Annotated in this window: 34 protein-coding genes; 21 read left to right on the top strand and 13 right to left on the bottom strand. The window is 64.6% G+C overall.

Annotated features, from left to right (window positions below; translation table 11 throughout):
* From DNJ95_RS16300 to DNJ95_RS16265, 8 genes are all read left to right on the top strand, one after another.
* The coding region (locus DNJ95_RS16300; RefSeq protein ID WP_131185786.1) for a DUF3426 domain-containing protein at positions 1-675 on the top strand (675 nt) is incomplete at its 5' end.
* Between the two features lie 224 nt (positions 676-899).
* Entirely contained in the window at positions 900-1,907 is a 1,008-nt protein-coding gene (gene dusB, locus DNJ95_RS16295) for a tRNA dihydrouridine synthase DusB (protein ID WP_131185785.1), read from the top strand.
* Complete coding sequence (gene fis, locus DNJ95_RS16290; protein ID WP_131185784.1) at positions 1,904-2,224, top strand: DNA-binding transcriptional regulator Fis; 321 nt, start codon at positions 1,904-1,906, stop codon at positions 2,222-2,224. Before dusB ends, fis begins: the two co-directional genes overlap by 4 nt.
* Positions 2,225-2,319: 95 nt before the next feature.
* Positions 2,320-3,927: a bifunctional phosphoribosylaminoimidazolecarboxamide formyltransferase/IMP cyclohydrolase gene (gene purH, locus DNJ95_RS16285; protein ID WP_131185783.1), complete on the top strand. Its 1,608-nt coding sequence runs from the start codon at positions 2,320-2,322 to the stop codon at positions 3,925-3,927.
* A gap of 105 nt (positions 3,928-4,032) precedes the next feature.
* Positions 4,033-5,322 carry a phosphoribosylamine--glycine ligase gene (gene purD, locus DNJ95_RS16280; protein ID WP_131185782.1) on the top strand — a complete coding sequence of 430 codons (1,290 nt, stop codon included), beginning with the start codon at positions 4,033-4,035 and terminating at the stop codon, positions 5,320-5,322.
* A 164-nt stretch (positions 5,323-5,486) separates the two neighbouring features.
* Positions 5,487-7,913 (top strand): 7TM-DISM domain-containing protein, encoded by a 2,427-nt coding sequence (locus tag DNJ95_RS16275; protein WP_420824397.1) that lies wholly within the window; start codon positions 5,487-5,489, stop codon positions 7,911-7,913.
* Between the two features lie 327 nt (positions 7,914-8,240).
* Positions 8,241-9,188, top strand: coding sequence for a lysylphosphatidylglycerol synthase transmembrane domain-containing protein (locus DNJ95_RS16270; RefSeq protein ID WP_131185781.1), 948 nt, complete (start codon positions 8,241-8,243; stop codon positions 9,186-9,188).
* Between the two features lie 153 nt (positions 9,189-9,341).
* Complete coding sequence (locus DNJ95_RS16265) at positions 9,342-10,058, top strand: VC0807 family protein (protein ID WP_131185780.1); 717 nt, start codon at positions 9,342-9,344, stop codon at positions 10,056-10,058.
* Between the two features lie 106 nt (positions 10,059-10,164).
* On the opposite strand, the gene rsgA is transcribed toward DNJ95_RS16265, so the two are convergent.
* A complete protein-coding gene (gene rsgA / locus DNJ95_RS16260) occupies positions 10,165-11,181 on the bottom strand; it encodes a small ribosomal subunit biogenesis GTPase RsgA (RefSeq protein ID WP_131185779.1) in 1,017 nt (338 codons plus the stop codon).
* A 48-nt stretch (positions 11,182-11,229) separates the two neighbouring features.
* Positions 11,230-11,940, bottom strand: coding sequence for a PqiC family protein (locus DNJ95_RS16255; protein ID WP_165491644.1), 711 nt, complete (start codon positions 11,938-11,940; stop codon positions 11,230-11,232).
* A gap of 872 nt (positions 11,941-12,812) precedes the next feature.
* Here DNJ95_RS16255 and DNJ95_RS16250 point away from each other — a divergent pair.
* The 3 genes from DNJ95_RS16250 (at position 12,813) to DNJ95_RS16240 (ending at position 14,551) form a co-directional block, all read left to right on the top strand.
* Positions 12,813-13,016, top strand: coding sequence for a DUF2788 domain-containing protein (locus DNJ95_RS16250; RefSeq protein WP_131185778.1), 204 nt, complete (start codon positions 12,813-12,815; stop codon positions 13,014-13,016).
* 108 nt (positions 13,017-13,124) lie between these two features.
* Entirely contained in the window at positions 13,125-13,631 is a 507-nt protein-coding gene (locus tag DNJ95_RS16245; protein ID WP_131185777.1) for an RNA polymerase sigma factor, read from the top strand.
* Complete coding sequence (locus tag DNJ95_RS16240) at positions 13,628-14,551, top strand: FecR family protein (protein WP_131185776.1); 924 nt, start codon at positions 13,628-13,630, stop codon at positions 14,549-14,551. The genes DNJ95_RS16245 and DNJ95_RS16240 overlap by 4 nt, the downstream gene beginning before the upstream one ends.
* A gap of 51 nt (positions 14,552-14,602) precedes the next feature.
* Here DNJ95_RS16240 and DNJ95_RS16235 read toward each other — a convergent pair whose 3' ends face one another.
* Positions 14,603-15,919 (bottom strand): RNA helicase RhlE1, encoded by a 1,317-nt coding sequence (locus tag DNJ95_RS16235; protein WP_131185775.1) that lies wholly within the window; start codon positions 15,917-15,919, stop codon positions 14,603-14,605.
* A 350-nt stretch (positions 15,920-16,269) separates the two neighbouring features.
* On the opposite strand from DNJ95_RS16235, the gene DNJ95_RS16230 reads away from it, so the two are divergent.
* Positions 16,270-18,072, top strand: a complete 1,803-nt coding sequence (locus tag DNJ95_RS16230) for an RNA helicase RhlE2 (RefSeq protein ID WP_131185774.1) — start codon at positions 16,270-16,272, stop codon at positions 18,070-18,072.
* A gap of 220 nt (positions 18,073-18,292) precedes the next feature.
* On the top strand, positions 18,293-18,784 hold the full coding sequence (locus tag DNJ95_RS16225; protein ID WP_131185773.1) for a methylated-DNA--[protein]-cysteine S-methyltransferase: 492 nt from the start codon (positions 18,293-18,295) through the stop codon (positions 18,782-18,784).
* Between the two features lie 123 nt (positions 18,785-18,907).
* On the opposite strand, the gene adeC is transcribed toward DNJ95_RS16225, so the two are convergent.
* From adeC to DNJ95_RS16200, 5 genes are all read right to left on the bottom strand, one after another.
* Positions 18,908-20,329, bottom strand: a complete 1,422-nt coding sequence (adeC, locus tag DNJ95_RS16220) for an AdeC/AdeK/OprM family multidrug efflux complex outer membrane factor (protein ID WP_131185772.1) — start codon at positions 20,327-20,329, stop codon at positions 18,908-18,910.
* Positions 20,326-23,469, bottom strand: a complete 3,144-nt coding sequence (locus DNJ95_RS16215; protein ID WP_131185771.1) for an efflux RND transporter permease subunit — start codon at positions 23,467-23,469, stop codon at positions 20,326-20,328. Before DNJ95_RS16215 ends, adeC begins: the two co-directional genes overlap by 4 nt.
* A gap of 22 nt (positions 23,470-23,491) precedes the next feature.
* Positions 23,492-24,610, bottom strand: coding sequence for an efflux RND transporter periplasmic adaptor subunit (locus tag DNJ95_RS16210; RefSeq protein ID WP_131185770.1), 1,119 nt, complete (start codon positions 24,608-24,610; stop codon positions 23,492-23,494).
* 212 nt (positions 24,611-24,822) lie between these two features.
* Positions 24,823-25,395: a YceI family protein gene (locus DNJ95_RS16205; RefSeq protein ID WP_131185769.1), complete on the bottom strand. Its 573-nt coding sequence runs from the start codon at positions 25,393-25,395 to the stop codon at positions 24,823-24,825.
* Between the two features lie 35 nt (positions 25,396-25,430).
* On the bottom strand, positions 25,431-25,979 hold the full coding sequence (locus tag DNJ95_RS16200; protein ID WP_131185768.1) for a cytochrome b: 549 nt from the start codon (positions 25,977-25,979) through the stop codon (positions 25,431-25,433).
* Between the two features lie 391 nt (positions 25,980-26,370).
* Here DNJ95_RS16200 and DNJ95_RS16195 point away from each other — a divergent pair, with 391 nt between their 5' ends.
* Both DNJ95_RS16195 and DNJ95_RS16190 read left to right on the top strand, forming a co-directional pair.
* A complete protein-coding gene (locus DNJ95_RS16195) occupies positions 26,371-27,777 on the top strand; it encodes an adenosylmethionine--8-amino-7-oxononanoate transaminase (RefSeq protein ID WP_131185767.1) in 1,407 nt (468 codons plus the stop codon).
* A gap of 134 nt (positions 27,778-27,911) precedes the next feature.
* Positions 27,912-29,471, top strand: coding sequence for a methyl-accepting chemotaxis protein (locus DNJ95_RS16190; protein WP_131185766.1), 1,560 nt, complete (start codon positions 27,912-27,914; stop codon positions 29,469-29,471).
* Between the two features lie 201 nt (positions 29,472-29,672).
* On the opposite strand, the gene gap is transcribed toward DNJ95_RS16190, so the two are convergent.
* The gene (gene gap, locus DNJ95_RS16185) at positions 29,673-30,683 is read right to left on the bottom strand and encodes a type I glyceraldehyde-3-phosphate dehydrogenase (protein ID WP_131185765.1); all 1,011 of its coding nucleotides are present in this window, start codon (positions 30,681-30,683) and stop codon (positions 29,673-29,675) included.
* Positions 30,684-30,880: 197 nt separating this feature from the next.
* Here gap and DNJ95_RS16180 point away from each other — a divergent pair, with 197 nt between their 5' ends.
* Entirely contained in the window at positions 30,881-31,453 is a 573-nt protein-coding gene (locus tag DNJ95_RS16180) for a xanthine phosphoribosyltransferase (protein WP_131185764.1), read from the top strand.
* Between the two features lie 130 nt (positions 31,454-31,583).
* Here the strand turns inward: DNJ95_RS16180 and DNJ95_RS16175 are convergent, their stop codons facing one another.
* Positions 31,584-32,009 carry a c-type cytochrome gene (locus DNJ95_RS16175; protein ID WP_131185763.1) on the bottom strand — a complete coding sequence of 142 codons (426 nt, stop codon included), beginning with the start codon at positions 32,007-32,009 and terminating at the stop codon, positions 31,584-31,586.
* Between the two features lie 266 nt (positions 32,010-32,275).
* Between DNJ95_RS16175 and DNJ95_RS16170 the strand changes: the two genes are divergently transcribed.
* Positions 32,276-33,574 carry an NAD(P)/FAD-dependent oxidoreductase gene (locus DNJ95_RS16170; protein WP_131185762.1) on the top strand — a complete coding sequence of 433 codons (1,299 nt, stop codon included), beginning with the start codon at positions 32,276-32,278 and terminating at the stop codon, positions 33,572-33,574.
* Positions 33,575-33,634: 60 nt separating this feature from the next.
* Here DNJ95_RS16170 and mdtD read toward each other — a convergent pair whose 3' ends face one another.
* The 3 genes from mdtD to mpl form a co-directional block, all read right to left on the bottom strand.
* Positions 33,635-35,032 (bottom strand): multidrug transporter subunit MdtD, encoded by a 1,398-nt coding sequence (mdtD, locus tag DNJ95_RS16165; RefSeq protein ID WP_131185761.1) that lies wholly within the window; start codon positions 35,030-35,032, stop codon positions 33,635-33,637.
* 253 nt (positions 35,033-35,285) lie between these two features.
* Positions 35,286-35,918 (bottom strand): flavin prenyltransferase UbiX, encoded by a 633-nt coding sequence (ubiX, locus tag DNJ95_RS16160; RefSeq protein WP_131185760.1) that lies wholly within the window; start codon positions 35,916-35,918, stop codon positions 35,286-35,288.
* Positions 35,919-35,988: 70 nt separating this feature from the next.
* Complete coding sequence (gene mpl, locus DNJ95_RS16155; RefSeq protein WP_131185759.1) at positions 35,989-37,338, bottom strand: UDP-N-acetylmuramate:L-alanyl-gamma-D-glutamyl-meso-diaminopimelate ligase; 1,350 nt, start codon at positions 37,336-37,338, stop codon at positions 35,989-35,991.
* A gap of 139 nt (positions 37,339-37,477) precedes the next feature.
* On the opposite strand from mpl, the gene mscK reads away from it, so the two are divergent.
* From mscK to DNJ95_RS16135, 4 genes are all read left to right on the top strand, one after another.
* Positions 37,478-40,789 (top strand): mechanosensitive channel MscK, encoded by a 3,312-nt coding sequence (gene mscK / locus DNJ95_RS16150; RefSeq protein ID WP_131185758.1) that lies wholly within the window; start codon positions 37,478-37,480, stop codon positions 40,787-40,789.
* Between the two features lie 61 nt (positions 40,790-40,850).
* Complete coding sequence (gene selO, locus DNJ95_RS16145) at positions 40,851-42,311, top strand: protein adenylyltransferase SelO (RefSeq protein WP_131185757.1); 1,461 nt, start codon at positions 40,851-40,853, stop codon at positions 42,309-42,311.
* Between the two features lie 97 nt (positions 42,312-42,408).
* Entirely contained in the window at positions 42,409-42,954 is a 546-nt protein-coding gene (locus tag DNJ95_RS16140) for a sigma-70 family RNA polymerase sigma factor (RefSeq protein ID WP_242671986.1), read from the top strand.
* Positions 42,951-43,304, top strand: a complete 354-nt coding sequence (locus DNJ95_RS16135) for a TonB-dependent receptor domain-containing protein (protein ID WP_131185756.1) — start codon at positions 42,951-42,953, stop codon at positions 43,302-43,304. Before DNJ95_RS16140 ends, DNJ95_RS16135 begins: the two co-directional genes overlap by 4 nt.
* Positions 43,305-43,573: the final 269 nt, after the last annotated feature.

The raw sequence follows: 43,573 nt of genomic DNA, 5'->3' as shown, positions 1-43,573 counted from the left end.
CTCCCGCCCGAACGAGCGGAGCGACCGGAACACCCCGATAAGTCGCCCCCGGAACCGGCACTGGAAGCGCCAGAACAGCCCCTCCCCCAGCCGGACGCTCCAGCCCCGGCGGAACCCACCGGGCCGGCCCGTTCCGGGCGCGTCGAGCTGGACGACGAGCCCCTCCACCTCGACTGGCGCAAGCCTCGCAAGCCCTGGGGTCGCTGGTTACTCTGGGGCCTACTGAACCTGCTGGCGCTGCTGGCGCTGGCCGGCCAGTACATCGCCTATAACTTCGACGAACTGGCGCGCCAGGAGCAGTACCGCCCCTGGCTGGAGCGATTCTGCCCCAGCCTCGGCTGTACAGTGCCGAGCCGTGTGGATGTCAGCCAGATCAAGAGCAGCAACCTGGTGGTGCGCAGCCACCCGGAGTTCGACTCGGCACTGGTGGTGGACGCCATCCTCTACAATCGTGCGCCCTTCGCCCAGCCGTTCCCCCTGCTGGAAATCCGCTTCGCCGACCTGAACGGTAGCCAGTTGGCCAGCAGAACCTTCAAGCCCGGCGAGTACCTGGCCGGCGAACTGGCCGGACAGACCGAAATGCCCTCCCAGATCCCTATCCATATCGCCCTGGACATACTCGACCCCGGCGCCAACGCCGTGAACTACAGCCTGCACTTCCACTCCCCGGAATAAGCAAGGCGTTTCCCGCCTCCCCCCGCAACGGCATCGCCGCACAGGCCGATTGCTCAGATTTTGTTCAAACCGACCTTTATCCGGTCATACAGAGCGGGTATCATGCCCACCCTTTTTTGCAGTCCCCGATCGACCCCGGCAGCCGTTCGGAGTGGTTCGTACAGCCCCGTGCGACAGGGCAATTTCGATAACTCGTGAACAGGCTCCACCAGCAGGGAATCTTCATGTCATCGGTTCGCATCGGCCCTTATACATTGCCCAACAGGCTGATTCTCGCCCCCATGGCGGGCGTCACCGACCAGCCCTTCCGCCAGTTGTGCCGGCGGCTGGGTGCCGGCCTGGTGGTATCGGAAATGGTCACCAGCGATGTGCGCCTGTGGAACAGCCGCAAGTCGCGCCTGCGCATGCTGCACCAGGGCGATGCCGAGCCGCGCTCGGTGCAGATCGCCGGCGGCGACCCGCAAATGCTGGCCGAGGCCGCCCGCCGCAATGTCGAGATGGGCGCACAGATCATCGACATCAACATGGGTTGCCCGGCCAAGAAGGTCTGCAACAAGGCCGCCGGCTCCGCCCTGATGAAGGACGAGCGGCTGGTCGGCGCAATCCTCGAAGCGGTGGTCGCCGCCGTGACGGTGCCGGTGACGCTGAAGATACGCACTGGCTGGGACCGCGACCACCGCAACGGCCTCGCGGTGGCCAGCATCGCCGAGCAGTGCGGCATTGCCGCAGTGGCGGTACATGGTCGCACCCGTACCGATCTTTATAATGGCGAGGCAGAATACGAAACCATCGCTACGATCAAACAGGCACTGTCGATTCCGGTATTCGCCAATGGCGACATCGACTCGCCGCAGAAGGCGCGCCAGGTCCTGCAGGCGACCGGTGCCGATGCCCTGCTGATCGGTCGGGCGGCCCAGGGGCGGCCGTGGATATTTCGCGAAATGGAACACTACCTGGCGACCGGCGAACTGTTGCCGCCGCCGTCGGCAGCCGAGCAGGAAAGCATTCTGCTGGAGCACGTCGATGCCTTGCACGCCTTCTATGGTGATGTCATGGGCGCGCGCATCGCACGAAAGCACGTCGGCTGGTATCTGACAACATTACCGGGGGCACGGGATTTCCGCTCCCGATTCAACCGTCTGGAAGACCGGGACGCACAGTGCGCGAGTATCAGGGCGTTCTTCGCCGAATACCGCACGGGCACCGGAGCAGGGGAAGGGGTAGCCGCATGACGCTGCTTAATGACACATTGGTAACCGGAACGACAGCCGTGAGCGACAACCTGAACTTCAAGCAGCATCTGAACGCCCCCAGCGAAGCGGGCCAGACGTTGCGTGCCTGCGTCGAGAAGGCGCTGCACAACTACTTCGCCCACCTCGAAGGCGCGGAAGTCACCGATGTCTACAATCTGGTGCTGTCCGAAGTCGAAGCACCCTTGCTGGCGACGGTGATGAGCCACGTCAAGGGCAACCAGACCAAGGCTTCCGAGCTGCTGGGGCTGAACCGCGGCACCCTGCGCAAGAAACTCAAGCAATACGATCTTCTTTAAAGCCGCTGGAGGCCCAAGGCTGGAGGCTGGACGAACAAGCGACACCTCGTCCAGCCTCCAGCCTCCAGCGTTGTCTACCTTCCGATGGAACCGCTATGACCGACCAAACCACCCTCCTGCCCGTCCGTCGCGCGCTGATCAGCGTCTCCGACAAGACCGGCATCGTCGATTTCGCCCGCGAACTGGCCGCGCTGAACGTGGAAATCCTCTCCACCGGCGGCACCTACAAGCTGCTGCGCGAGAATGGCATCGCCGCGATCGAGGTGGCCGACTACACCGGCTTCCCGGAAATGATGGACGGCCGGGTCAAGACCCTGCATCCGAAGATCCACGGCGGCATCCTCGGCCGTCGCGCGCTGGACGGCGCGATAATGGACGAGCACGGCATCAGGCCGATCGACCTGGTCGCGGTCAACCTCTACCCCTTCGCCGCCACCGTGGCCAAGCCCGGCTGCGACCTGGCCGACGCCATCGAGAACATCGACATCGGCGGCCCGACCATGGTCCGCAGCGCGGCGAAGAACCACAAGGATGTCGCCATCGTGGTCAACACTGGCGACTACGCCGGCATCCTCGAATCCCTCAAGGCCGGCGGCCTGACCTACGCCCGGCGCTTCGACCTGGCGCTCAAGGCCTTCGAGCATACCGCCGCCTACGACGGCATGATCGCCAACTACCTGGGCACCATCGACCAGCGCGCCGAGACCCTCGGCACCGAAAACCGTGGCCTGTTCCCGCGCACCTTCAACAGCCAGTTCATCAAGACTCAGGAAATGCGCTACGGCGAGAACCCGCACCAGAGCGCGGCCTTCTACGTCGAGGCGGAGAAGGGCGAGGCCAGCGTTTCCACCGCCGTGCAGTTGCAGGGCAAGGAACTGTCATTCAACAACGTGGCCGACACCGACGCCGCGCTGGAATGCGTGAAGAGCTTCGTCAAGCCGGCCTGCGTCATCGTCAAGCATGCCAACCCCTGCGGCGTGGCGGTAGTGCCCGAGGATGAAGGCGGTATCCGCAAGGCCTATGACCTGGCCTATGCCACCGACAGCGAGTCGGCCTTCGGCGGCATCATCGCCTTCAACCGCGAACTGGACGGGGAAACCGCCCAGGCCATCGTCGAGCGCCAGTTCGTCGAAGTCATCATCGCGCCGAAAATCAGCGCCGCCGCCCGCGAAGTGGTGGCCGCCAAGGCCAACGTGCGCCTGCTGGAATGCGGCGAGTGGCCGGCCGAGCGCGCCGCAGCCTGGGACTTCAAACGCGTCAACGGCGGCCTGCTGGTGCAGAGCCGCGATATCGGCATGATCACCGCCGCCGACCTCCAGGTCGTGAGCAAGCGCGCGCCCACCGAGCAGGAAATCCACGACCTGGTGTTCGCCTGGAAGGTGGCCAAGTTCGTCAAGTCCAACGCCATTGTCTACGCCAGGAACCGCCAGACCGTCGGTGTCGGCGCCGGCCAGATGAGCCGCGTCAACTCGGCGCGCATCGCCGCGATCAAGGCCGAGCACGCCGGCCTGCCGGTACCCGGCGCGGTGATGGCCTCGGACGCCTTCTTCCCGTTCCGCGACGGCATCGACAACGCCGCCAAGGCCGGCATCACCGCCGTCATCCAGCCGGGCGGCTCGATGCGCGACAACGAGGTGATCGCCGCGGCCGACGAGGCCGGAATCGCGATGGTATTCACTGGCATGCGCCATTTCAGACACTGATCGTAAAAACCGCTGGAGGCTATAGGCTGGAGGCTGGACGAAAAAGCGACACCCTCGTCCAGCCTCCAGCCTCCAGCCTTCAGCCCAAAGCAGGGTTTGTATGCAATGAATGTATTGATCATCGGCAGCGGCGGTCGTGAACACGCGCTGGCCTGGAAGGTCGCGCAGGATGCGCGCATCGGCAAGGTCTTCGTCGCCCCCGGTAACGCTGGCACCGCCACCGAGGCCAAGTGCGAGAACGTCGATATCGACGTACTGGACATCGAGCGGCTGGCCGACTTCGCCGAGAGCAACGTGCAACTGACCATCGTCGGCCCGGAGGCGCCGTTGGTCAGAGGCGTGGTCGACCTGTTCCGCACGCGCGGCCTGGACATCTTCGGCCCGACCGCCGCCGCCGCGCAGTTGGAAGGCTCGAAAGCCTTCACCAAGGATTTCCTGGCCCGCCACGCGATCCCCACCGCCGACTACCGGAACTTCACCGAAGTCGAGCCGGCCCTGGCCTACCTGCGCGAAAAAGGCGCCCCCATCGTGATCAAGGCCGACGGCCTGGCCGCCGGCAAGGGCGTGATCGTCGCCCTCAGCCTGGAGGAAGCCGAGGAAGCGGTACGCGACATGCTCTCGGGCAACGCCTTCGGCGATGCCGGGGCACGGGTGGTCATCGAAGAGTTTCTGGACGGCGAAGAAGCCAGCTTTATCGTCATGGTCGACGGCCATAACGTGCTACCGATGGCCACCAGCCAGGACCACAAGCGCGTCGGCGACGGCGACAGCGGGCCGAACACCGGCGGCATGGGCGCCTACTCGCCAGCACCGGTGGTCACCGCCGAGGTGCACCAGCGGGTCATGGACGAGATCATCTGGCCGACCGTGCGCGGCATGGCCGTCGAGGGCAACGTCTACACCGGTTTCCTCTATGCCGGCCTGATGATCGACAAGAACGGCGCGCCCAAGGTGATCGAATTCAACTGCCGCTTCGGTGATCCGGAAACCCAACCGATCATGCTGCGCCTGCAATCGAGCCTGGTGCTGCTGGTCGAGGCCGCCCTGGCCCAGGCCCTGAACAAGGTCGAGGCCCAGTGGGATGCGCGCCCGAGCCTGGGCGTGGTGCTCGCGGCGGGCGGCTACCCTGGCGACTACGCCAAGGGCACGCCGATCCACGGCCTGGGCGTGGCCGCGCGCCTGCAAGGCAAGGTCTTCCATGCCGGCACCCGCCTGCAGGACGGCCAGGTGGTCACCGCCGGCGGGCGTGTGCTCTGCGCCACCGCACTGGGCGACAGCGTCGCCCAGGCCCAGCACAATGCCTATGCCCTGGCGGCCGCCATCGACTGGGAAGGCGGCTTCTACCGCAAGGATATCGGCTACCGCGCCATCGCCCGCGAACAGCCAGAAAGCTGACGATGAGTCGGCACCGCGTGCGGCGGGCAGGCTGTCGGACCTGACACTGTTCTGCCGCCGCTCCGGTGCGATCACGACGAAATGGCAACAGCCCCGGGAAAATCTGCCGTCACACGTGGCGCGGCTACACTATACTGCGCCGACCACATAAAGGAATTGTCCCTGTGCGTCGGCTCTGGACCGCCATCTTATCCGTCAGCCTGCTATTGATCGTGGCAGCGCCGTCCTCGGGGCATGCGCTCACGTCCGACCTGTTCATGCAAGCCAATACGACAGCGACGGCGGACGACAACCCGCAGAACTGGCGCATCCTCATCGATCATTCCGGCCTGCTGAGTTTCGATGAAGTACTGGAGCAGCGTGCCCTGTTCCAGCGCCTGGGCCGCCAGGCCTACGCGGCCCCGGCCGGTGATCGCGCCATCTGGCTGCAATTGGCCATCCCCGCCGGCGACAAGCCACAGTGGATATCGCTGTTCGCGCCGCGCATTCAATACCTGGACTTCTACCTGCTCAAGGACGGTGGCATCGAGCGCTACCAGGAAACCGGCGACCGCCGCCCGGCCAGCGCCCGTCCGCTGCCGACCCGCGCCTACCTGTTCTCCCTACCGGACGATGGCCAGCCACGCCAGGCCTACATACGCCTGCAATCGAGCCATCCACTGATGGCCTGGTTCGATGTGCTGGACGAGAGCGGCCTGGCCAACGAGGCACGGCCCGCCTATCTGTTCGGTGCCCTGTTCGGTGCCCTGGCGCTGCTGGCCATGCACAACCTGCTGCGTTTCGCCCTGGTGCGCAGCGGTGGGCACCTGTGGCTGGCCATACTGCACCTGGCGCTGCTGCCCTGCGCCATCATCAATTTCGGCCTGCTGCCGGTCCTGTTGCCGGAGCTGGGGCCGAGCCAGTCGCCGATCGCCGATCTATCCGCGCTGCTCGCCAGCTTCTGCCTGCTGGGCTTCACCCGGGCCTTCTTCGCCCGGCGCAAACGCACCTGGAGTACCTGGCTGCTGAATGGGCAGATGGCGGCACTGGCGCTTCTGGCACTGCTAGTCATGTCCCAGAGCCCCTTATGGAAAGACTGGATGCTGCAGGCCGCCTGCCTTTTCGCCAATGCCGGCGCGATCCTCATCGCACTTCACCACTGGCGCCAACGCTACCTGCCCGCCCGCCTGGTGATCATCGCCTGCGCGCTGTTCAGCCTAGGATTCAGCCTGTTGCTGCCGGCCCTGCTGGGGCTGACCCTGCTCCCCGCGGGCTGGCTGGGCGGGGTGATATTCAGCCTGTCCGGCATCTGTGGCCTGATCCTGAGCCTGGCCCAGCATGAACGCCTGGGGCAGATACAATCCAACCGCCGCAACCAGTTCACCGCCCACGCGGTGAACAGCGCCGAACTGCGGACCAAGGCCGAAGTCCTGACACAGATCAGCCACGAACTGCGCACGCCAATGAACGGTGTACTGGGCATGAGCGAACTGTTGCTGGGCACATCGCTATCGCAGAAACAGCGGGACTACGTGCAGACCATCCACAGCTCGGGCAATGAACTGCTCAGTCTGATCAACCAATTCTTCGATATCTCCAAGCTCGAAGAAGACCAGATGGAGCTGGACGACGTGCAGTTCGACCTCCATGCACTGATCGACGATTGCCTCAACATCCAGCGCGGCAAGGCCGAACAGCAGCACATCGAACTGATCGGCTTCGTTCACCCGCGCCTGCCGCGCGTCATCAGCGGTGACCCGACGCGGCTGCGCCAGACATTGCTCAGCCTGCTGGAAAACGCGATCGGCCATACCGAGGAAGGCGAAGTCCTGCTCAGCGCCACCCTGGAAGACAGCGGCCCGACCCCATACCTGCGAATCACCATCAAGGACTGTGCCCAGCCATTATCCCCGCAGGAGCGCGAAGCATTGCTCAGTGACGAGCCGGATAGCCGCGAGCTGCTCTCCGGCAGGCCCCATGGGCGCCAGGGCCTGATCATCGCGCGCAAGCTGATACGCATGATGAAGGGTGAATCCGGCATCGACAGCGACGACCGCCAGGGCAACACCTTCTGGTTCACCCTGCCCCTCGACGGCAGCCGCCTCGACCAGCCGAAGACCGCCCAGGACGGCATACTGCAGGGCGCCCGGATACTGATCGTCGATGACAACGACACCTGCCGCAAGGTACTGATGCTGCAGTGCAGCAACTGGGGCATGCAGATCAGTACGGCGGCGTCGGGCCGCGAGGCGCTGGCGCTGCTCAGAACCAAGGCCCACCTGCAGGAATATTTCGACGCGGTCCTGCTCGACCAGGACATGCCGGGCATGACCGGCCTGCAACTGGCGGCCAGGATCGGCGAGGATACCGGCATCAACCACGACCCGTTGCTGATCATGCTGACCGGCATCAACGACGCCCCCGCCAGGAGCGCCGCCCGCAACGCCGGCATCAGGCATGTGCTGGTCAAACCCGTGGCCGGCTACACCCTGAAAACGACCCTCGCCGAGGAACTCGCACAGCGCCAGCCCCCTCCGGGCCGTGTCATTCCACCGCACACCACGCGACCGCCCGGGCAGGCCGGGCGCCACGACGACAGTGGAAAAGTTTGAAACACCAGGAAGTCCGCAAGCGCTCGCACCGGGCAGTGTTGAAGGTGTACCCTTCACAACCTTAATGAAAAGCGGGCTACTGCGTCAGACCCAGCGAACGAATCAGGCCTTGCCTGCTTCGCCATCCGGTCAACGACAGCCATCTGCCGCGGGGCACGACCCTGCGGCAATGGGCGGACTGCACAGCGGCACTGCTTGATGGAAATCGCGCGTTGCCGCCTGCACCAGGGCATTGGCAGAGAAAGATGGTCAGTCCATGTTCACTGGCCTGCCTCGCCAGCCACTCCGCTCCGGGCCGCACAACCAAGAAGAGGCCGAGGAGCCCCCATGATGAAAAGGAGCGATGCCGCCTGGACCCTGATAGGGATCGTGGCGGTACTTCTGTCCGGTTATCTGCTCTATCACGAGATCCGCACCATCTCACTGGATGACCTCACTGGCAGTCTCAAAGCCATCAGCCACAAGAACTGGGTACTGGCCGCACTGGCCACGCTGGGCGCTTATGCGGCGCTGGCCTGGTATGACCGTATCGCCATGGCGCACCTGGGGCGGCATATTTCCTGGTGGTTCATCACCTTGTGCTCGTTCACCACCTATGCCCTGGCGCACAATATCGGCGCCTCGGTGTTCTCCGGCGCGGTGGTGCGTTACCGCGCCTACCGCAGCAAGGGCCTGACACCGCAGGAAATCGGCATCCTCATCGTTTTCTGCTCGTTGACCTTCGCCCTCGGCGTAATCTTCGCAGCCGGCATAGTACTGGTGCTCAACCCGCACCTGCTGGACCGCGTCGTCGATGTGGAACCCTGGATAACCATCGCCATCGGCTGCACCCTGCTCGGGCTGGTCGGCCTCTATACCATCGGCGCCTGGCGCCAGATGCCGGCGCTACGCCTCGGCAAGTGGACCATCGAGTATCCGCGCCTGCCCATCGTCGGTCGCCAGTTGCTGGCCGGCCCGCTGGAGCTGGTCTGTGCGGCGGCCATCATCTACTTCGCCCTGCCGACCGAGAACAACCCGGGCTACCTGGTCATCCTCGGGGTCTTCCTCGCGTCCTTCTCCCTGGCCCTGCTCTCGCACGCCCCCGGTGGCCTGGGCGTGCTCGAAGTGACCTTCCTGGCGGCGCTGCCGGAATTGCAGACCGCCGATGTGCTGGCGGCACTGATCGTGTTTCGCGCCTTCTATCTGCTGTTGCCGTTCGCCATGGCGATCCTGATAGTGCTGGGCTTCGAATACGGCCAATGGGTGAAGAAACACAGCGATACCGCCGAGCCATAGGTGCCGTACGAAAAGTCACCGAGCGTAGGCCAGGAAAAACCGCAGAGGAAGCGGAGCTTACGTGTGGTGAATGAGCATTCCGAACCGGTCACAGCACAGGTACCTTTCGTACAGAACCTGACCAGCCTTTCAATCACGAGCCCGAACACACCCATGCCAGAAACCCGCCGCACGCCACAGCACAAGCCCCGTCCCCTGGTGGACCTGGCCGTCAGCATCGTGATCCCGTCACTGATCCTGATGAAGCTCAGCAGCGAAGAACGCCTGGGGGCCGATGGCGCCCTGCTCGCCGCCCTCGCCTTCCCCCTTGGCTGGGGACTGCTGGAGTTGCTCAAATACCGCAAGTTCAACTGGATCGCCCTGCTCGGGATGGTCAGCGTATTGCTCACTGGCGGTATCGGGCTACTGCAACTGGACAGCCAGTGGCTGGCGATCAAGGAAGCGGCGGTTCCCGGCATCATCGGTATCGCGGTGCTGGCCTCGACGCGCACCCGTTTCCCGCTGATCCGCACCCTGCTCTACAACCCCAATGTGCTCGATGTCGAACGCATCCAGGAACAACTGGAACTCAAGGGCAAGACCAGGGACTTCGAAGTGCGCCTGCTGCGGGCGACCTACATGCTCAGCGGCACCTTCTTCTTCTCCTCGGCCATGAACTACGCACTGGCCAAATGGATCGTCGTCAGCCCCGCCGGCAGCGAAGCCTTCAACGCCGAACTGGGCCGCATGACCCTGCTCAGCTATCCGATGATCGCCATCCCCAGCATGCTGATGATGATCGCCATCTTCTACTTCCTCTGGCAGACCATCCACGGCCTGACCGGCCTGAGCCTCGAGGACATCATGGCCAAGCGCGGGGAAGGCAAGTAGCTGCAAGCTGCAAGCTGCAAGCTGCAAGCTGCAAGCTGCAAGCTGCAAATCAGTGTGCGAGGCGCGGCCAGAATCCGGTCAAGCGAGTTTCCGCTTTTATCTGCCGCTATAATCCGCTGAGGATATGCCGGTAGCTGGCCATGCGCTGCGGGCGGATATGCCCGGCCTCCAGCGCCGCCAACAGCGCGCAGCCGGGCTCGCGATCATGCTTGCAGTCGCGGAAACGGCAGCGACCGAGATAATCGCCGAACTCGATAAAACCTGCCTCCACATCATCGCGACTGACATGCACCAGGCCGAACTCGCGAATGCCCGGGGAGTCGATCAACTCCCCCCCCCCGGGGAAATGGAACAGGCGCGCCGTAGTCGTGGTGTGCGTGCCCTTGCCAGTCGCCTCGGACAATGCCCCTACCCGGGTATCCACGCCGGGCAGCAGCGCATTGACCAGGGAGGACTTGCCCACCCCCGACTGCCCGACGAACACACTCATGTGCCCATCCAGGCGCGCCTTCAGCTCCTGCATGCCGAGGCCCTGCCGGGCGGAAACCTCCAGCAACGGATAGCCCAGTTCGCGATACACCGCCAGCAACTCATGCAGCGCCGCATTATTGTCCGGGCCGACCAGGTCGGCCTTGTTCAACAGTAGCAACGGGCGTATGCCGGCATGCTCGGCGGCCACCAGGTAACGATCGAGAAGATTGGCGTGGGGTTCAGGCAAAGCGGCAAAGACGATGACGATCAGGTCGACATTGGCCGCGACCGGCTTCAACTGGCCACGCGCATCCGGCCGGCACAGTTCGGACAGCCGCGGCAATTGCGCCACGATCACGCCGATGCCCTGGTTGCCCGGGCGCCAGACCACCCGGTCGCCCGTGACCAGGGTCGGCAGGTTGGCCCGCAGGTGACAGCGGAATACCTGGCCCGCCAGTTCGCCATCGCATGCTTCGACTTCGACCTGCACACCGAAGTGGGCGATCACCTGCCCGGTCTGCTCCGGGCCCAGATCGCCCCCTTCCAGCTCATCCACCAGGCGCGACTCGCGCTTGGCGGCGCGGGCGGCGCGCTCCTCCTGAATCTTGTCGATGCGCCAGCTCTGTCTGCGGCTCAATTGGCGTTTGGCCATTAAGATTCCTAGTCGGTGAAGCAGGACCGATCGCTCGGTTGCGAATGCTTAGAAACGGAACACTTCCATGTCCGTACGAATCGGCTCCACCGGTCGCCGCGACGGTGCCGCCTCGGCCCGCGGCTGAGCGCGGGGGCGCACGGGCGCCGGCGATTTGGCGGACGCCTGGTGCACTTCAGCTATGGCCCCACCCAACTGGGCGCTCAGGCGCTGCAAGAGGACGCTCTGCACCCGTACCTGATCGGCGACATCGCCCTGATGCCGTTCGTCCAGAGCCACCAGTCGACTGTCCAGGTGCTTGCCTGCCTTGTCCAGCAGTCGCCACTGAGCCTCCAGCACGGCCATCTGCTCGGGGCCGGAATCCAGCCGCGTGATGGACAACTCGACCTGCACATCGGCAACGAAGCCCGGGTCCGCCGGCGCCAGCACCAGCCGCTGGCTATTCAAGCGCCAGGCCAGTTGACGCAGCAGCAATTGCTCGATGTCCTGCTGCAATCCAGTCGCCCAACGCGCCTTGCCAGGCGCTTGCGCCAGGCTGCCGTCGGCCTGGCGCTGCAGCAGGGCATCACTCCGCAGATAGCCTGCCAGCGTCACCGGGCCTAGCAGAACGGCAATATTTCCCATCTGCTCGGGAACTCTCGGCGCCCCATTGTCCAGACTGTAAAAGGCCACCGGCGGCGGTGTCGCGCAGCCGGTCAGCGAAAGCAGGCCAACCAGCAGGGCCATGCTTGGAAAACGCAACAAATCCTTCAACTTCATAGATATCTCGTGATAGAGCTTCCCATATCGAACGGCACGGCGAAGACACGCGCCATTGCTTACCCACCAGGATAGCGAGCGGAGAGCGCTTAGCAGAGCACCTCGGGCAATCAGACCAGCCCTTGCCATCCCGGGATGCGAAAGGCGGCCTATCTTCCGCCAAAGTGCCAGCACACGCCAGTGGCGAAGCGTATCAGGACAACACAAGCGGCGCAGTACAAGCGGACGATCCCCAGGGCAATCACGGCCCATGGCCGTAGCGACAGGATGATAGTGCGTTGCCTCGTTGCGACTGGCCGTACACCGCTGGCGGTGTTCTGTTGTCCGCGGTGTCGCGAACCCGACCAGCCCCGCTACGAAACACGCATGAACCCGTCACCCATATGAATAAGGGGGCGCTCTTCGCCGACATCCCTGCCGGCGAAGGTTTCGTATCAGGGTCGGCCGGGCTCGCGGCGAATACCGAGGCGACTATGGAAAGAGCCGTCGGCGTTGTGCCCGAATCCTTCGCAGAAATTCCAGTTTCGCAGGCTGTTTCTTGCAGGCGCCGCCGAAAGTGGCTGTGCGGATGCCAGGGACGATGATCCAGAGGTCGCGCTCTACGATCCTGAAGCCAGACACACTGTTGCCAATCCAGTCGTAACAATAGACAGGCACCTGATGCAGGGTATATCCCGTGCACAAGCGAAGGCTGGCATTCATGCAATCGCCCTCGGCTGAACACCCCGCTCCCGCACACGGACAATGACGGCACATCGCGTATAATCGGGCAGCTTTTCCGTAGCCCATGGGCAGCATGCTCCACGGCTACCCTCAATACGGCTGAACAACGCGCGGCCCCGCGCCGTCCGGCCTCGCCAACGGAGTGAAAGATGGAACCCGAAGTCTTCGAAGAGTGGATGATGATCATCCTGGTCGGCGGTCTCATACTGTTCATGGCCTTCATCGTCTGGGACCTGGCACACAAGTCCAAGGCGGGCCGCTACGGCACCTTCGTACTGTTCTTCGCCCTTGGCCTGGGCGTACTCGGCTTTATCATCAAGAGCATCGTCATCGGTAGCCTGGAAGGCGTGTAGGCGGCAGGCAGGCGCCATGGCGACGGCAGACCAGCAGCCTCTTGTTTACGAACGATTCCCACCAACGTATCCTTTCCCGCCCCTTCCGGCACTCCAAGGACGCACTCCATGAACTGGCAAGGCATCGACCTGCGCTGGGCCTATGGCGACCTGCTGCTCAGCCTGAGCAGACAGACCCGTTGCGTCCAGCGGGCCCAGGATGTTTTGCACGATGCGCTGCTGCGTTTTGCCATGAGCAGCCACCCGCAGCCCCTCGAACGTCCAAACGCCTACCTTCGCCGGGTCGCGCACTCGGTGCTGATCGATCATATCCGCCGCGAGTCCCGCTATGCGGAGCTGCCGGAACAGGCACTGGACTGCGGGGATGCCTGGTCTGGCGGCATGCTGCCTTCCGCCGAGCACCTGCTGGACATTCAGCAGCGCCTGCAGGCCCTGCAACGTATCCTCGATTGCCTGCCGGCGCGCTGCCGCGAAGTCTTCTGGTTGGCACGCATCGAATGCTGTACCCAGGCTGAAATCGCCAGGCAACTGGGCATCAGCGTCAACATGGTGGAGCGCCATATGATGCGTGCCCTGCTCGACCTGCGCACCGCGCGCGAACTGCTGCAACCGTGAGCCGCGCCCGCGAGCAGGCCGCCCGCTGGTTCAGCCGCATGCAGAACAGCGATGCCAGCCACCCACAACGCGCCGAGTTCGACGCCTGGCTGGCCGCCAGCCCTGAACACCGGAGCGAATACCAGGCCTTCTGCGAGCTCTGGGGCGACTTCTCTTCCATCCCGCGCAGCCAGGCCCTGGCCGATGCCCTGGAACAGCGCCGTGCCCTCAAGCGCCGCAGCGTCCTGCGCGGCGGTATCGGACTGTTCCTGCTACTGGGCCTGGGTGGCTACGGCCTGCACAGCTATCGCCATGGCGCCTTCGAACTGCCCCTGCAAACCCGTATCGGCGAAAGCCTGCGGCACCGCCTGCGCGACGGCAGCCAGGTTTTCCTCAACGCCGACAGCCGCCTGCAGGTGATGTACGGCAAGGTGCAAAGACAGATTCTGCTACTGCATGGCGAAGCCGCGTTCGATGTGGCCCGCGACCGGCAACGGCCCTTTATCGTCGATGCCGGCCTGGCGCAGGTACGGGTGCTCGGTACCCACTTCGTCGTCAGCCGCCTGCCGGAGCGCCTGCGCATCAGCGTCGAACGCGGCCTGGTCGAAGTGACCAGCCCGCGGCAGAGCCTGCAGCTCCGCGCCGGGCAGGTCGTGGAGGTCGCCGCCGACGGTCGGCTGCGGCGCCTGGCCATCGCGGCCGACAACGCCTTCGCCTTCCAGAATGGAAGGCTGGTCTTCGAACAGGCCGACCTCGCTGAAATCGCCGCAGCACTGTCGCGCCACCGCCAGCAGCCGGTCCGTGCCCTGCCTGGTGGCCCACGCATAGATGCCGTGGTGCAACTGGACGATATCGAAAGCTTCCTGCAGGCCCTGCCAAGCATCGCCGCGATACGCCTGACGCAGGACGGCGAGTCGCTCCTGCTCGGCCCGGCAGACTGACTGCCGCTCATCCACACCGGCCCCGAGGTACAGGGCGCGGCAGGTTCTGAGCTATTTCTGTCGCTTGCCGCTCAGGCCAGGCATCTTGCGCACCGCCCGGACGTTGGGCTTTTCGCTTTCCTCGAACCAGTTGCCCAGGTGCACCTTGCCCTTGCCGGACGTTTCCCTGGGCTTCTTCGGTTTCTTCGGCTTTTTCATTACCTGCCCGCCCGCGCCGGTCTGCGGTACCCGATGTTCGGGGCTGAAATCACCTTCCTCGTGGCGCGGCAGCACCTGGCGTATCAACGTCTCGATGGCCGCCAGTTGTTCCACCTCATCGGCACAGACCAGGGAAATCGCCTCGCCCGTGGCGCCCGCGCGCCCGGTGCGACCGATACGGTGCACGTAGTCCTCGGGCACGATCGGCAGGTCGAAGTTGACCACCTGCTCCAGTTCCTCGATATCCAGGCCGCGGGCCGCCACGTCGGTGGCCACCAGCACCCGCACCTCGCCCGCCTTGAAGCGCTCCAGCGCCCGCAGGCGCGCGGGTTGCGGGCGATCGCCATGGATGGCGTCGCTGGCGATGCCCGCCTGTCGCAAGGTATCCGCCAGTTGCTCGACGCCCTTGCGGGTCTTGGCGAACACCAGCACCTGGGGCCAGCGCCGCTGCTCCAGCAGGTGCAGGAACAGTTCGGTCTTGCGCCTCTTGTCCACCGGCACCAGCCACTGCCGGACCGTCCGCGCGGCGGTATTGCGCGCGCCGGTCTCGATCGACAGCGGGTCACGCAGCAGTTCGCCGGCCAAGGTGCGGATGGCATCGGAAAAAGTCGCGGAGAACAACAGCGTCTGGCGCTTGCGCGGCAAGGCGCAGAACAGCTCGTCCAGCTCGCGGGCAAAGCCCAGGTCGAGCATACGATCGGCCTCGTCCAGCACCAGGATCTGCAAGCGTTCGAAGCGAATCGCGTTCTGCCGGTACAGGTCGAGCAGGCGCCCCGGGGTGGCCACCAGTACGTCCACGCCCTTGCGCAGCGCCATCATCTGCGGGTTGATGCTGACGCCGCCATAGACGGCATAACTGTGCAGGGGCAGCCCACTGGCGTAGCGGCGCACGCTTTCATGTACCTGCTCGGCCAGTTCGCGGGTCGGCACCAGCACCAGCGCGCGCAGCGAATTGCTCGCCACCGGCGCCCCCTCCTGCAACAACCGCTGCAACAACGGCAGGGTAAAACCGGCGGTCTTGCCGGTGCCCGTCTGCGCCGCCACCACCACATCGCGGCCCTTGAGCACGGCAGGAATGGCCTTGAGCTGGACCGGCGTGGGCGTACGGTAGTCGAGTTGCTCCAACGTCCGCAGCAGCGGATCGATCAGGCCGAGGGAAACGAAGGTCATGGGCGGAACCGATGGACGAAAACGGCACCCAGTCTAGCGGATGCCCCCATGTGGCGCGATGCCGTTATTCACGGGCCAGGCGCTTCGCTAAAGGCGCTCTTTTCGGCTGTTTGTCGCGCAGCCCTGGCGACAGCGCACAAAAGACTTGGCTAATGAACCCATCTGCTGCCAAACTGTCCCACCAATGTGGTGCTGGCGGACCTCTGCCATGCACCGCGCTTGCGCCAGGCTTACGTTCGGATGTCGATACCACTCGCATTCGGCAGGACCGAACGGGATCGCACGCCAGTCGCGATTCGAGCCAGGCATGATTATCCCGGGGCCTTGCCCCTTACATGACAGGATCACTCATGTCCTTTGCTTCCCTCGGTCTCTCCGAGGCATTAGCCAATGCCGTCGAGGCCGCCGGCTACGCCCACCCGACTCCAGTGCAACAGCGGGCCATCCCCGCCGTGTTGCAAGGCCGCGACCTGATGGTCGCCGCCCAGACAGGCACCGGCAAGACCGGTGGTTTCGCCCTGCCGGTACTCGAGCTGCTGTTTCCCGGCGGACATCCCGACCGTGACCACCGCCACACCCCGCGCCAGCCGCGCGTGCTGGTGCTGACCCCGACCCGCGAACTGGCCGCCCAGGTGCATGAGAGCTTCAAGCTCTACGCCCGCGACCTGCCGCTGAAAAGTGCCTGCATCTTCGGCGGCGTCGGCATGAACCCTCAGGTCCAGGCGGTCGCCAAGGGCCTCGATGTACTGGTCGCCTGCCCCGGTCGCCTGCTCGACCTGGCCAACCAGAAAGCCATCGACCTTTCCCATGTGGAAATCCTGGTGCTCGATGAAGCCGACCGCATGCTCGACATGGGCTTTATCCACGATGTCAAGAAAGTCCTGGCAAAACTGCCGGGCAAACGCCAGAACCTGCTGTTCTCGGCGACCTTCTCGAAGGACATCACCGATCTCGCCGGCAAGCTGCTACACGAGCCGGAACGTATCGAGGTCACGCCGCCGAACACCACGGTCGAGCGTATCGAGCAGCGCGTATTCCGCCTGCCCTCCAGCCACAAGCGCGCCCTGCTGGCCCACCTGATCACCCAGGGCGCCTGGGAACAGGTACTGGTGTTCACCCGTACCAAGCATGGTGCCAACCGCCTCGCCGAATACCTGGACAAGCATGGCCTGCCCGCCGTGGCCATCCACGGCAACAAGAGCCAGAATGCCCGCACCAAGGCACTGGCCGACTTCAAGGCGAATGCCGTGCGCATCCTGGTCGCCACCGATATCGCCGCACGCGGTCTGGATATCGACCAGTTGCCCCACGTGGTCAACTTCGAGCTGCCCAACGTGGAAGAAGACTACGTGCACCGCATCGGCCGCACCGGGCGTGCCGGGCGCAGCGGCGAAGCCATCTCCCTGGTGGCGCCGGACGAGGAAAAGCTGCTCAAGGGCATCGAGCGCATGACCAAGCAGCGTATTCCCGACGGCGACCCCATGGGCTTCGACGCCTCCAGTGTCGAAGCGGAAAAACCCGAAGTACGTGAGCCGCAGCCGCCTCGTCCACCCCGCCCGCCTCGCGGCGAAGCGAAACCTCGCGGCGAGCGCAAGAAGCCGGCGGCCGAAGGCGGCGCAGCCAAGGAGCGCCAACCGCGCAATCCGCGCAACCGCAACAAGGCCAGCGCCAGCGCCAGCGCCCAGAGCCAACCAGCGACCAACCGGCCGCCGCGTCTGCCGTCGGATCGCGACCCGGAGGTCTTTCTCGACGATGAGGTGGACAACTTCGGTAACCGCGTCGATTACGTCAGCCCCTACCAGAATAAATCCCAGGGTCGTGGCCGTCGCCCCGGCGCGCCGTCCCAGCCCCGTGCGGAACAGCCGCGCGCAGCCGGAGCCGGCAATCCTCGTGGCGGCGCCGGCAAGGGCAAGCGCCCCGGCCAGGCGGCACAGCCGCGCAACGGCCAGCCACGGCGCAACAATGACAACCGTCGCCCGGAGCGCGAGTTCGCGGCGGAGCCCGCCGGGCAAACGCCGCGGGAGAAACAGCCGGTGATCATCCACAAGGAATCCAAGGTGGATCGCCTGCCCAGCCTCGAACAACTCGAACAGTTGCCGAGCCGCCCACGTGGCGAGAAACCCGCCCTGCTGACCCGCAACCGCGAGTCGTAAGCGACGAGGCCGCGCAGGCGATCGCGCGATGCCGTCGCTCCCGGCGCTTCGCTAAAAGCGCCGGGGCTGGACGAGAAGGCGACCAAGCCCTCTCGTCCGGCCTCCAGCTTTCCGGCGCTCTTTTCGACCCTTTGCCCGCATCGCCTGATCCCTCCCGCCCATTGCCCCAGGCATGGGCACGTCGGGTATAGTTCGGCTGCATGGCCGAGGAGCAATCCACATGACGCTGTACTACGACCGTTTCGACAGCCCGATCGGCCCACTGACCGTAGCGGCGGACGAGCATGGCCTGCGCCATATCCTGTTCGCGGAAAACCGCTACGACGCCCCTGGGCGCGCACAGTGGGTCCACCATCCCGAGTACCTGGAACAGCCACGCCGGCAGTTGCTCGACTACCTGCTGGGCCAACGACGGCACTTCGACCTCATCCTGGCGCCACAGGGTACCGCCTTCCAGCGCCAGGTCTGGATGGCGCTGGCCGACATCCCCTATGGCCGGACCTGGAGCTACGCCGAGCTGGCAAGGCACGTCGGCAGGCCCGGGGCCAGTCGCGCCATCGGCGCGGCCAACGGCCGCAACCCGCTGCCCATCGTATTGCCTTGCCACCGGGTGATCGGCAGCAATGGCGCACTGACCGGCTTCGGCGGCGGCCTGCCGACCAAGGCCGCATTGCTGCGGCTGGAAGGCATCGGCGACGACCTGCTCGCCTGAACGACACGGACGACAGAAACGCGAACGCCGCCCGAAGGCGGCGCTCGTAGAACGGGTTGCCCGCGAAACGCTTGCGGGCAATGCCAGCCGCGGCCGAGGCCGCTCCTGCCTGGGCAGGACACTTTACCCCTGCGGATTACCGGCACTCTCCAGCCAGCCGCCGCCCATGGCCTTGAACAGATTCACCTCGCTGACCAGTTGCGCAAGCCGGTCGCTGATCAGTTGCTGCTGCACAGTGAATAGCTGCCGCTGCGCATCCAGCAATGTCAGGTAACTGTCCACACCGGTGCGATAGCGGCGCTCGGCCAGGTCGTAGTAATCCTCGCTGGTCTGCAACAGGTTGCGTTGCGCCTGCACCTGGCGGTTGTAGGTTTCCTGCGCGGCCAGGCCATCGGCCACCTCGCTGAAGGCGACCTGGATGGCTTTTTCGTACTCGGCGACCTGGACGTTCTTGCGAATTTCCGCATAGTCCAGGTTGGCCCGCAATTGGCCGGCATTGAAGATCGGCAGGCTGATGCTGGGGGCGAAGGTCCAGTAGCCCGAACCGGAATCGAACAGGCCGGACAATTCGCTGCTGGCCGTACCGGCGGCACCGGTCAGGCTGACACGCGGGAAAAATGCCGCGCGCGCCGCGCCAATACTGGCATTGACCGCACGTAGCTGATACTCGGCCTGCTGGATGTCCGGACGGTTGAGCAGCAGGTCGGATGGCAGGAACGCCGGCAACTCGGCCAACTGGCCGCGATCCAGCCCGGCGCCCGCATTCAGCTCGCCAAGCGCGCCCTGGCCGAGCAGCAGGACCAGCGCATTGCGGTCCTGAGCCACCAGCCGTGTGTACTGCTCGATGGTGACCCGTGCGCTTTCCACCGCACTGCGGGCCTGGCGCAGCTCCAGTGCGGAGGCGACACCGACATCGAAACTGCTCTGGGTCAGCGACAGGCTTTCTTCATAGGTGCGCAGGGTATCGCGGGTGACGCGCAGCAGCTCCTGATCGGCCTGCAGGGTGAACCAGGCATTGGCGACACTCGCCACCAGGCTGATCTGCGTACTGCGCTGCGCGGCTTCCGTCGCCAGGTATTCCTGCAGCGCCTGGTCGCGCAGGCTGCGCAGGCGACCGAACAGGTCGATTTCCCAGGACACGCCCAGGGTGGCGCTGTACTGTGAACCGATGGCCGAATCACCCGTGCTGCTCAGGTCCGCCGGCGTACGGGTGCGATTGCCCGCACCGTCGGCACTGACCGAAGGGAAGACCCCCGCACGCTGGACGCGGTACAGCGCCTGGTAGGCCTCGACGTTCAGCGCGGCCACCCGCAGGTCACGGTTGTTCTCCAAGGCCACGCCGATCAGTTGCTGCAGCGCCGGTTCGCGGAAAAACTCACGCCAGCCAAGACTCGCAGCGGAAGTCCGGGCCGCGGCGGCGGCACCGTAGGCTTCGCCCTGCGGCCAGGCCTGATCCACCGGGGACTGCGGACGCTGGTAGTCCGGGATCAATGAACAACCACCCAGGGCAGCCGACAGGGCCAGGGCAAGTACGGATTTATTCACTGCGATGTCTCCTTATCATCTTCGGCTGCTGCCGCGGCTTTCTTGCGGCCCGCCAGCGAAGACACCAGTACAAAGAACAATGGCACCCAGAAAATCACCAGCACGGTGGCGGTCAGCATACCGCCTATCACACCGGTACCGATGGCATGCGAGCTGCCCGCCCCCGCGCCGCTGGCCAGCGCCAGTGGCAACACCCCGAGGGTGAAGGCCAGGGAAGTCATGATGATCGGCCGCAAGCGCATACGGCAGGCCTCGACCGCCGACTCGGACAATTCCATGCCATCGCGGTACAGGTCCTTGGCGAACTCCACGATGAGGATCGCGTTCTTGGCGGTCAAGCCAATGGTGGTCAACAATCCCACCAGGAAGAACACGTCGTTGGACAGGCCCCGGCCCGTGGTCGCCAGCAGCGCGCCGACAACCCCCAGCGGAACCACCAATATGACCACGAAGGGAATCGACCAGCTCTCATAGAGCGCCGCCAGGCACAGGAATACCACCAGCAGGGACAAGACGAACAGAGCAGGCGCCTGGCTCCCCGAGAGCCGTTCCTCGTACGACAGGCCGGTCCAGGAATAACCGACCCCTGCGGGCAGCTTGGCCATGATCTCCTCGACCGCCTCCATGGCATCACCGGTGCTGTAGCCGGGCGCCGCCTCACCGAGAATCTCGAATGCCGAGACACCGTTGTAGCGGGTCAGCTTGGGTGAGCCATATACCCACTCGCCCGTGGTGAAGGCGCTGAACGGCACCATCTCGCCCTGGTCATTGCGCACGAACCACTTCTCCAGGTCCTCGGGGTTCATCCGTGCACTGGCCTCGCCCTGCATGTACACCTTCTTCACCCGGCCACGGTCGATGAAGTCATTTACGTAGCTGGAGCCCCAGGCGATCGACAAGGTGTTGTTGACATCGCTCAGGGACACGCCCAGCACCCGTACTTTCTCGTCGTCGATGGTCAACTGGTACTGTGGCTCGTCATTCAGGCCATTGGGCCGTACCGCTGACAGCCGCGGGTCCTTGCCAGCCATGCCGAGGAACTGGTTGCGTGCCGTCATCAGTTCATCGTGACCGACACCGGCCATGTCCTGCAGGAAGAAGTTGAAGCCGGAAGCGTTGCCCAGCTCCATCACCGCCGGCGGGGCGAAGGCGAAGACCATGGCGTCGCGGAAGTTGGCGAAGTGCGCCTGGGCACGCGCCGCCAGGGCGAACACACTGCTTTCGGAGTCCTTGCGCTCATCCCAGTGCTTCAGGCTGATAAAGGCCATCGCCGAGCTCTGGCCGCGCCCGGCGAAGTTGAAGCCGGTCACGGTGAACACCGAGTTGACCACATCGCTTTCCTCCTTCAGCAGGTATTCGCGCATGGCATCCACCGTCTGCTGGGTACGCTCGGCGCTGGAGCCGGCCGGCGTCTGCACCTGGGCGAACAGCACTCCCTGGTCTTCGTCGGGCAGGAAAGAACTGGGCAGGCGGTCGAACAGCACCAGCATGCCGGCAAAGATCAGCAGGTAGGCCAGCAGGAACGGTAGCTTGCGCCGCAGAACCCTTTTCACCCCACCTTCGTAACTATCGACGCCACGCTCGAAGGTACGGTTGAACCAGCCGAAGAAACCTCGCTTCTCTTCATGGTGCCCCTTGGGGATCGGCTTGAGCAGTGTCGCGCACAACGCTGGCGTGAAGACCAGCGCCACCAGCACCGAAAGCGCCATGGCCGAGGCGATGGTGACCGAGAACTGGCGGTAGATCACCCCGGTGGAACCACCGAAGAACGCCATTGGCAGGAACACCGCCGACAGCACCAGGCCGATGCCCACCAGCGCGCCCTGGATCTGCCCCATGGATTTACGCGTGGCTTCCAGCGGTGACAGCCCTTCCTCCGCCATCACCCGCTCGACGTTCTCCACCACCACGATGGCATCGTCCACCAGCAGGCCGATGGCCAGCACCATGGCGAACATGGTCAGGGTGTTGACGCTGAAACCGAACAACGCCAGGACACCGAAGGTTCCCAGCAACACCACCGGCACCGCCAGCGTCGGAATCAGGGTGGCGCGGAAGTTCTGCAGGAACAGGTACATCACCAGGAACACCAGCACGATGGCCTCGAACAGGGTATGCACCACATTGGTGATGGATACCGAGACGACCGGCGAGGTGTCGTAGGGGTAGACCGCCTTCATCCCGGTCGGGAAGAAGGGCTCCAGCTCGGCGATGGTCGCGCGAACCGCCTTGGCGGTATCCAGCGCATTGGCGCCGGTCGCCAGCTTGACGGCCAGCCCCGAGGCCGGCATGCCGTTATAGAGGGCATTGATGGAAACGTTCTGCGAATCCAGTTCGACCCTGGCGACATCCTTCAGGCGCACCTGTGAACCATCGTTGTTGACCTTCAGCAGGATCTCGCGGAACTGCTCGGGCGTCTGCAGGCGGGTCTTGCCGATGATGGTCGCGCTCAGTTGCTGCCCCGGCACCGCCGGCAAGCCGCCGAACTGACCGGCGGCGACCTGGACGTTCTGCGCCTGGATCGCCGTGCTGACATCGACCGGTGTCAGGCTGAAGTTGTTCAGCCTGGCCGGGTCGAGCCAGATACGCATGGCATAGGACGAACCGAATACCTGGAAATCCCCCACACCAGACGTCCGTGAAATCGGGTCCTGGATATTCGACACGATATAGTCGGCCAGGTCGGCACGGGTCATCGAGCCATCGCTCGACACCAGGCCGATCACCAACAGGAAGTTGCGCGCCGCCTTGGTCACGCGAATCCCCTGCTGCTGCACCTCTTGCGGCAGCAACGGCGTGGCCAGTTGCAGCTTGTTCTGCACCTGGACCTGGGCGATATCGGGGTCCGTGCCCTGCTCGAAGGTCACGGTGATGGTCATGCTGCCGTCCGAGTTGCTCTCCGACGACATATAGCGCAAACCATCGATGCCGTTGAGTTGCTGCTCGATGACCTGGACCACGGTGTCCTGCACCGTCTGCGCGGAAGCACCGGGATAGGTGACCGAGATGGCCACGCCCGGCGGCGCGATGCTCGGGTACTGGTTGACCGGCAGGCCGAGGATGGACAGGCCACCCGCAAGCATGATCACCAGGGCGATCACCCAGGCGAAGATCGGGCGGTCGATAAAGAATCTGGACATTGGCTATTATCCTCGATCGGCCTTAACGGGCCGATTTGTCGGTATCGACATTGGAAGCCGGAACGGCCTTGACTTCGACGCCAGGCTGGATGAACTGCAGGCCTTCGGTGATCAGGCGGTCGCCGGCTTCGAGCCCTTCGCTCACCAGCCAGCGGTTGCCTACGGAGCGCTCGGTCTTGAGTTGGCGCTGCTCCACCTTGTTATCGGCGCCCACCACCAGTGCGGTGGCCTCGCCACGCGGCGTACGGGTGATGCCCTGCTGCGGCACGAGGATCGCCTCGCGCTTGACCCCGGCAACCAGTTGCGCATGCACGAACATGCCCGGCAACAGATTCTTGTCCGGGTTCGGGAACACGGCGCGCAGGGTCACCGAGCCGGTACTGGCATCCACGGTGACTTCGGAGAATTCGAGGGTTCCCTCATGCTCGTAGAGCGAACCATCTTCGAGCTTCAGCGAAACCCGCGCGGCATTTTCGCCCGCACGCTCCAGCCGACCCTGTTCGAGGTCACGGCGCAGCGCCAGCAGGTCGCGGGCCGGTTGCGTGACATCCACGTAGATCGGATCGAGTTGCTGGATGGTCGCCAGCGCCAGGGTCTGGCCATTGCTCACCAGTGCACCCTCGGTCACTGCGGAGCGGCCGATACGCCCGGCGATCGGCGCCAGCACCTTGGTGTAACGCACATTGATACGCGCCTGTTCGAGGTTCGCCTCGGCCTGCAGATTGGCCGCCCGCGCTTCATCGTACGCCTGCTTGCTGACGGCCTGGTCCTTGACCAGGGAGGCATAGCGCTCCGCCAGCGATTTGCTCGATGCCAGGCTGGCCTGGGCGCTTTTCAACGTCGCTTCATAGACAGCCGCGTCGATCTGGTACAACTGTTGCCCTTCCGTCACGTCGCTGCCTTCAGTGAACAGGCGCTTCTGGATCACACCGTTGACCTGCGGCCGCACCTCGGCGATGCGAAAGGCCTGGGTACGCCCCGGCAGTTCGGTAGTCAGCGAGAAAGGCTCGGCCTGCAGAGTGACGATGCCCACCTGCGGCGCCTCCGCGGCAGGCGGAGGTGTCTGCTCCTTGCAGCCGCCGAGCACGATCGAGGCGGCCATGATTGAAACCAGAGCGGCACTGGTTGACTTGACGGACATGTGGGAAACCTCTTGAAAAACGAAACAGGCGGATCAGGGCGACCACCACGGCCTCGGCAGGCACCGACGGCAGAGTGGCGGAAATATACTTACATTCATAACTGTTTGTAAACTGCTTGCACAAAGCGGAATACCGTGCGCAAGGCACCGCCAGCGAACGAAAAAACGCCGGCACAGGGAGCTGTACCGGCGCAGTCGGCAGCTACCGACGATTACTTGCGAATACCTTCGACGGTCAGGATCAGCTCGACCTCCTGGGACGCCGGCCCCGGGCCCTGGATATTGAAATCGCTCAGTTTCAGGGTAGTACCACCCTCGAAGCCTGCACGGTAGCCACCCCACGGATCGTTGCCTTCACCGAGGAACTTGGCCTTGATCACCACCGGCTTGGTCACGCCGTTGAGGGTCAGGTTGCCGGTGATATCGGCGCTGCCTTCTCCGGTGGACTTGACCGACGTGGATTCGAAGGTCGACGTTGGGTGCTTGCTGGTGTTGAGGAACTTGTCGCCCCGCAGATGCTTGTCACGTTCTGCATGGTTGGAATCCAGGCTGGCGGTCTTGATCTCGACCTTGACCGAACTGGCCTCGGGCTTGGCCGCATCGAAGCTGAAGCTGCCGTCGAAATCCTTGAAAGTACCGTACAGCCAGCTATAGCCCAGGTGGCTGATCTTGAAATTGATGAAGGCGTGCTGGCCTTCCTTGTCGATGGCATAGTCGGCAGCCAGCGCCTGGCCGGCGAACAGCGCCGAACCCAGAGCCAGAGCAGCGAAGCTTTTCTTCAACATGGATGAATCTCCTTTAAGGGTAGTGACATTCACACTCAAGCACGTCCAAACATGCGCTTGAGCGTCGAATCGCGGTCGATGAAATGATGCTTGAGAGCAGCCAGGCCATGCAGGGTGGCAAAGATCACCAGCCCCCAGGCCAGGTAATGGTGCAAGGTGCCTGCGACATCTTCCTGGCGGGGTATCGAGGTCAGGGTGGCGGGGACTTCGAACAGGCCGAAGACACTGATCGGGCGGCCATCGGCGGTGGAAATCAGATAACCCGAGAGCATCAGCACGAACAGGCCGAGATAGAGCAACAGGTGCCCGGCCTTGCTGGCCACGCGGGTCAGTGTGCCGTGGCTGGGCAGGGCCGCCGGGAGCGGATTGGCGAAGCGCCAGAGCACCCGCAGCGACATCAGCGCGAACAGCAGGATGCCGACGCTCTTGTGGATATCGGGAGCCGTGCGATACCAGTTGCTGTAGTAATCCAGTCCCATCATCCAGTAACCGAGACCGAACAGGCCAAACACCACGAACGCGACCAGCCAGTGCATGGCGATACTGACCAGGCCATAGTTGCTCGAAGAGTTGCGCCATTGCATGACCGATATACCCCTGAACGCTGAAAGCAAGAATCCTAATGATTAATCTATCTCAATTGCGCGCATTTTTTCGCTCTGAAACATCGATTAACCAGATAGGTAAAGCCCCTCGACGAAAGCCCCGTCACCCACGGCGCGGCCCAGGGGCGATCGCGCCATACCCTTATTCACGGGTAAAGTGCTTCGATAAAAGCACTGGAGGCTGGACGCAAGAGCGGGGCAGCGGTGTTCTTCGTCCAGCTTTCCAGCCTCCAGCGCTGTTTTCGGCTCTTCGCAGCGCATGGCGTCATCGCCCTGCCTCTCCAGCAGCCGCCCAGCAGGCGCATTCAGGTAGAACGGCCTGCCGTTCCATCGTTTTAACCACCAGGCCAGACGAGCCCCAGGAGCCCCTATGAGTCTCAACCAGAGCTGGATGCAGCGCGACCTCGCGGTGCTCTGGCATCCCTGCACACAAATGAAAGACCACGAACAGGTGCCTTTGATCCCTATTCGTCGCGGCGAAGGGGTCTGGCTGGAGGATTTCGATGGCAAACGCTACCTCGACGCCGTCGGCTCCTGGTGGGTCAACGTGTTCGGCCATGCCAACCCGCGCATCGGCCAGCGTATCAAGGACCAGCTCGACCAACTTGAGCATGTGATGCTGGCCGGCTTCAGCCACGGCCCGGTGATCGAGCTGTCGGAGCGCCTGGTCGCCATCACCCCCGCCGGGCTGGACCGGGTGTTCTATGCCGACAACGGCTCGTCCGGTATCGAGATCGCACTGAAGATGAGCCACCACTACTGGGTCAACCTGGGGCGCCCGGAGAAACGCCGTTTCATCACCCTGAGCAACAGCTACCACGGCGAGACCGTGGCGGCGATGTCGGTGGGCGACGTGCCGCTGTTCACCTCGACCTACAAGGCCCTGCTGCTGGACACCCTCAAGGTGCCCAGCCCGGACTGCTACCTGCGCGAGCCAGGCGTGAGCTGGGAAGACCATTCACGGCTGATGTTCGAGCATATGGAGCGCACCCTGGCCGAACACCGCGACGAGGCGGCGGCGGTCATCGTCGAGCCGCTGATCCAGGGCGCGGGCGGTATGCGCATGTATCACCCGGTCTACCTGAAGCTGCTGCGCGAAGCCTGCGACCGCCATGGCGTGCTGCTGATCCTCGACGAAATCGCCGTCGGTTTCGGCCGCACCGGGACGATGTTCGCCTGCGAGCAGGCCGCCATCACCCCCGATTTCCTCTGCCTGTCCAAGGCGCTGACCGGCGGTTACCTGCCGATGGCGGCGGTACTGACCACCGAGGCCATCTACCAGGCGTTCTACGACGACTATGGCAGCCTGCGCGGCTTCCTCCATTCACACACCTATACCGGCAACCCGCTGGCCTGCGCAGCGGCGCTGGCGACGCTGGATATCTTCCAGCAGGACAATGTGATCGAGGCCAACAAGGCACTCGCCAGACGCATGCACAGCGCCACCGCCCACCTCGCCGACCACCCGCATGTCGCCGAGGTCAGGCAGACCGGCATGGCCCTGGCGATCGAGATGGTGCAGGACAAGGCCACCCGTGCGCCCTACCCCTGGCAGGAACGCCGCGGCCTGCAGGTCTACCGCCACGCCCTGGAACGCGGGGCGCTGCTGCGACCGCTGGGCAGCGTGGTGTATTTCCTGCCGCCCTATGTCATCAGCGAAGAGCAGATCGACTTTCTCGCCGAAGTCACCACCGAGGGTATCGACCTGGCGACCCGCCGCTCGACCGGCGTGTACGTGAACACGGGCCTCCACCCGGACTTCCGCGACCCGGGCTGACCAGCGGGAAATGATGGCCATATGACATTTATTTGGCAGGCATCAATATATGCAGATAGCCGAAGTGTTCCCATGGCCGCCAGGCTGCCGCGCATGGACTGCGGCAACCGCGCCAACCACCCACGGAGACACCGATGCTATCCGCACTCAGAATAAGAAACCTGACCGTAACCCGAAAGCTGGCACTGGGTTTCGGCCTGCTGCTGTTGCTGGCCCTGCTGCTGGCCCTGATCGGCGAGCACGGCCTGCGCAGCAGTGGCAAGTCCTTGCAACGCATCAGCCAGGTCAGCACCCTGTTCGATGAAACCGTATTCACCCGCGAAGCCAACTACAACTACGCCCTGAAGGCCGAGCCCGAGTACCTGTCGGCCCATGACGAACACCAGAAGAACCTGAGCGACGCCCTCGACGGATTGCTCAACGACATCCAGGAGAAACGCTGGCCCGCCCAGGACCTGGCGGCAGTCGAGCGGTTGCGCGCCAACTTCGGCGACTACATCCGCGAGCGCGCCCGGGCCGATACCGGCGAAAACCTGCTGGCCGCCAACGAGCGCCTGCTGGCACTGCAGGAAAGCATCAACGAGCTGTACTACGCGGAAGAAGAGCGCGCCGCCGCCCAAGTATCGGATATCAGGATACTGCTGACCGCGATAACCCTGCTGGCGATGCTCAGCGGCGCCATGGTGGCCCTGGTCATCAGCCGCCAAATCGTCAACCCGCTGCGCCGCGCAGTGGATGCCGCGCAGCGCATCGCCGATGGCGACCTGACCGTCCAACTGCACAGCCAGCGCAGCGATGAGCTGGGCATGCTGCTGCGCTCGATCAACAATATGAGCCTGAGCCTGCGCGACGTCATCGCGCAGATCGGCAGCGGCTCCCACCAACTGGCGGCCTCGGCCTCGCAACTCGCCTCGATCACCAACCAGACCCAGGCCGGTATCGACAGCCAACGCAGCGAGACCGACATGGTCGCCACCGCGATGAACGAAATGTCCGCCACCGTGCAGGAAGTGGCGCAGAACTCCGAACAGGCCGCCAGTGCCGCCCAGGAGGCCGATCATGAGGCCGAGAATGCCCTGCAGTTGTCGCAGCAGGCCATCCAGCAGATCGAAGTCCTGGCCCGTGACGTGGGGGTATCCGCCGAGTCGATGGCCAAGCTGCGGCAAGAAAGCGAACGTATCGGCGGTGTGCTGGATGTGATCAAGACCGTCGCTGGCCAGACCAACCTGCTGGCGCTCAATGCCGCCATTGAAGCTGCCCGTGCCGGCGAAGCGGGCCGGGGCTTCGCGGTGGTCGCCGACGAGGTGCGAAACCTGGCGCAGCGCACACAAAATTCCTCGGAAGAAATCGAGAAACTGATCGCAGGACTGCAGGAAATTGCCGGTGAAAGCAGCCGCATGATGCAGACCAGCGTCGACCAGACGCACCTGTCGGTCAACGGTGTACGCGATACCGGCGCGGCGCTGGCCGCCATCACCCGGCAGGTTTCCAATATCCAGCAGATGAGCGCCCTGATCGCCACCGCCGCCGAGGAACAGTCGGCAGTGGCCGAGGAAATCAACCGCAGTGTCTCCACCGTGCGCGACACCGCCGAGGAATCGGCCAGCGCCAGCGCGGAAATCTCCTCCGCCAGCAACGAACTGGCCCGCCTGGGCAACGACCTGGAACGCCTCGTCGGCCACTTCCGCACCTGAACGTCATGTCGCGGCTATCGGCCAGCCAGGACGATAGCCGCGCAGTCGAACAGCCTGCGCGCCGCGCCTGCCCACCTCAGACCCCGTTCACGATCCACGAGCCAGGGCCGCAGCCGGTTTTCTGCCCGAGGCAAGGCACGAGGCGCGAAGCTTGGCGGCCAAATGAGCCATCGAGTGATGCAGCAGATCGTGAGCTGGTTCTCAAGCGCCGGCGCCACGCCCCCAGAGTTGCAGCACATCGAGCATGCGGTTGGAGAATGCCCATTCGTTGTCGTACCAGGCCAGCACCTTGACCAGGTCGCCCTGCACACGGGTGTGGTTGAGGTCGGCCACGCAGGATGTCGCATAACCGTTGAAGTCATGGGATACCAGCGGCAACTCATTGCACTCCATCACACCTTCCGGCAAGCGTGCCGCGCCCTCGCGCAGCGCCTGGTTGAGCGCTTCGGCACTGGCGGGGGCACGCTCGGCGGTGAAGGTCAGGTCGACCAGCGACACGTTCGGCGTCGGCACCCGTACCGACAGGCCATCCAGCCGCCCGGCCAGCTCCGGTAGCACCAGGCCGATGGCCTTGGCCGCCCCCGTGGTCGAGGGAATCATCGAGAGTGCCGCGGCACGAGCGCGATAGAGATCCTTGTGGGCCTTGTCCAGCAGGTTCTGGTCGTTGGTATAGGCATGCACGGTGTTCAGCAGCCCCTGGCGGATCCCCACCGCCTCATGCAGCACCTTGGCCAATGGCGCCAGGCAATTGGTGGTGCAAGAAGCATTGGAAAGGATGCGCTGGTCGGCCAGCAACCCGTGGTTGACACCATAGACCACCGTCAGGTCGGCGCCCTCCAGCGGGTGCGAAGCGAACACCCGGCCGGCGCCGGCCAGCAGGTGCTGCTCGGCCTGGGCACGCTGCTTGAACTTGCCGGAACACTCCAGCACCACGTCGATACCCAGTTCCTTCCAGGGCAGCCGCGACGGCTCGCGCTCGCTGAGCAGCCGGATCGACTGGGCTCCGATCAGCAGGCGGTCGCCGTCCAGTTCCACCGGCTGGCGGAAGCGGCCAAAGGTCGAATCGAAACGAGTCAGGTGCGCCAGGGTGGCGTTGTCACTCAGGTCATTGATCGCTTCGACGCGAATCCGCCCGTCCAGCCCTCGCTCGAACAGGGCACGCAAAACGGCGCGCCCGATGCGGCCGTAACCATTGATGGCAATACGCAGCATATCGATACTCCCTCTGTCTTGATCCGGCTTCGAGTATCACCGTACTGCCCTGCCACGACCAGAGGCAAGGCTTGAGCCGGATCAGCAAAACATCGGGGATCGTGCGATTTTTCTTCGATCCGATGGCGATTTGCGAGAGAATGCGCCGCTTTCACGGGGGCGATGGCCGCCCGCTTTTCGCCTGAGGTAGCGTGATAGTGGAACAGTTGAAACAGAAAATCCGTAGCGAAGGCATCGTCCTCTCGGACAAGGTGCTCAAAGTCGATGCCTTTCTCAATCATCAGATCGACCCGCACCTGATGCAGCAGATCGGCCATGAGTTCGCCCGCCGCTTCCGCGATGCCGGGATCACCCGGATCGTCACCATCGAAGCCTCGGGCATCGCCCCGGCGGTGATGGCCGGGCTGGAGCTGGGCGTGCCGGTGATCTTCGCCCGCAAGCACCAGTCACTGACCCTGAACGACAACCTGCTGACCGCCTCGGTCTACTCCTTCACCAAGCAGGTCGAAAGCACCATCGCCATTTCCACCCAGCACCTGTCGAGCGCCGACCGTGTACTGATCATCGACGACTTCCTGGCCAACGGCAAAGCCGCCCAGGGCCTGATAGAGATCATCCGCAAGGCCGGCGCCAGCATCGCCGGGCTGGGCATCGTGATCGAGAAATCCTTCCAGGCCGGGCGCCGGGAACTGGAAAACGCAGGTTATCGCGTCGAATCCCTGGCCAGGGTGCAGGCCCTGCGCGACGGCCAGGTGTTCTTCATCGACTGAAGGGCTTTCCTCCGCGCACGGCGCGCGACACCCGCCGCAGGCCCTGGCGCTTTACGTGCGTGCATGAAAAACCGCCTGCCGGCGGTTTTTCATTGCAACCCTGGCCCGCGAAACGCGGGGCAGTGACCGGTCAGAGACCGGACATATGCTGGATGGCCTCCCTCAGCTCATCATCCGAGCAATCGGCACAGGTGCCTTTCGGCGGCATGGCATTCAGGCCCTTGATAGCGGTGGCCAGCAGTCCGTCCAAGCCACCTTCCTTGTCGGCACGCGCCTTCCAGGCGGCACTATCGCCTACCTTTGGCGCATCCAGCAGGCCGATGCTATGGCAGGCGTTGCAGAACTTGGCGACCACGTCCTGAGCGGAACGGGCGCCGCCACCAGCGGCGGCGGCAGCACCTGCGACAGCTGCGGCGCACTCCTCGCCCTGGATGCAAACCTCACCCACCGGCTTCAGACGAGCGGCGATGGCATCATTCGTCGTAGCCTGAGCGTTCATCGCCCACAGGGCTACTACGGCAGTCTGTGCTGCCAGAATCTTCTTAATCAGGTTCACCTTACACCCTCATCTGGCTGGATACGCCCGCGGCCACGGTATCGCGGGCGGGCGATATTATATCCGACAAGCCCGACAGGCCGAAACAACCTATATGTCGCAGGGTTATTATCGGAAGCAGCGGCAAACCGCGACCTGCAGGGGCGCGGGCGGGGCACAGTACCTTTGCCCAAGGCTATAAACCGTACGAAGTGCCGGTTGTAAAGGCGCCCGCTCGGTGTCATGGTGCCGCGCCAATAACGAGTATCTTTACGAGGCGACAGACAGTGCCCCATAGAATCCTCATCGTTGGCGGCGGCGCGGGTGGACTGGAGCTGGCCACCCGCCTGGGCCGGACCCTGGGCAAACGCGGCAAGGCCGAGATCACGCTGGTCGATGCCAACCTCACGCATATCTGGAAACCCCTGCTGCACGAGGTGGCCGCCGGCTCTCTGAACTCGTCGGAGAACGAGCTCAACTATGTCGCCCAGGCGAAATGGTGCCATTTCAACTTCCAGATCGGCCGGTTGTGCGGGATCGATCGAGCGGCGAAAAAGATCGAGCTGACCGCCATCAGCGATGCCCAGGGCAACCAACTGCTGCCCGCGCGCTGGTTGCCGTATGACACGCTGGTCATCGCCATCGGCAGCAAGACCAACGACTTCGGTACCGCTGGCGCGGCCGAGCACTGCATCTTCCTCGACAACCCGCAGCAGGCCGAGCGCTTCCACCAGCAGTTGCTCAGCCATTACCTGTGCGCCCATGCCCAGGGCAACGACAAGGGCCATATCAGCGTGGCCATCGTCGGCGCGGGCGCCACCGGCGTGGAACTGGCCGCCGAACTGCACAATGCCGCCCATGAACTGGCGGCCTACGGGCTGAACGGCATCCAGCCGCAGAACATGAACATCACCCTGATCGAGGCCGGCCCCAAGGTGCTGCCGGCGCTGCCCGAGCGTATCAGCGTGCCGGTGCACAGCACCCTGGAGAAGCTCGGCGTGCGCGTCCTGACCGCCTCGGCCGTGCAGCAGATCGACGCCGACGGCCTGACCATCGCCGATGGCAGCGTGGTCCAGGCCAGCCTCAAGGTCTGGGCCGCCGGTATCAAGGCGCCGGACTTCCTCAACGGCATCGGCGGGCTGGAAAGCAACCGCATCAACCAGTTGCTGGTACGCCCGAGCCTGCAGACCACGCTGGACGACGATATCTTCGCGCTGGGCGATTGCGCCGCCTGCCCGCTGGACGACGGCAGCGGTCGCAACGTGCCGCCCCGAGCCCAGGCCGCGCACCAGCAGGCTTCGTTGCTGGCCAGGTCATTGACGCTGCACCTGCAGGGCAAGGCGCTGCCCGCCTTCCAGTACCGGGACTACGGCTCGCTGGTGTCGCTGTCGCGCTTCAGTGCGGTGGGCAACCTGATGGGCAATCTGATGGGTAACGTCAAACTGGAAGGCTGGCTGGCGCGGATGTTCTATATCTCGCTCTACCGCATGCACCAGGTGGCGCTCTACGGCCTGCCACGCACGGCCCTGCTGATGCTCGGCGACCGCATCGGACGCGGCACCGAGCCACGCTTGAAGCTGCACTGAAGCAGTTGCAAGCTTCCCAGCGTGGGCGCCACCCCATCTTGGTCAAGATTCTCCTGCCGCCTACACCTTGGCCATACGCCCGGCCTGTTCGTCCAGTTGCATGAACAGCGCCGCGGCCAGCATGGTCATCCCGCCGACACAGACGAAGGTCAACTGGAAAGCACGCAAGGAATCGCCGCCCGCACCCGGATCGTTGAAACCATTCAACAAGGCACTGGCCGCGGCCACGCCAAGGCTCATGGACAGTTGGATCACCACCGACAGCAGGCCGTTGCCAGCGCTGGCCTGCTCGTTGCTCAGGCCGATCAGGGTGATGGTGTTCATCGCCGTGAATTGCAGCGAGTTGACCATCCCCAGCACCCAGAGCAGCACCAGCAGCACCGCCAGCGGCACCACGCCGCTCGACAGGCCCAGGCCGATCACCAGCGTCCCCAGCAGCAGGGTATTGCTCACCAGCACCCGGCGATAGCCGAAACGCTGTAGCACCGGCTGGGCCAGCGGCTTGACGCTCATCGCCCCGAGCGCCAGCGGTACCATCGCCATTCCGGCCTGCGCCGGCGAGTAGTCCAGGGCGATCTGCAGCAGCAACGGCAGCAGGAACGGCAATGCGCCGCCGCCCAGGCGCGCGAACAGGTTGCCGAGGATACCTACGGCAAAACTGCGGCAGTGGAACAACGCGGGGCTGAACAACGGATTGTCGATACGCGCGGCCCGCAGCCAGTAGGCACACAGGCAGGCAGCCCCGGCGAACAGCAACAGCAGCACCCGCGCATGGGGCATGTGCATCTCCCCCAGGCCCTCCAGTGCCAGGGTGATCAGGATCATCGCCAAGCCGAACAGTATGAAGCCGAAGCTATCGAAGGGCGTGCGCTGCGTATCCCTCAGCGCGGGCATGTAGCGCCAGGCGAACACGCAGCCGAGCACGCCTACCGGCAGGTTGATGAGGAAGATCCAGTGCCAGGAGGCGTACTCCACCAGCCAGCCGCCGAGGGTCGGCCCCACCAACGGCCCGACCAGCCCCGGCAGGGCGATAAAGGCCATCACCTTGACGAACTCGCTGCGCGGGAACACCCGCAGGATCACCAGCCGCCCGACCGGCAACATCAGCGCGCCCCCCAGCCCCTGGACGATCCGCGACGAAATCAGTTGCCCGAGGGTCTGCGACAGCGCGCAGAACAGCGAACCCAGGGTGAACAGCGCAATGGCGGCGAAAAAGGTCCGCCGCGCGCCGAAACGGTCGGCCAGCCAGCCCGAGGCGGGGATCAGCAACGCCACGGTCAGCATGTAGGCGATCACCACCCCCTGCATGCGCAACGGGTCTTCCTGCAGGTCCATGGCCATGGCCGGCAGCGCGGTATTGAGAATGGTGCCGTCCAGCGTCTGCATGAAAAACGCGATGGCCACCAGCCAGGGCAACACCCGTGCGGTATGGGGATCCAGGGAAAAGGGGGCTTGCATGACATGACCTGAGCGAAAAGGTCGCCCATGGTAAAGGATCTGCAGGCTTGAGGCTTGAGGCTTGAGGCTTGAGGCTTGAGGCTTGAGGCTTGAGGCTTGAGGCTTGAGGCTTGAGGCTTGAGGCTTGAGGCTTGAGGCTTGAGGCTTGAGGCTTGAGGCTTGACAGTGTGCGCACCAGCGCCAAACCCCTGTCAAGCGCATTCTGCTTTTCTCGTCCAGCCTCCAGCGCTCTTATCGGCTCCTTCTTCCAGCCTCAATCCTCCCCGCCGCCCGGATGGTGCTCGCCCCAGCGCGGCAGCATGTCCTGCGGGATGCCCAGTTGGTTGAGGATGCGCGCGACGACGAAGTCCACCAGGTCATCCAGGGTCTGCGGCTGGTGGTAGAAACCGGGCGAGGCCGGCAGGATCACCGCGCCGAGGTTGGACAGCTTCAGCATGTTCTCCAGGTGGATGCTGGAATACGGCGTTTCGCGGGGCACCAGGATCAGTTGCCGGCGCTCCTTGAGCGCCACATCGGCGGCGCGCTCGATCAGGTTGTTACAGGCTCCCGTGGCGATGGCCGACAGGGTGCCGGTGGAACAGGGCACCACCACCATCGCCCCCGGCGCGCCGGAGCCGGAGGCCACCGGGGCCATCCAGTCCTCCTTGCCGTAGACGCGCACCTGCCCCGGCGCGGCGCCGGTGTACTCCGTGAGAAAGGCCTGCAGCGCCTGCGGCTTGGCCGGCAGCGCCACGTCGGTTTCAGTAGCCATCACCAGTTGCGCCGCCCTGGAAATGAGGAAATGCACTTCGCGTTCTTCCTGCACCAGGCAATCGAGCAGGCGCAAGCCGTACTGCGCACCGGAGGCACCGGTCATCGCCAGGGTGATACGTTCAGCTCCGCTCATGGGTAATCCTCGACTTCGACAGGCCCGCACTGCCTGTGAAAGGTGGCAAGTTCCGTAGGCTTCGCATATCTCATGCCAGCGCCTCGGCCAGCCTGCCATGCAGGCCGCCAAAACCGCCATTGCTCATGATCACCACCTGGGTGCCGGGGCTGGCCAGCGCCCTGACCCCGTCGATGATCGACTCCAGCGAGTCGCAGACATGCGTCTGCGTCTTCGCCCCGGCCAGGCTGGCGGCCAAGTCCCAGCCGAGGTTCGGCGGCGCATACCAGAACACCGCATCGGCCTGCTCGGCGGATGCGGCCAGCCCCTCGCGGTGCGCACCCAGCTTCATCGAGTTGGAACGCGGCTCGATCACCGCGATGACCTGCGCGCTACCGACCCGCTGGCGCAGGCCGTCGAGGGTGGTGGCGATGGCGGTCGGGTGGTGGGCGAAGTCATCGTAGACCGTCACCCCGTTGACTTCGGCGACCTTCTCCATGCGCCGCTTGGCATTGACGAAACGCCCCAGCGCCTCGATCCCCAGACCCGGCGCGACGCCGACATGGCGCGCCGCGGCCAGTACCGCCAGGGCATTGGCGACGTTGTGGCGGCCGCTCAGCCCCCACTCCACCACGCCTTCGAGCTTGCCGTCGTAACTGACTTCGAAGCGCGAACCATCGGCGCTGAGCAGTTTCGCCTGCCATTGGCCGCCTGGCCCGGTGGTCTGCACGGGCGTCCAGCAGCCCATTCCGATCACCCGCGCCAGCGCCGGCTCATCCACCGGATGAATGACCAGCCCCTCGCCGGGTATGGTGCGCACCAGATGATGGAACTGCCGCTCGATGGCCGCCAGGTCAGGGAAGATATCCGCATGGTCGAACTCGAGATTGTTGAGGATCGCGGTGCGTGGGCGGTAGTGCACGAACTTGCTGCGCTTGTCGAAGAAGGCGCTGTCGTACTCGTCCGCCTCGACCACGAAGAACGGCGTATCGCCCAGGCGCGCGGAGATACCGAAGTTCCGCGGCACGCCGCCGATCAGGAAGCCCGGGCTCATGCCGGCATGCTCCAGCACCCAGGCCAGCATGCTGCTGCTACTGGTCTTGCCATGGGTGCCGGCCACCGCCAGCACCCAGCGCCCCTGCAGCACATGATCGGCCAGCCACTGCGGCCCGCTGACATAGGGCAGGCCCTGGTTCAGCACATATTCGACCGCCGGGTTGCCCCGCGACAGCGCATTGCCGATCACCACCAGGTCGGGGCCGGGCTGCAGGTGCGCGGGGTCGTAGCCCTGCTGCAACTCGATGCCCTGCGCCTCGAGCTGGGTGCTCATCGGCGGATAGACATTGGCATCGGAACCGCTGACGCGATGCCCGAGCGCCTTGGCCAGCACCGCCAGCGAACCCATGAAAGTGCCGCAGATACCCAGAATATGAATATGCATGATTAACCTCGGAAAACCTCGGCGCAGGTTAGCCGATCTCGCCTGCACTTTCACCGTGACCGGCAAACCGTCAGCCGGGCTCGCCCTGCCCTCGCTCTATCCGTAGACTCGCACCATCATTCCCGCATGGCTGCGTAGCATGACCTCGATACGTACCCTGTCATTCCTTCTGTTACTGACGCTGAGCCTGGCCGCCGCCACCCAGGCCGCGCCGCCCGGGCTTGGCGCACTGACCGGCGGCACCGCCGCGGCCAGCGGCGCCAGCACCACCGAGAGCGAAAGCAAAGCTGCCGCGCCCAGCCTCAAGGAACAGGCCCAGCAACTGCTCGAGCAGAAGCAGGCCACCCAGCGCAGCCTGGCGGACCTCAAGCAACAACTGAACGAGGCGCCCGAGGAAATCCGTCGCAACCAGGCCGAGCTGGCCAGGCTGCGCGCCAACGCCCTGCCCGCCCCTACCGCGACCTACAGCCGCCAGGCGATCCCCGAACTGGAACGCACACTGGCCGAGCGCATCGAGCAACTGGCCGAATGGCAACGCGCCTTTACCGTCGCCAACAGCCTGATCATCACCTCGCAGACCCGCCCGGAGCGGGTGCAGACCGAGATCGGCAACAGCCAGGCCCGCCAGCAGCGCATCGCCGCCCAACTCAAGAGTGGCCGCGAAAGCGCCAGCAAGCCCCTCACGGACGAGAGCCGCAAGTTGCTCGAAGCCGAGCAGGAAGCCCTCGAAGCACTGATCGAACTACGCCGCCAGGAGCTGGCCGGCAACAACCTGCTGCAGGACCTGGGCAAGAGCCGCCGGGACCTGCTGGGCGAGCGCATCGCCCGCGCCGACCAGGAAACCCTGGCGCTGCAGACGCTGATCAACGACAAGCGCCGCGCCGCCTCCGAGCAGACCGTCGCCGAATTGTCGGCACGCGCCGAGGCCGCCGGCACCGACAGCCTGCTGGCCTCGGAAAGCGCGGCCAACCTGAAGCTGTCCGACTACCTGCTGCGCACCACCGAACGCCTCAACCAGTTGACCCAGCAGAACCTGCAGACCCGCCAGCAGCTCGACGCCGTCAACCAGAGCGACCAGGCCCTGGAAGAGCAGATTTCCGTGCTGCAGGGCAGCCTGCTGCTGTCGCGCGTGCTCTACCAGCAGAAACAGGCGCTGCCACGCCTGCACCTGGACAAGAACCTGGCCGATGAAATCGCCGACATACGCCTCTACCAGTTCGAACTGAACCAGGCCCGCAACCGCAATGCCGACCCCGCGGCCTATGTCGAGCAGCTACTGGCCAGCCAGGATAAAGAGCAGCCCACGGATGAATTGCGCAAGGCGCTGCTGGAACTGGTCACCACCCGCAGCGAGCTGCTGGACCGCCTGAACCGGGGCTTGAGCGAACTGCTCAACGAATCCATCACCCTGCAACTGAACCAGAAACAATTGCAGAGCAAGGCCCGCAGCCTGAGCGAAACCCTGGACGAGCAGATGTTCTGGATTCCCAGCAACAAGCCGCTGGACTTCGCCTGGCTCGCCAATGTGCCGCAACTGCTGGAGCGCCAGCTCGCCGCCATGCCCTGGACCTCGGCCTTGAGCGGCCTGTGGGCCGGCCTGCTGGAGCGGCCACTGTTCTTCCTGCCGCTGCTGCTGGCCATCGGCGTACTGCTGTGGCGCCGCCCCAGCATCAACCGCAAGCTGGTGGCCTTGAGCCGCGATATCGGCCACTTCCGCAACGACAGCCAGTTGCACACACCGCTGGCGATGCTGCTCAACCTGCTGCTGGCAATGCCCGGGGCGCTGTTCCTGGCACTGTGCGGCTACCTGCTGCAGAGCGACGGGCGTGCGCAGAACGTCGCCCTGGGCGCGGCGCTCTACCAGATGGCGCAAGCCTGGCTGGTGTTCTATGCGGCCTACCGCATGCTCTCCCCGGGACGGGTGGCCGAACTGCACTTCCGCTGGTCGGTGCCACAAGTGGCCTTCCTGCGCGATGAAGTGCGCCGCCTGGGCCTGGTGGTGCTGACCCTGGTGGTCGCCGTGAGCATAGCCGAGAGCCAGCCCGCCGGGCTGGCCGACGACGTACTGGGCATCGGCGTGATCCTCACCTGCTACGCGCTGATGAGCTGGCGCCTGACCCGTGTGCTGTTGAAAGGGCCGGCCAGCGAAAACGCACCGCCGCTGCGGCTGCTGTTCGGTCTGCTGTTCAGTACCCTGCCGCTGGCACTGATCCTGGTGGTGGGCCTGGGCTACTACTACACCGCGCTGAAACTGACCGAGCGGCTGATCGACACCCTCTATCTGCTGATGCTCTGGGTCGCCCTGGAAGCCACCCTGGTGCGCGCCCTCACCGTCGCCGCGCGGCGCCTGGCCTACCAGCGCTATCTGGCCAAGCGCCAGGCGGCGGAGGAAGCTGGCGGCGAGGCACTCGAGCACCAGGAAGAACCGGGGCTGGATATCGAGCAGGTCAACCAGCAATCGCTGCGCCTGACCCGCCTGGCGATCTTCGGCGCCTTCCTGGTGGCGCTGTACTGGGTCTGGTCGGACCTGATCAGCGTGGTCTCCTACCTGGATAACGTCACCCTCTACGAGTTCACCAGCGGCAGCGGCGAGAACGCCGTGAACAAGCCGATCAGCCTCAACGACCTGCTCGGCGCCCTGCTGATCATCGGCATCACCATGATCCTCGCACGCAACCTGCCCGGCCTGCTGGAAGTGCTGGTGCTGTCGCGCCTGCAACTGGCCCAGGGCAGTGCCTATGCCACCGGCGCTCTGCTGTCCTACACCCTGGTCGGCGTGGGCATCGTCTCCACCCTGTCGACCCTGGGGGTGAGCTGGGACAAGCTGCAATGGCTGGTCGCCGCCCTGTCGGTGGGCCTGGGCTTCGGCCTGCAGGAAATCTTCGCCAACTTCATCTCCGGGCTGATAATCCTGTTCGAGAAGCCGGTACGCATCGGCGACGTGGTAACCATCGGCAACCTGTCCGGCACGGTCAGCCGCATCCGCATCCGCGCCACCACCATCACCGATTTCGACCACAAGGAAATCATCGTCCCGAACAAGACCTTCGTCACCGACCAGTTGCTCAACTGGTCGCTGAGCGACACCGTCACCCGCGTCACCATCCGTATCGGCGTGGAATTCGGCTCCGACCTGGAGCGGGTGCGGCAGATACTGCTGGAAGCCGCCGAAGGCAACGCCAGGGTGCTGCACGAGCCGGAGCCCCAGGTGTTCTTCCTCAGCTTCGGTGACAGCCGCCTGGAGCACGAACTGCGCCTACATGTGAAAGGCCTGGCCGACCGCAACCCGGTGATCGACGAAATCAACCGCCAGGTGGACCGCGAATTCCACGCCGCCGGCATCAAGGTCGCCTTCCGCCAACTGGACGTGCACCTGAAAAGCCGCCAGGGCCAGGAACTGCTGATCGAACAGGGAACCGCAACCGGGGACGCCGCGCGCAGCGACGGATAACGCGTAGGATGGTTCGAGCGTAGCAATACCCATCGTCGAATGCCCCGATACGGAGAACCTCATGCCCAGCCTGACGACATTGCACTTCGACAACCGCTTCGCGCGACTGGGCGACGACTTCTCCACCGAGATCAACCCGCAACCGCTGGAAGGCTCGCGCCTGGTGGTTGCCAGCGACGACGCCCTGGCACTGCTCGACCTGCCGCCCCGGACCCGCGACGACCCGCTGTTCACCGGCCTGTTCAGCGGCCAGCAATTGTGGGAAAGCGCCGAGCCACGGGCGATGGTCTATTCCGGCCACCAGTTCGGCGCCTACAACCCGCAACTGGGCGATGGCCGTGGCCTGCTGCTCGGCGAAGCAGTGAACCAGGCCGGCGAACACTGGGACCTGCACCTCAAGGGCGCCGGCCTGACGCCCTACTCGCGGATGGGCGATGGCCGGGCCGTGCTGCGCTCGTCGATCCGCGAATTCCTCGCCAGCGAGCACCTGCATGCCCTGGGCATCCCGACCTCGCGGGCACTGTGCGTGACCACCTCGGACACCCTGATCTGGCGCGAACGCCAGGAGCCGGCGGCGATGCTCACCCGCCTGGCGCCGAGCCACGTGCGCTTCGGCCACTTCGAGTTCTTCTACTACACCCGCCAGCATGAACAATTGCGGCGCTTGCTCGACCACGTGATCGCCTGCCACTTCCCGCAATGCCTGGAACAGGACGATCCCTACCCGGCGTTCTTCGCTGCCGTGGTGCGCCGTACCGCGCACCTGATCGCCCAGTGGCAGGCCTACGGTTTCTGCCATGGGGTGATGAACACCGACAATATGTCGATCCTCGGCATCACCTTCGACTTCGGCCCCTACGCCTTCCTCGACGACTTCGACAGCGGCTTCGTCTGCAACCACTCCGACCACCAGGGCCGCTACAGCTTCGACAACCAGGTACCGATCGCCCACTGGAACCTCAGCGCCCTGGCCCAGGCGCTGACACCGCTGATCGAAGTCCCGCGCCTGCGCCAGGCACTCGACACGTTCCTGCCCCTCTACGAAGCACACTGGCTGGCCCTGATGCGCGCACGCCTGGGCCTGGAACAGGAATTGTCCGACGACAAGCCGCTGGTCCTCGGCCTGCTGCGCCTGATGCAGGGCAGCGCCATCGACTATGCGGGCTTCTTCCGCGAACTGGGCGACAGCGCCCCGGAACAGGCGCTCGCTCGCCTGCGCGACGACTTCATCGACCTGGCCGGCTTCGACCACTGGGCCAGGCGCTACCGTGCCCGCAGCGAAAGCGAAAGCGGCGACCAGGCGCAACGCCGGGCGCGCATGCATGCCGTCAACCCGAAATACACCCTGCGCAACTACCTCGCCCAGCAAGCCATCGAGGCCGCCGAACAGGGCGACCATGCCCCCGTGCGCGAACTGCACGAAGTGCTCTCGCACCCCTTCGACGAGCAGCCCGGCAAGCAGCGCTACGCCGAACGCCCCCCCGAGTGGGGCAAGCACCTGGAGATCAGTTGCTCGTCCTGAATGCGAAGCGCGCACGTACGCCCCTGGCTTGCCGCTTGCAGCTATTTTCACATCCCACTTGCAGTACCACGATTAAAAAGAATGATTAGCATCTTCCGTGGGCGTAGAACGATTGCCCTGGCATGAACCAATCCCCCGCTCCGACCTGGACAGGCTCTATCGCAACCACAATCTCTGGCTACAGGGCTGGCTGCGCAGACAGACCGAGTGCCCGCAACTGGCCGCCGACCTGATGCAGGATACCTACCTGCGCATACTCGCCTCCAGCAGTGCGCTGGCGCTGCTGCGGGAACTGCGCGAGCCACGCAACTACCTGACCACCGTCGCCCGCCGCGTATTGTTCGACCGCCTGCGCCGCCAGCGCCTGGAGCGGGCCTACCTCGAAGCCCTGGCCATTCGCCCCGAATACCAGGCAATCTCCACGGAAGAACGGGTGCTGATCCTCGACCGGCTGCGCGAGATCGACCGCCTGCTCGACGGCTGCGGCGCCCGGGCCAAGCAGGCCTTCCTGATGGCCCAGTGCCTGGGCATGAGCTATGTGGAAATCGCCCAGCGCCTCGGCGTCTCCCTCAGCTCGGTGAAGAAGTACATGGTCAAGGCCACCGAGCGCTGCCTGCTGCTGGAGTTCGACGAGCAGCCATGAGCGAAGCGACGGCCATGGGCGATAACGAGCAACGGCAGGCCCGCCGCCTGGCGCTCAACCTGCTCAAGGTATTCACCACCTACCGTCTGCCTGGCGAACTGAACCGTTGGAAAGTGGGTGGAGGAACGCAGACCCAGAGCAAGATATACACCCAGTACGGAGTGAAACAAGGCGGGTATACGCTGGTGGATCTCTATACGAACTACAGGATCAGCCAGAACCTGGATGCGACCCTGAATATCAATAACGTATTCGACAAACGTCATTACTCCGTCATCCTGGGCACGGACAGCGGTAACTTCTTCGGAGAGCCGCGCAACTATATGCTGACGGCCAGGTACAGATTCTGACAGCCCGCAGGCTAGGTTGCCTGATCGTTCCCACGCTCCCGCGTGGGAACGCCGCCCGTGACGCTCCGCGTCACGCACCCCAGCGCCCGATCCCGATGGAGGCCACTCCCGCGCAAATGACGCGGAGCGTCATCGGCATAGAGGGCAGTCCTCATGGACTGCGCCCCTGCCACACCACCCGGCATGCGGGTCCGCACCGGGCGGTTCGAGAGATTGAGATCATGAGAGCCGGGGCAGTCCCAAGCGGTCGAACCAGGCCAGGTTCAGCA

The sequence above is a fragment of the Stutzerimonas kirkiae genome (genome assembly GCF_004327335.1).
Lineage (GTDB): Bacteria > Pseudomonadota > Gammaproteobacteria > Pseudomonadales > Pseudomonadaceae > Stutzerimonas > Stutzerimonas kirkiae.
The sequence above is the reverse complement of the archived record's forward strand: the minus strand, read 5'-3'. Positions and strand labels throughout refer to the sequence as shown.

What these genes read in the sequence shown, in the direction of transcription:
- dusB (WP_131185785.1), top strand. Translation starts at nt 900, where the DNA reads ATGTCATCGGTTCGCATCGGCCCTTATACATTGCCCAACAGGCTGATT.
- fis (WP_131185784.1), top strand. Translation starts at nt 1,904, where the DNA reads ATGACGCTGCTTAATGACACATTGGTAACCGGAACGACAGCCGTGAGC.
- purH (WP_131185783.1), top strand. Translation starts at nt 2,320, where the DNA reads ATGACCGACCAAACCACCCTCCTGCCCGTCCGTCGCGCGCTGATCAGC.
- purD (WP_131185782.1), top strand. Translation starts at nt 4,033, where the DNA reads ATGAATGTATTGATCATCGGCAGCGGCGGTCGTGAACACGCGCTGGCC.
- DNJ95_RS16270 (WP_131185781.1), top strand. Translation starts at nt 8,241, where the DNA reads ATGATGAAAAGGAGCGATGCCGCCTGGACCCTGATAGGGATCGTGGCG.
- DNJ95_RS16265 (WP_131185780.1), top strand. Translation starts at nt 9,342, where the DNA reads ATGCCAGAAACCCGCCGCACGCCACAGCACAAGCCCCGTCCCCTGGTG.
- rsgA (WP_131185779.1), bottom strand. Translation starts at nt 11,181, where the DNA reads ATGGCCAAACGCCAATTGAGCCGCAGACAGAGCTGGCGCATCGACAAG.
- DNJ95_RS16255 (WP_165491644.1), bottom strand. Translation starts at nt 11,940, where the DNA reads ATGAAGTTGAAGGATTTGTTGCGTTTTCCAAGCATGGCCCTGCTGGTT.
- DNJ95_RS16250 (WP_131185778.1), top strand. Translation starts at nt 12,813, where the DNA reads ATGGAACCCGAAGTCTTCGAAGAGTGGATGATGATCATCCTGGTCGGC.
- DNJ95_RS16245 (WP_131185777.1), top strand. Translation starts at nt 13,125, where the DNA reads ATGAACTGGCAAGGCATCGACCTGCGCTGGGCCTATGGCGACCTGCTG.
- DNJ95_RS16235 (WP_131185775.1), bottom strand. Translation starts at nt 15,919, where the DNA reads ATGACCTTCGTTTCCCTCGGCCTGATCGATCCGCTGCTGCGGACGTTG.
- DNJ95_RS16230 (WP_131185774.1), top strand. Translation starts at nt 16,270, where the DNA reads ATGTCCTTTGCTTCCCTCGGTCTCTCCGAGGCATTAGCCAATGCCGTC.
- DNJ95_RS16225 (WP_131185773.1), top strand. Translation starts at nt 18,293, where the DNA reads ATGACGCTGTACTACGACCGTTTCGACAGCCCGATCGGCCCACTGACC.
- DNJ95_RS16215 (WP_131185771.1), bottom strand. Translation starts at nt 23,469, where the DNA reads ATGTCCAGATTCTTTATCGACCGCCCGATCTTCGCCTGGGTGATCGCC.
- DNJ95_RS16210 (WP_131185770.1), bottom strand. Translation starts at nt 24,610, where the DNA reads ATGTCCGTCAAGTCAACCAGTGCCGCTCTGGTTTCAATCATGGCCGCC.
- DNJ95_RS16205 (WP_131185769.1), bottom strand. Translation starts at nt 25,395, where the DNA reads ATGTTGAAGAAAAGCTTCGCTGCTCTGGCTCTGGGTTCGGCGCTGTTC.
- DNJ95_RS16200 (WP_131185768.1), bottom strand. Translation starts at nt 25,979, where the DNA reads ATGCAATGGCGCAACTCTTCGAGCAACTATGGCCTGGTCAGTATCGCC.
- DNJ95_RS16195 (WP_131185767.1), top strand. Translation starts at nt 26,371, where the DNA reads ATGAGTCTCAACCAGAGCTGGATGCAGCGCGACCTCGCGGTGCTCTGG.
- DNJ95_RS16190 (WP_131185766.1), top strand. Translation starts at nt 27,912, where the DNA reads ATGCTATCCGCACTCAGAATAAGAAACCTGACCGTAACCCGAAAGCTG.
- gap (WP_131185765.1), bottom strand. Translation starts at nt 30,683, where the DNA reads ATGCTGCGTATTGCCATCAATGGTTACGGCCGCATCGGGCGCGCCGTT.
- mdtD (WP_131185761.1), bottom strand. Translation starts at nt 35,032, where the DNA reads ATGCAAGCCCCCTTTTCCCTGGATCCCCATACCGCACGGGTGTTGCCC.
- ubiX (WP_131185760.1), bottom strand. Translation starts at nt 35,918, where the DNA reads ATGAGCGGAGCTGAACGTATCACCCTGGCGATGACCGGTGCCTCCGGT.
- mpl (WP_131185759.1), bottom strand. Translation starts at nt 37,338, where the DNA reads ATGCATATTCATATTCTGGGTATCTGCGGCACTTTCATGGGTTCGCTG.
- mscK (WP_131185758.1), top strand. Translation starts at nt 37,478, where the DNA reads ATGACCTCGATACGTACCCTGTCATTCCTTCTGTTACTGACGCTGAGC.
- selO (WP_131185757.1), top strand. Translation starts at nt 40,851, where the DNA reads ATGCCCAGCCTGACGACATTGCACTTCGACAACCGCTTCGCGCGACTG.
- DNJ95_RS16135 (WP_131185756.1), top strand. Translation starts at nt 42,951, where the DNA reads ATGAGCGAAGCGACGGCCATGGGCGATAACGAGCAACGGCAGGCCCGC.